At 44.5% G+C, this 56,943-nt stretch carries 58 protein-coding genes and 1 pseudogene (2 of these 59 running past the window's edge); 45 read left to right on the top strand and 14 right to left on the bottom strand.

The window, feature by feature from the left end; translation table 11 throughout:
* Positions 1 to 698, top strand: partial view of an arginase gene (rocF, locus tag BLS23_RS12780; protein WP_089652935.1) — the 3' portion only. It extends 205 nt beyond the left edge of the window; 698 of the gene's 903 nt are visible here — the last part of the coding sequence; its start codon lies off the left edge, out of view; it ends in the stop codon at positions 696 to 698.
* A 10-nt stretch (positions 699 to 708) separates the two neighbouring features.
* Here rocF and BLS23_RS12775 read toward each other — a convergent pair whose 3' ends face one another.
* Positions 709 to 903, bottom strand: a complete 195-nt coding sequence (locus BLS23_RS12775; RefSeq protein ID WP_089652934.1) for an aspartyl-phosphate phosphatase Spo0E family protein — start codon at positions 901 to 903, stop codon at positions 709 to 711.
* A gap of 161 nt (positions 904 to 1,064) precedes the next feature.
* Between BLS23_RS12775 and sigW the strand changes: the two genes are divergently transcribed.
* The 7 genes from sigW (at position 1,065) to BLS23_RS12740 (ending at position 8,657) form a co-directional block, all read left to right on the top strand.
* Positions 1,065 to 1,628 (top strand): RNA polymerase sigma factor SigW, encoded by a 564-nt coding sequence (sigW, locus tag BLS23_RS12770; RefSeq protein WP_089652933.1) that lies wholly within the window; start codon positions 1,065 to 1,067, stop codon positions 1,626 to 1,628.
* 15 nt (positions 1,629 to 1,643) lie between these two features.
* A complete protein-coding gene (locus BLS23_RS12765) occupies positions 1,644 to 2,300 on the top strand; it encodes a zf-HC2 domain-containing protein (RefSeq protein ID WP_089652932.1) in 657 nt (218 codons plus the stop codon).
* 200 nt (positions 2,301 to 2,500) lie between these two features.
* On the top strand, positions 2,501 to 3,313 hold the full coding sequence (gene cdaA / locus BLS23_RS12760; protein ID WP_089652931.1) for a diadenylate cyclase CdaA: 813 nt from the start codon (positions 2,501 to 2,503) through the stop codon (positions 3,311 to 3,313).
* Positions 3,306 to 4,295, top strand: coding sequence for a CdaR family protein (locus BLS23_RS12755; protein ID WP_089652930.1), 990 nt, complete (start codon positions 3,306 to 3,308; stop codon positions 4,293 to 4,295). Before cdaA ends, BLS23_RS12755 begins: the two co-directional genes overlap by 8 nt.
* A gap of 64 nt (positions 4,296 to 4,359) precedes the next feature.
* The gene (glmM, locus tag BLS23_RS12750; RefSeq protein WP_089652949.1) at positions 4,360 to 5,709 is read left to right on the top strand and encodes a phosphoglucosamine mutase; all 1,350 of its coding nucleotides are present in this window, start codon (positions 4,360 to 4,362) and stop codon (positions 5,707 to 5,709) included.
* 491 nt (positions 5,710 to 6,200) lie between these two features.
* On the top strand, positions 6,201 to 8,003 hold the full coding sequence (gene glmS / locus BLS23_RS12745) for a glutamine--fructose-6-phosphate transaminase (isomerizing) (protein WP_089652929.1): 1,803 nt from the start codon (positions 6,201 to 6,203) through the stop codon (positions 8,001 to 8,003).
* 117 nt (positions 8,004 to 8,120) lie between these two features.
* Complete coding sequence (locus BLS23_RS12740) at positions 8,121 to 8,657, top strand: hypothetical protein (RefSeq protein WP_089652928.1); 537 nt, start codon at positions 8,121 to 8,123, stop codon at positions 8,655 to 8,657.
* A 79-nt stretch (positions 8,658 to 8,736) separates the two neighbouring features.
* Here BLS23_RS12740 and BLS23_RS12735 read toward each other — a convergent pair whose 3' ends face one another.
* Together BLS23_RS12735 and BLS23_RS12730 are read right to left on the bottom strand one after the other, a co-directional pair.
* Positions 8,737 to 9,885, bottom strand: coding sequence for an FtsW/RodA/SpoVE family cell cycle protein (locus tag BLS23_RS12735; protein ID WP_089652927.1), 1,149 nt, complete (start codon positions 9,883 to 9,885; stop codon positions 8,737 to 8,739).
* Between the two features lie 818 nt (positions 9,886 to 10,703).
* The gene (locus BLS23_RS12730; RefSeq protein ID WP_089652926.1) at positions 10,704 to 10,988 is read right to left on the bottom strand and encodes a phospholipase; all 285 of its coding nucleotides are present in this window, start codon (positions 10,986 to 10,988) and stop codon (positions 10,704 to 10,706) included.
* A gap of 140 nt (positions 10,989 to 11,128) precedes the next feature.
* Here BLS23_RS12730 and BLS23_RS12725 point away from each other — a divergent pair, with 140 nt between their 5' ends.
* Positions 11,129 to 11,455, top strand: a complete 327-nt coding sequence (locus BLS23_RS12725; RefSeq protein WP_089652925.1) for a four-helix bundle copper-binding protein — start codon at positions 11,129 to 11,131, stop codon at positions 11,453 to 11,455.
* Positions 11,456 to 11,607: 152 nt separating this feature from the next.
* Here the strand turns inward: BLS23_RS12725 and BLS23_RS12720 are convergent, their stop codons facing one another.
* Together BLS23_RS12720 and BLS23_RS12715 are read right to left on the bottom strand one after the other, a co-directional pair.
* The gene (locus tag BLS23_RS12720) at positions 11,608 to 12,480 is read right to left on the bottom strand and encodes a permease (RefSeq protein WP_089652924.1); all 873 of its coding nucleotides are present in this window, start codon (positions 12,478 to 12,480) and stop codon (positions 11,608 to 11,610) included.
* Between the two features lie 276 nt (positions 12,481 to 12,756).
* Entirely contained in the window at positions 12,757 to 13,074 is a 318-nt protein-coding gene (locus BLS23_RS12715) for an ArsR/SmtB family transcription factor (protein ID WP_089652923.1), read from the bottom strand.
* Positions 13,075 to 13,578: 504 nt separating this feature from the next.
* Between BLS23_RS12715 and BLS23_RS12705 the strand changes: the two genes are divergently transcribed.
* The 9 genes and pseudogenes from BLS23_RS12705 to BLS23_RS12665 all read left to right on the top strand — a co-directional run bounded on the left by BLS23_RS12705 (position 13,579) and on the right by BLS23_RS12665 (position 21,025).
* Complete coding sequence (locus BLS23_RS12705; protein WP_089652948.1) at positions 13,579 to 13,926, top strand: ArsR/SmtB family transcription factor; 348 nt, start codon at positions 13,579 to 13,581, stop codon at positions 13,924 to 13,926.
* A 12-nt stretch (positions 13,927 to 13,938) separates the two neighbouring features.
* Positions 13,939 to 15,234, top strand: a complete 1,296-nt coding sequence (locus tag BLS23_RS12700; RefSeq protein WP_089652921.1) for an arsenic transporter — start codon at positions 13,939 to 13,941, stop codon at positions 15,232 to 15,234.
* Positions 15,235 to 15,263: 29 nt separating this feature from the next.
* Positions 15,264 to 15,686: an arsenate reductase (thioredoxin) gene (gene arsC, locus BLS23_RS12695; RefSeq protein ID WP_089652920.1), complete on the top strand. Its 423-nt coding sequence runs from the start codon at positions 15,264 to 15,266 to the stop codon at positions 15,684 to 15,686.
* Between the two features lie 103 nt (positions 15,687 to 15,789).
* Positions 15,790 to 16,743: a thioredoxin-disulfide reductase gene (gene trxB / locus BLS23_RS12690; RefSeq protein ID WP_089652919.1), complete on the top strand. Its 954-nt coding sequence runs from the start codon at positions 15,790 to 15,792 to the stop codon at positions 16,741 to 16,743.
* A gap of 326 nt (positions 16,744 to 17,069) precedes the next feature.
* Positions 17,070 to 18,119 (top strand): ArsR/SmtB family transcription factor, encoded by a 1,050-nt coding sequence (locus tag BLS23_RS12685; protein WP_089652918.1) that lies wholly within the window; start codon positions 17,070 to 17,072, stop codon positions 18,117 to 18,119.
* Positions 18,116 to 19,348 carry an MFS transporter gene (locus BLS23_RS12680; RefSeq protein ID WP_089652917.1) on the top strand — a complete coding sequence of 411 codons (1,233 nt, stop codon included), beginning with the start codon at positions 18,116 to 18,118 and terminating at the stop codon, positions 19,346 to 19,348. Before BLS23_RS12685 ends, BLS23_RS12680 begins: the two co-directional genes overlap by 4 nt.
* Positions 19,349 to 19,350: 2 nt before the next feature.
* On the top strand, positions 19,351 to 19,794 hold the full coding sequence (locus BLS23_RS12675) for an NUDIX hydrolase (protein WP_089652916.1): 444 nt from the start codon (positions 19,351 to 19,353) through the stop codon (positions 19,792 to 19,794).
* Positions 19,791 to 20,502: pseudogene (locus tag BLS23_RS12670) on the top strand (nucleotidyltransferase domain-containing protein). The gene BLS23_RS12675 and the pseudogene BLS23_RS12670 overlap by 4 nt, the downstream one beginning before the upstream one ends.
* Before the next feature lie 4 nt (positions 20,503 to 20,506).
* Complete coding sequence (locus tag BLS23_RS12665) at positions 20,507 to 21,025, top strand: P-loop NTPase family protein (protein ID WP_089652915.1); 519 nt, start codon at positions 20,507 to 20,509, stop codon at positions 21,023 to 21,025.
* An 88-nt stretch (positions 21,026 to 21,113) separates the two neighbouring features.
* On the opposite strand, the gene BLS23_RS12660 is transcribed toward BLS23_RS12665, so the two are convergent.
* Positions 21,114 to 22,703 (bottom strand): high affinity choline transporter 1, encoded by a 1,590-nt coding sequence (locus tag BLS23_RS12660; RefSeq protein ID WP_089652947.1) that lies wholly within the window; start codon positions 22,701 to 22,703, stop codon positions 21,114 to 21,116.
* Between the two features lie 152 nt (positions 22,704 to 22,855).
* A complete protein-coding gene (gene cudC / locus BLS23_RS12655; RefSeq protein WP_089652914.1) occupies positions 22,856 to 23,410 on the bottom strand; it encodes a choline uptake/conversion transcriptional regulator CudC in 555 nt (184 codons plus the stop codon).
* A 1,422-nt stretch (positions 23,411 to 24,832) separates the two neighbouring features.
* On the opposite strand from cudC, the gene cydD reads away from it, so the two are divergent.
* Both cydD and cydC read left to right on the top strand, forming a co-directional pair.
* Positions 24,833 to 26,560 carry a thiol reductant ABC exporter subunit CydD gene (cydD, locus tag BLS23_RS12645; RefSeq protein ID WP_089652912.1) on the top strand — a complete coding sequence of 576 codons (1,728 nt, stop codon included), beginning with the start codon at positions 24,833 to 24,835 and terminating at the stop codon, positions 26,558 to 26,560.
* Entirely contained in the window at positions 26,557 to 28,266 is a 1,710-nt protein-coding gene (gene cydC, locus BLS23_RS12640; protein WP_089652911.1) for a thiol reductant ABC exporter subunit CydC, read from the top strand. Before cydD ends, cydC begins: the two co-directional genes overlap by 4 nt.
* 105 nt (positions 28,267 to 28,371) lie before the next feature.
* On the opposite strand, the gene BLS23_RS12635 is transcribed toward cydC, so the two are convergent.
* Positions 28,372 to 28,734 (bottom strand): hypothetical protein, encoded by a 363-nt coding sequence (locus tag BLS23_RS12635; RefSeq protein ID WP_208599177.1) that lies wholly within the window; start codon positions 28,732 to 28,734, stop codon positions 28,372 to 28,374.
* A 649-nt stretch (positions 28,735 to 29,383) separates the two neighbouring features.
* On the opposite strand from BLS23_RS12635, the gene BLS23_RS12630 reads away from it, so the two are divergent.
* The 5 genes from BLS23_RS12630 to BLS23_RS12605 all read left to right on the top strand — a co-directional run bounded on the left by BLS23_RS12630 (position 29,384) and on the right by BLS23_RS12605 (position 34,706).
* Positions 29,384 to 30,334 (top strand): MBL fold metallo-hydrolase, encoded by a 951-nt coding sequence (locus BLS23_RS12630; RefSeq protein ID WP_244157194.1) that lies wholly within the window; start codon positions 29,384 to 29,386, stop codon positions 30,332 to 30,334.
* Positions 30,335 to 30,425: 91 nt separating this feature from the next.
* Positions 30,426 to 32,135, top strand: a complete 1,710-nt coding sequence (locus tag BLS23_RS12625) for an AI-2E family transporter (RefSeq protein WP_089652909.1) — start codon at positions 30,426 to 30,428, stop codon at positions 32,133 to 32,135.
* Between the two features lie 82 nt (positions 32,136 to 32,217).
* Positions 32,218 to 32,601, top strand: a complete 384-nt coding sequence (locus BLS23_RS12620) for a carbonic anhydrase (RefSeq protein ID WP_089652908.1) — start codon at positions 32,218 to 32,220, stop codon at positions 32,599 to 32,601.
* Between the two features lie 64 nt (positions 32,602 to 32,665).
* A complete protein-coding gene (locus BLS23_RS12615) occupies positions 32,666 to 32,884 on the top strand; it encodes a hypothetical protein (protein WP_089652907.1) in 219 nt (72 codons plus the stop codon).
* A 697-nt stretch (positions 32,885 to 33,581) separates the two neighbouring features.
* Positions 33,582 to 34,706 carry an NAD(P)/FAD-dependent oxidoreductase gene (locus tag BLS23_RS12605; RefSeq protein ID WP_089652905.1) on the top strand — a complete coding sequence of 375 codons (1,125 nt, stop codon included), beginning with the start codon at positions 33,582 to 33,584 and terminating at the stop codon, positions 34,704 to 34,706.
* A 52-nt stretch (positions 34,707 to 34,758) separates the two neighbouring features.
* Here BLS23_RS12605 and BLS23_RS12600 read toward each other — a convergent pair whose 3' ends face one another.
* Positions 34,759 to 35,175, bottom strand: a complete 417-nt coding sequence (locus BLS23_RS12600; RefSeq protein ID WP_089652904.1) for a VOC family protein — start codon at positions 35,173 to 35,175, stop codon at positions 34,759 to 34,761.
* 160 nt (positions 35,176 to 35,335) lie between these two features.
* Between BLS23_RS12600 and BLS23_RS12595 the strand changes: the two genes are divergently transcribed.
* Positions 35,336 to 35,566 carry a hypothetical protein gene (locus tag BLS23_RS12595; RefSeq protein WP_089652903.1) on the top strand — a complete coding sequence of 77 codons (231 nt, stop codon included), beginning with the start codon at positions 35,336 to 35,338 and terminating at the stop codon, positions 35,564 to 35,566.
* A 38-nt stretch (positions 35,567 to 35,604) separates the two neighbouring features.
* On the opposite strand, the gene BLS23_RS12590 is transcribed toward BLS23_RS12595, so the two are convergent.
* Positions 35,605 to 36,264, bottom strand: coding sequence for a type 1 glutamine amidotransferase domain-containing protein (locus BLS23_RS12590; protein WP_089652902.1), 660 nt, complete (start codon positions 36,262 to 36,264; stop codon positions 35,605 to 35,607).
* Between the two features lie 205 nt (positions 36,265 to 36,469).
* Between BLS23_RS12590 and BLS23_RS12585 the strand changes: the two genes are divergently transcribed.
* The 3 genes from BLS23_RS12585 to BLS23_RS12575 all read left to right on the top strand — a co-directional run bounded on the left by BLS23_RS12585 (position 36,470) and on the right by BLS23_RS12575 (position 40,649).
* Positions 36,470 to 36,808 carry an ArsR/SmtB family transcription factor gene (locus BLS23_RS12585; protein ID WP_089652901.1) on the top strand — a complete coding sequence of 113 codons (339 nt, stop codon included), beginning with the start codon at positions 36,470 to 36,472 and terminating at the stop codon, positions 36,806 to 36,808.
* A gap of 14 nt (positions 36,809 to 36,822) precedes the next feature.
* Complete coding sequence (locus BLS23_RS12580; RefSeq protein ID WP_089652900.1) at positions 36,823 to 38,889, top strand: heavy metal translocating P-type ATPase; 2,067 nt, start codon at positions 36,823 to 36,825, stop codon at positions 38,887 to 38,889.
* 266 nt (positions 38,890 to 39,155) lie between these two features.
* Positions 39,156 to 40,649 (top strand): UDP-N-acetylmuramoyl-L-alanyl-D-glutamate--2,6-diaminopimelate ligase, encoded by a 1,494-nt coding sequence (locus BLS23_RS12575; protein WP_089652945.1) that lies wholly within the window; start codon positions 39,156 to 39,158, stop codon positions 40,647 to 40,649.
* Positions 40,650 to 40,690: 41 nt separating this feature from the next.
* On the opposite strand, the gene BLS23_RS12570 is transcribed toward BLS23_RS12575, so the two are convergent.
* The gene (locus tag BLS23_RS12570; protein WP_089652899.1) at positions 40,691 to 41,230 is read right to left on the bottom strand and encodes an HD domain-containing protein; all 540 of its coding nucleotides are present in this window, start codon (positions 41,228 to 41,230) and stop codon (positions 40,691 to 40,693) included.
* Positions 41,231 to 41,371: 141 nt separating this feature from the next.
* On the opposite strand from BLS23_RS12570, the gene BLS23_RS12565 reads away from it, so the two are divergent.
* The 8 genes from BLS23_RS12565 to BLS23_RS12530 all read left to right on the top strand — a co-directional run bounded on the left by BLS23_RS12565 (position 41,372) and on the right by BLS23_RS12530 (position 48,037).
* Positions 41,372 to 42,304: a bifunctional riboflavin kinase/FAD synthetase gene (locus tag BLS23_RS12565; protein ID WP_089652898.1), complete on the top strand. Its 933-nt coding sequence runs from the start codon at positions 41,372 to 41,374 to the stop codon at positions 42,302 to 42,304.
* A gap of 33 nt (positions 42,305 to 42,337) precedes the next feature.
* Positions 42,338 to 42,586, top strand: a complete 249-nt coding sequence (locus BLS23_RS12560) for a YuzB family protein (RefSeq protein WP_089652897.1) — start codon at positions 42,338 to 42,340, stop codon at positions 42,584 to 42,586.
* 14 nt (positions 42,587 to 42,600) lie between these two features.
* Positions 42,601 to 43,089 carry a DUF1189 family protein gene (locus BLS23_RS12555; protein ID WP_089652896.1) on the top strand — a complete coding sequence of 163 codons (489 nt, stop codon included), beginning with the start codon at positions 42,601 to 42,603 and terminating at the stop codon, positions 43,087 to 43,089.
* A 75-nt stretch (positions 43,090 to 43,164) separates the two neighbouring features.
* Complete coding sequence (locus BLS23_RS12550) at positions 43,165 to 44,004, top strand: SAM hydrolase/SAM-dependent halogenase family protein (RefSeq protein WP_208599176.1); 840 nt, start codon at positions 43,165 to 43,167, stop codon at positions 44,002 to 44,004.
* A gap of 115 nt (positions 44,005 to 44,119) precedes the next feature.
* Complete coding sequence (locus BLS23_RS12545) at positions 44,120 to 44,944, top strand: aldo/keto reductase (protein WP_089652894.1); 825 nt, start codon at positions 44,120 to 44,122, stop codon at positions 44,942 to 44,944.
* 89 nt (positions 44,945 to 45,033) lie between these two features.
* Entirely contained in the window at positions 45,034 to 45,975 is a 942-nt protein-coding gene (locus BLS23_RS12540) for a nuclease-related domain-containing protein (protein WP_167356084.1), read from the top strand.
* A gap of 362 nt (positions 45,976 to 46,337) precedes the next feature.
* Positions 46,338 to 47,294, top strand: a complete 957-nt coding sequence (gene uvsE / locus BLS23_RS12535; RefSeq protein WP_089652892.1) for a UV DNA damage repair endonuclease UvsE — start codon at positions 46,338 to 46,340, stop codon at positions 47,292 to 47,294.
* 56 nt (positions 47,295 to 47,350) lie between these two features.
* Positions 47,351 to 48,037 carry a Crp/Fnr family transcriptional regulator gene (locus BLS23_RS12530; protein ID WP_089652891.1) on the top strand — a complete coding sequence of 229 codons (687 nt, stop codon included), beginning with the start codon at positions 47,351 to 47,353 and terminating at the stop codon, positions 48,035 to 48,037.
* Between the two features lie 13 nt (positions 48,038 to 48,050).
* Here BLS23_RS12530 and BLS23_RS12525 read toward each other — a convergent pair whose 3' ends face one another.
* Positions 48,051 to 48,632 carry a CDP-alcohol phosphatidyltransferase family protein gene (locus BLS23_RS12525; RefSeq protein WP_089652890.1) on the bottom strand — a complete coding sequence of 194 codons (582 nt, stop codon included), beginning with the start codon at positions 48,630 to 48,632 and terminating at the stop codon, positions 48,051 to 48,053.
* 208 nt (positions 48,633 to 48,840) lie between these two features.
* Between BLS23_RS12525 and BLS23_RS12520 the strand changes: the two genes are divergently transcribed.
* The 3 genes from BLS23_RS12520 (at position 48,841) to BLS23_RS12510 (ending at position 50,358) form a co-directional block, all read left to right on the top strand.
* Positions 48,841 to 49,278: an OsmC family protein gene (locus BLS23_RS12520; RefSeq protein ID WP_089652889.1), complete on the top strand. Its 438-nt coding sequence runs from the start codon at positions 48,841 to 48,843 to the stop codon at positions 49,276 to 49,278.
* 138 nt (positions 49,279 to 49,416) lie between these two features.
* Positions 49,417 to 49,998: a cell wall hydrolase gene (locus tag BLS23_RS12515; RefSeq protein ID WP_089652888.1), complete on the top strand. Its 582-nt coding sequence runs from the start codon at positions 49,417 to 49,419 to the stop codon at positions 49,996 to 49,998.
* 102 nt (positions 49,999 to 50,100) lie between these two features.
* Positions 50,101 to 50,358, top strand: coding sequence for a hypothetical protein (locus BLS23_RS12510; RefSeq protein ID WP_089652887.1), 258 nt, complete (start codon positions 50,101 to 50,103; stop codon positions 50,356 to 50,358).
* 30 nt (positions 50,359 to 50,388) lie between these two features.
* Here the strand turns inward: BLS23_RS12510 and BLS23_RS12505 are convergent, their stop codons facing one another.
* On the bottom strand, positions 50,389 to 51,804 hold the full coding sequence (locus BLS23_RS12505) for an alanine/glycine:cation symporter family protein (RefSeq protein ID WP_089652886.1): 1,416 nt from the start codon (positions 51,802 to 51,804) through the stop codon (positions 50,389 to 50,391).
* 141 nt (positions 51,805 to 51,945) lie between these two features.
* Between BLS23_RS12505 and BLS23_RS12500 the strand changes: the two genes are divergently transcribed.
* A complete protein-coding gene (locus BLS23_RS12500; protein WP_181898525.1) occupies positions 51,946 to 52,542 on the top strand; it encodes a flavin reductase family protein in 597 nt (198 codons plus the stop codon).
* An 81-nt stretch (positions 52,543 to 52,623) separates the two neighbouring features.
* Here BLS23_RS12500 and BLS23_RS12495 read toward each other — a convergent pair whose 3' ends face one another.
* A complete protein-coding gene (locus BLS23_RS12495; protein ID WP_089652943.1) occupies positions 52,624 to 53,424 on the bottom strand; it encodes a DUF2935 domain-containing protein in 801 nt (266 codons plus the stop codon).
* A gap of 209 nt (positions 53,425 to 53,633) precedes the next feature.
* Between BLS23_RS12495 and BLS23_RS12490 the strand changes: the two genes are divergently transcribed.
* The 4 genes in view from BLS23_RS12490 to BLS23_RS12475 are tightly spaced (at most 18 nt apart) and all read left to right on the top strand, a layout consistent with a single transcriptional unit that may run on beyond the window.
* Positions 53,634 to 54,011: a GntR family transcriptional regulator gene (locus BLS23_RS12490; RefSeq protein WP_089652885.1), complete on the top strand. Its 378-nt coding sequence runs from the start codon at positions 53,634 to 53,636 to the stop codon at positions 54,009 to 54,011.
* Positions 54,004 to 54,903 (top strand): ABC transporter ATP-binding protein, encoded by a 900-nt coding sequence (locus BLS23_RS12485; RefSeq protein ID WP_089652884.1) that lies wholly within the window; start codon positions 54,004 to 54,006, stop codon positions 54,901 to 54,903. Before BLS23_RS12490 ends, BLS23_RS12485 begins: the two co-directional genes overlap by 8 nt.
* Positions 54,878 to 56,872, top strand: a complete 1,995-nt coding sequence (locus BLS23_RS12480) for a DUF6449 domain-containing protein (RefSeq protein WP_089652883.1) — start codon at positions 54,878 to 54,880, stop codon at positions 56,870 to 56,872. Before BLS23_RS12485 ends, BLS23_RS12480 begins: the two co-directional genes overlap by 26 nt.
* An 18-nt stretch (positions 56,873 to 56,890) precedes the next feature.
* Positions 56,891 to 56,943 carry the beginning of an RNA polymerase sigma factor gene (locus BLS23_RS12475; protein WP_089652882.1) on the top strand. Its footprint extends 469 nt past the window's final position, so the window shows 53 of its 522 coding nt (coding positions 1-53); the start codon lies at positions 56,891 to 56,893; the stop codon falls past the right edge of the window.

The raw sequence follows: 56,943 nt of genomic DNA, 5'->3' as shown, positions 1-56,943 counted from the left end.
TGAATGAAATTGCTGAGGGAAGTCGTCGTCTTGCAAAGGCGGTTGATGAAGTAGTAGAAAATAAACGTTTCCCACTTGTCCTTGGGGGAGATCATAGTATTGCTATGGGGACTCTTGCAGGAGTTGCCAAACATTATGAAAACCTTGGTGTCATCTGGTATGATGCTCACGGCGATTTGAATACTGCCGACAGCTCGCCTTCCGGTAACATTCATGGGATGCCACTTGCTGTAAGCTTAGGAATCGGCCATGAGAAACTGACGAGTATACATGATTATGAACCAAAGATTAAACCAGAAAATATTGTGATTATCGGAGCTCGTTCTCTAGATGAAGGAGAAAGAGTGCTTATTGAAGAGAAGGGCATCAAAGTCTATACGATGCACGAAGTTGACCGTATGGGCATGACGCAAGTGATGGAAGAGACAGTGGATTATTTGAAAGATCGTACCGATGGGGTGCATTTAAGCTTAGACCTTGATGGTCTGGATCCTAATGAAGCTCCTGGCGTAGGAACACCTGTAATGGGTGGCTTAAGCTACCGTGAGAGCCATCTAGCAATGGAGATGCTTCATCAGTCAGGGATGATTACATCTGCGGAATTCGTAGAAGTAAACCCGATTCTCGATGAAAAAAATAAAACCGCTAGCGTAGCGGTAGGTTTGATGGGTTCTCTATTTGGTGAGAGCTTGAAATAAATGCACAATTCTAGCAGTAACCCGCTTTTTGTAAGGTGGGTTGCTGTTTTTTATATGTTATTTCATCATATTCATTTAACAAGCGATCTAATTTCACACTCACTCGTACGACTTCCGGCGAGCTCAACTTATGGAGGCTGGCTAAACGAATCATTTCCACACGACAAGCTTCGATTTCTTTCTTCAAAGCGGTCACTCGCTTCATATTAAATTTCCTCCTAAGAAATTTTTTACATTTACAGCTTTATAACCGATACTAAAAAAAGTTAAACTTATATTAGCTAAAAAAATATTAAATTTATGAAACTTTGTGGCGAGGTCATCCGTAAAGGTTAACGACCGCACGTATAGCGGAGGTATTAGAAGATGGAAACCATGATTAAGCAAAAAATAAAAGAAGTGAAAAAGGGCAATCAATCCGCTTTCGAAGACATTGTTTCTTTTTACCAGAATAAAGTTTTTCATATTTGTCTGCGAATGGTTGGGAACTCGTATGAAGCTGAAGACCTGGCCCAGGAAGCCTTTATCAGAGCCTACACGAATCTCCATACGTTTGATGAGAACAGGAAATTCTCCACTTGGTTGTATAGGATAGCAACGAATCTGTCGATTGACCGAATCCGCAAAAAAAAGCCGGACTATCATCTGGATGCAGAAGTGAAGGGGACGGAAGGCTTAGACATGTATTCGCAATTAGCTGCCGACCAAGCTCTACCTGAAGAAGAAGTGGAAAGCCTTGAATTACAATCTTACATCCACAAGGAGATATTAGCACTTCCACCTAAATATCGCAGCGTTATCGTGCTTCGTTATTTAGATGAGCTTGCTCTTCAAGAGATCGCGGAGGTGTTGGATATTCCAGTAGGGACTGTTAAGACGAGGGTCCATCGAGGTAGAGAGGCTTTACGTAAGAGGCTTCGACATGTGTGAAGGAGTTGAGAGGGAATGAATTGCAAAAGAGAAGCCATTGAACTCATGCATAAGTATTTAGATGGCGAATTAAATAAAGAAGAAGAGAGACGACTGAGAGATCATTTACAAAGCTGCCAATCCTGCCAAAATCACTTTCATGAACTAAAGAGAACGACGACACTGATTAAAAACACAACGCCTGTATCTGCGCCGCCACGTTTTACTGCGAATGTGATGGCGAATTTGCCAAAAGAGAAGAAAAGGAAGAACTATCTCCGTAAGCTCCAAAGGCATCCGTTGCTTACAGCTGCTGCCGTCTTCTTCTTATTGATGTTCGGTGGAATATTTACCGAATGGAACCAGGACCAGCAAGTGACGGTATCCAAGCAGGAGAATCTGGAAATACGTGATCATACGGTCATTGTACCGGAAGGCGTTACGGTTGAAGGAGATCTTGTCGTGAGAAATGGGGATTTGAGGATTGACGGGAAAGTCGATGGGGACATTACCCTTATCAATGGCGATATCCTTAATGATTCTTCTGGACAAGTAGAAACGAATGATGAACTTGACCGTAATAATCTCCGGGCATATTCAGGAGAACTGACCGAAGTGAACCAGGTTTACGAATGGATCTGGTATCATACGAAGAAGACATTCAAGGCGATTTTCTCATTTGAATCGGATTAAAAAAGCAAGGAGGCTTACGCTTCCTTGCTTTATTTTTGAACAGAATGGAGCATAAGGCTCCCTGAAACGACCAAAATGGTATAGAAATGTATGGGTCTCTCCCAAGGACGGTATGTTCTCCATATATACAGGAAAGGTTATGTGATATAATGGTAAATGTGAATTTTTAAGGTTTATTATATCTAAAAGGAAGTGTAGGCATGCTTGATGGGGGATTGGATGTTTTAGATTATTTTTTGATTACTGTGGATATCGCCCTTGTCTGGTTTGTTGTATATAAATTAATCATGCTGATTCAGGGAACGAAAGCCGTTCAGCTATTAAAAGGTATTTTCGTTATTCTGGGTATATGGTTATTGAGTAATTTATTTGGACTGACCACATTAAGGTGGCTGATGTCACAAGCAATAACGTGGGGTTTCCTCGCGATCATCATTTTGTTCCAGCCTGAACTTAGAAGAGCTTTAGAACAACTGGGACGAGGAAGTTTCTTCAGCAGGAATACTTCAGAAGAAGAAGACACCGAGAAAACCTTACAGGCGATTATTAAGTCTTGTAACTATATGGCCAAACGCCGAATCGGTGCATTGATTACAATAGAACGAGATACAGGTATGGGGGATTACGTAGAAACAGGCATACGTGTTGGCGGACATTTGTCGAGCGAGTTGCTTACGAATATTTTCATACCGAACACTCCTCTCCATGATGGAGCGGTCATACTTAAAAATGATGAAATTGTCGCTGCTGCCTGTTATCTCCCACTTTCAGAGAGTCCTTTTATTTCGAAAGAGCTCGGGACGAGGCACAGAGCGGCTATGGGAATCAGTGAGGTGACGGATGCTTTAACGATCGTCGTTTCTGAAGAGACAGGAGCTATTTCCTGTACGAAGAACGGGGAATTGCATCGAGACCTTGATCAAGTGAAACTGGAAGAGATTTTGCGTACTGAATTGGATTACTCCGCCCCTGCGGTGAAAAGCTGGAACTGGAGGGGGAAGAAGAATGGATAATTGGTTCAAAAGTGTATGGTTTATAAGAATTATATCCCTTATGCTTGCTGGTCTTCTTTGGGTGACGGTCAATGTGGATAACAATATGGACTCAGATTCTTTATTCTTCAATCAGTCATCCTCTGATATGGAAGTGATGGAAAACATTCCACTTGAAATCAGGTTTGATAGTGAAGAATATGTGGTCAGCGGAATCCCTCAAGAAGTATCCGTCTCTGTTGAGGGGCCGACCTCTGCTGTCGCTCCTGTTTCCAGACAGAAGAACTTTACGGTTTTTGTAGATTTGAATGGACTTGGTCCGGGCACACATGAGGTGTCCTTACAGCACTCAGGGATATCCAACCAGCTTGCAGTCACGCTCGATCCAAAAATCATTGAAGTGACGATTGAGGAAAAAGTGACCGAAGATTATGAAGTGAACATTGATTATATCAACCAAGGAAACCTGGATAGTGAGCTTGAGCTTGGTGATCCAGAAGTGGAACCTTCTGAAGTTGCCATTACGGGGGCTTCATCGGTCATTGAGCGTGTAGCCTCTGTGAAAGCGATTATTGATGTCGGTGAGGCTACAGAGTCAATTGAAGCGCAGGAAGCTCCTGTCAAGATTTATGATAATCAGGGGAATGAGCTGAATGTCCTCGTGGATCCAACGACTGTAAATGTATCTGTTCCGATTTCCACCCGCACGAAAAGCGTTCCATTAAATGTTGCCGCTCGTGGAGGGAATACGGAAGGGGTACTGATTGAATCGGTCCGTACGGAAACAGAGGAAGTCACCATTTCCGGACCGAAAGAAGTACTTGATGGCATTGAGGCGCTTCCTGAAATCCCTGTTGATGTATCAGAAGTGACAGAAGATCAAACCGTAGAAGTCGATATTCCGCTTCCTGAAGGAGTGACTTCCGTTCAACCTGAAACCATTGAAGTGGACATTGAAGTTGTTGAAGGCGAAGCGGGAGATGACGGAAACGGCACAGATTAATCAAAACGAATCAATCGTGAAAACATAGATCAATGGAAAGTATAGAAAGAGAGGTCGAATGATTATGGGTAAATATTTTGGCACGGACGGCGTACGAGGCGTCGCGAATAAGGAATTAACACCAGAACTTGCATTCAAACTTGGCCGTTACGGCGGTTATGTCGTAACAAAAGGTGTCGAGCGTCCGAAGGTTTTGATTGGACGTGACACAAGGATCTCTGGTGAGATGCTTGAAGGCGCATTGGCTGCCGGGTTGTTGTCAATTGGAGCAGAGGTCATGCGTCTCGGTGTTATCTCTACACCAGGCGTAGCCTTTTTAACGAAAGCACTGCAAGCGGAAGCGGGAATTATGATATCCGCATCCCACAACCCTGTCGAAGATAATGGCATCAAATTCTTCGGTCCAGATGGTTTTAAATTGACCGATGATCAAGAGCAGGAAATTGAAGCATTAATTGATGCAGAGCAAGATGACCTTCCAAGGCCTTCAGGATCGGATCTTGGTCAGATCAATGATTACTTCGAGGGCGGGCAAAAGTACTTGCAACACTTGAAGCAAACCGTTGATTATGATTTTGAAGGACTTCACATCGCACTCGATTGCGCTCATGGAGCGACTTCATCACTGGCCTCCCACTTGTTTGCAGATCTTGAAGCCGACATTTCTTCGATCGGGTCATCGCCGGATGGTCTGAACATTAATGACGGCGTCGGTTCTACACACCCGGAGCCGTTACAAGACCTTGTGAAAGAGAAGAAAGCGGATGTAGGACTTGCTTTTGATGGAGACGGCGATCGTCTGATTGCAGTTGATGAAAAAGGGAACATCGTAGACGGAGACAAAATCATGTACATTTGTGCCAAGCACATGAATGAAAACGGTACGTTGAATAACTCGACAGTGGTCTCTACGGTTATGAGTAACCTTGGTTTCTATAAAGCAGTAGAAGCAAATGGAATGAAGAGTGATAAGACGGCCGTAGGGGATCGTTATGTCATGGAAGAAATGCGTCGCGGTGGTTATAACCTTGGTGGGGAACAATCCGGACATATCATCTTCCTTGATCACAATACGACAGGAGATGGCATGTTGTCGGCTCTTCAATTGGTCAATGTCATGAAAGAAACGGGCAAACCACTCTCAGAGCTTGCGAGTGGAATGCAAAAGTTCCCTCAAGTATTGAAAAATGTTCGTGTCATTGATAAAAATAAAGTTCAAACCCATCCTAGAATTCAGGAAGCCATCCAGGCTGTAGAAGAGGAAATGGGTGGAAGCGGACGAGTTCTTGTACGCCCATCCGGTACAGAGCCTTTAGTAAGGATCATGGTGGAAGCACCTACGGAAGAACAATGCGAAGAGTATTGTGATAAAGTTGTCCAAGTTGTTGAAGAAGAGCTTGGTTTGAAGGAGTAGTTTCAGGGCTTGCGCAGGTCGCACATGGGGGTGATCTGCGCATATCCTATTACAGGCCCCTTACATTTCTGTAACGGTTACAATTTTTATTGACCCATCTGAGAGGGCTGTGTACAATTGAACATGTCCTTAAAAATTGTCGAATTTCATGTTTGAAAAGACTTTCATTCGGAAATGAGACAAAAGGATTTTATTTTGAAATAGTTAAGGAGGATCGAGGTCATTCCTTATTTATAAAGCGCCAGGACTGTGTGCTACGTCTTAACATGAACACAGTTGACGAGGTGGAGGTTCATCGAGTATTCGGCGGATGCCTCCCGGTTGCCACACTTCAACCGCATGTCCGAATGTAAAACGGGAAGGTGACTTTCCGAACAAAACATTCAGGACGAAGTGATCAAAGAAAGAATAACGGGAGAGGGGCAGCGAAAAGCCCCTTGAAATCTACGGAGCATTCGTTGCCCTTCTCTGATAACAGGAGGACAACAATTATGTGTGGAATTGTAGGATATATCGGACAGAATGATACAAAAGAGATTTTATTGAATGGTTTGGAAAAGCTTGAATACCGCGGTTATGATTCAGCTGGAATTGCAACATTGAACGAAAATGGTGTGGAAGTGACGAAAGTAAAAGGGCGTATCGCTTCTTTAAGAGAAGCTGTAGATGAAAGTGTCAAAGCGACGCACGGCATCGGACATACACGCTGGGCTACACACGGCGCTCCCAGCGAAGAAAACGCACACCCGCACCAAAGCACTTCCGGACGCTTTACAATCGTTCACAATGGCGTCATTGAGAACTATGTGGACGTTCGTGACGAGTACTTGAGCGACGTGGAGTTCAAGAGTGAAACAGATACGGAAATCATCGTTCAATTGATGGAAGTCCTGAATAATGAAATGAACGATGTAGCTGCAGCTTTCCGTAAAGCTGTCGAGCTTTTAACTGGTTCTTATGCGATTGCAATGATCGACCGTGAAGATCACGATACGATTTATGTCGCTAAGAATAAGAGTCCACTGTTAGTTGGAATCGGTGATGACTTCAACGTTGTAGCCAGTGATTCCATGGCGGCTCTTCACGTAACGGATCAATTCCTTGAGCTTATGGATAAAGAAACCGTCATCGTTCGTCGCGATGGTGTTGAAATCCAAAAGCCTGATGGCAAAAAGGTTGAGCGTGAACCATTCACAGCAGAATTGGATACAACTGATATCGAAAAGGGAACGTATCCTCACTTTATGCTGAAAGAGATTGATGAACAGCCGTTCGTCATCCGTAAAATCATTCAAGAATATCAAAATGAGAATGACGAGATCAAGCTGGATCCTGAAATCCGCCAAGCGATGAAAGACTGCGATCGTATTTACATCATCGCCGCAGGTACGAGTTACCATGCCGGACTTTTAGGTAAACAGTTTATTGAAAAACTCGCAAACATTCCAGTAGAAGTTCATGTAGCTAGTGAATTCTCTTACAACATGCCACTTCTTTCTGAGAAACCGTTGTTTGTTTACATTTCTCAAAGTGGTGAAACGGCAGATAGCCGTTCTGTCCTTGTCCAGACCAAAGAACTTGGTCATCCGGCACTGACGGTTACGAACGTGCCAGGGTCCACCCTTTCCCGTGAAGCAGACTATACGATGCACCTGCACGCAGGACCTGAAATCGCTGTAGCTTCTACAAAAGCCTATACAGCACAAATGGCTGTTCTTGCCATTCTAGCTGTTGATACAGCACGTGCGAAGGACATTGAACTTGATTTCGATCCTATGCAGGAGCTTGCAATCGTGGCAACTGCTATGGAAGCTTTAACTGATCAAAAAGAGAAGTTGGAAGACTTGGCGAGCGAGTATCTATCAACAACTCGTAACTGCTTCTTTATTGGCCGCGGCATCGACTATTATGTCGGATTGGAAGGTTCTCTGAAGTTGAAAGAGATCTCTTACATCCAGGCGGAAGGTTTCGCTGGTGGTGAATTGAAGCACGGCACGATCGCTCTAATTGAAGATGGCACACCTGTCATCGCCCTTGCAACACAGGAAAACGTCAACTACTCCATTCGTGGAAATGTCCAGGAAGTAGAAGCACGTGGCGCTAACAGCATGATCATCAGTATGGAAGGTTTGAACAAAGATGGCGATGCTTTCGTCATTCCACAAGTGCATGATCTGATGACACCACTTGTTTCTGTCATTCCATTGCAGCTGATTTCTTACTATGCAGCGCTTCACCGTGACTGTGATGTTGATAAACCACGTAACCTTGCGAAGAGTGTTACGGTAGAATAAAGATTTGGAAAGCTGGCATCCGATTAAGGATGCCAGCTTTTTTATTTTCCTGCATTTGGATTGGGGAAAGAAAACCTGGGGAAAATACATCTATTCGATGCAGTTAGAGGTGTTCGTATGAAGAAATGTTTAATGTCTTTATTGTTCATAACCTGCCTGTTGGGTGCCCATACGCCCGTTCATGCCCAAGTGAATCAGTCCAAACCCCTGGAAGAGTTCTATGCTGAATATGGATATAAGTCTTTGGAAGAAGCAGTCAAAGAATTTGAACAGCAAATGAAAATGAAAATATCTCTTCCTAAGAAACTTCCGTCCTTATCATTTACACACGTTTTGGCCAGGGTTAATCGGTTAGGTGGGAACGAAAATGTGGAATTAAATGTGGAGTACTTGAATGAGCACGTACCTGAAAATCATTTTAAGATGGATATACGGCCTGCAGAAAACAAGCTATTTATTCATGAGAAGCGAATTATAGAACAGGTGAGGTTGAAGACTGGGGGAAAAGGAATTTTCGTGAAAGTCCCGGGTTTTCACGTTTTCATTTTTGAAACGGAGCATTGTCAGTACAGGTTGAGTATGGATCAACGCGTATCTGATCACTTTTATCCTGATGAATTAGTGGAAATCGCTAATACCATCGACAGTGAGTAATCGGGTAGGATTGGTATAGCTTCAAGGTTAAACAAAAAGGAGGCGTTCCATGACGCCCCCTTTTTTGTATGCTGTTTCTCTATTCTCCAAACATATAGGTCTTATGGTGATAGGATATTGAAAAAGCAATTCCAAGCGCCATCAAGTTTCCGAGCAAGGCACTTCCTCCATAACTGATGAACGGAAGCGGAATTCCCGTGATTGGAAGCAGCTGCACAGACATTCCGATATTCTGGAATACGTGGAATGCGATCATACTGATGATTCCGACCATTACATAAGAGCTGTAGTTGCTGTTCGCTTTAAAAGCGATGGTCGTGAAGCGATAGATCAATAGGAAGAATAGGATGATGACGATACAAGAACCGAGAAAACCGTATTCTTCTGCGATGATACTGAAAATGAAGTCGGTTTGTGCCTCTGGTAAGTATACTTCCCGTTCGCCGAACCCTTTTCCATACAGCTGTCCGGAACCAATGGCTCTCATCGCTTTGACGAGATGGTATCCGGAAGAGTCTTCATACTTGGTCGGCTGGAACCAGGAGTAGATACGACCGAGCTGATACTCCTTCACACCTAAATAGCGGTCAAGGAGTTCAGGCGCTTTTAGTGCAAGCCAGATCAATCCTGTTCCAAGAGCTGAGATGATGGTGAAAATCGGTAAAATGATTTTCCATGAGATGCCTGAGATCAGGACGAATCCTGCTAAGATGGCGATGAACACAAGGCTTGTCCCTAAATCGGGCTGCTGCATGATCAAGAGAACCGGCAGGCCGGTAGCCGCTCCTAATTTGAGCAACAGGAACAAATCCATTTTCATTGATGAACGGTGCTTTTGATTATGATCAACGGCAATCCTTCCGAGAGCAAGAATGGTGAATATCTTTACAAGCTCTGCAGGTTGTAAAGATAATCCCGGCATGGCGAACCAGCTCTTCTGCCCTTTGATGACAGGAGCAATGGATGGTGGTGCGACGATCAGGGCAATCAAAAGAATGATGCCGAATCCATATAAGTACCAGCTGATTTTTTTGAAATCTTCAGGATCCACAAGGAGCATAAAGCCGATGACGATGCCACCGAGGCCATACCAGACCAACTGTTTAAGTACGAAGTTATCATTATATTGTGTGCTTTGCTGAGCACTGAAAAGAGCGACTGCACTGACGGCTATGAAACAACACATAATAAAAAAGAGCTGCCAATCGAATCTTTCTTCGAATTTCATTTTTGGTTATACATCCTCTCATGTTGGCGAAGCAAAAAAGCGTGCTGTTGACTATTATAAGCACATGTAACACGTTTGAAAAGTAAACTCTTCCTTATTCTTCAATTATAAAGCATTCTTTTCTTTCATGGACATGAAAATGTAACACTTATGTATCATATATGATCCCTTTTCTTGAAGACTCAGTTTCGAGATGTTTCCGGGTTCGTTTTGCCGTATTGGGAGTCAGGGGGGGCTGGGAAGCTACTCGTCTAGCTCCATCGCCCAGACACTCGCGTCATAAGCAGAACAGCAAAGGAATGAAAAGCACATTCCGTTGCTGTTCTGCTTATGCCAGTCGTGTCTACCAGGGCGATTCCGCATTTGAACACTTTCCTGTGGGGGAGTGCCGAGCTTCCTCGGACTGTGTCCTGCGGGATCTCGCCTATCTCCTTCTCCCACGGGAGTCTCGCAGCTTCCCAACCACCCCATTCGATGCAGGAGATAAACGCACCTATACCAAGATAGGGCGTCTTCCACCCCTCTCGCAAGTAGGTGTAAAGCGCTCTATATCAAGCTTTTACATACAAAATAGCGGCGGTGGAACCTATATCCCTACACTTTCGCTGAGTAAATGCGGATGATTTCAGAAGTGGTTTCGAGACACTTATATGGCAAGGGGAGTCTCCCCATCCCACGCCTCCCCGATCCACCTCACACAAAAGTCTCGAAACTGAGTCTTCAAGAATTCTGCAAGATTGTTTAATAACATAGATTCAATATCCTTTAAATTCAAATAAAAAAATCACCAAAAGAACGGTGATTGGTTGGTGCATATTTTAGAAACAGGTGAAGAGTCGCTGGATTCTCATGTATTTATATAATTTTCTTGCATTACGACCTTCTGAGGTATAAGGATTTTGTAATCTTTCAAGCTGATTGATGAAAGCAAGGTCACAGGCACAGTAATCTCTGTGATAGCGATAGCATTCATCATGTGCTTTGCAGGCGGCATCTACGGCGTTGACGGGTTCGCCAGGGCCGCTGCATCCTGGTCCACAGTACTTGTATCCGGGAAAGACACAGAACCCGGGTCTGCGTACCGGTCCTCTTCTTCTATACATGTGGTTCTCCTCCATCAAAAAGATTGGCTAAGAATAGTTTATGACAAGGAATGGATTTTGTTTGGTCACATACCCTTCCTATGTTTATAAAACCCTTTCATGAGATACATACTAACTAACACCTTAAAGGAGGAGATTTTATGTCACACGAAAAATATCAAGACCTTATCCAAAAGCTACATGTGTGCATGGAAGCATGTAACCATTGTTATGATGCTTGTTTGAAAGAGGAAGACGTAAAAATGATGGCGGAATGTATTCGTACCGATCGTGAATGTGCCGATATTTGCGGATACTTAGAACAAGCAATTTCAAGAAACTCTCCGTTTGTATCTGAATTTGCAGGGGTTTGTGCGAAGATCTGCCAGGCTTGTGGAGATGAATGTAAGAAACATGATCATCAGCACTGCCAGGATTGTGCCAAAGCTTGCTATGAATGTGCGGAAGCTTGTAAACAAGTAGCATAATTGATGAGAGCGGCTTCGCGAGTAAGAGGCCGCTGTTTTTTTACTTCGCACAGCACTTTTCTTCCTTTTGTTCTTTGATTACGACAATACAGCAAGGTTTTTCTTTTTTCTGTCCAAAAAGTTTCTTTAACAAATTCACGGGTTCACCCCCTTTAAATCAAGTAGAAAAGAAATCCTGATAGGGTAGACATGGCAATGACTGAACCTACAAAAGTGAAGACTAATTTCTTTTTGAAAATGCTGTGAAGCAGAGTCACCTCTGGGAGACTGGCACCTGCTGAGCTGATCATCAGAGCCATTACGGGTCCAAGGGCCATTCCTTTAGCAATCATCATTTGTGAGATTGGAATCATGGTAGATAACCGAATGTATAAAGGAAGACCCAGGACCGCAGCAATGGGTACGAGCCACCAGTGTTCGCCTCCCATATAATCGGTAATCCACTCTTCAGGCACGGCGCCATGTATGAAGGCACCAATGGCTGCTCCAATGATCAAGAATGGATAGACACTTTTCATATGCGCCCATGTTTCCAAAATCGCCCGATTCACATTCACTTTATTTGTAGATGTTGGAGGGCTGTAATTTTCCATGATTACAGGTTTGAGTTGCTTCTCATATCCTAACCCATGCAAGGAGAACCCAACGATAATAGATAGAGTGGACGTGATAAGGGTGTAAAACAGCGCTACTTTCCATCCCAGGATGGCTGTCATGAGAGTAAGGATCGTGATGTCTAAGACAGGAGATGCAAATAAGAAAATCATGACGATAGGGAAGCGGATGTGATTTCTTAAAAGGTGAACGACAATTGGAATTGTTGAACATGAACAGAAAGGGGTTACAAACGCGAAAAGTACAGCGATTCCTGCACTTATAAGCGGGTGGCTTTTATCCATGAGCGATTCCATGCGCTCATAAGGTATAAACCCTTGGAAAAGATAAATAAGAAAAGAGATACCTAAAAAGAGAATGGTTAATTCTATGGCGATGGTAATAAAACTAAGTAATGTCTCCTGTATCATCATCACTGCACCTTTCATCAAAAAAAGTTGATTTATTGTAGGCGGTTAGCAACAGGTACAGCAGATTTCTGGTTTTCTTTGACGAGTTGGAAAGTTCCAATCCCTTATTCTAATACGGGAGGCGGACTGCTTTTTGAAGTATTTTACATTTAGTAAAATTTCTTTATTTTTAAGCTTCCATTCTTCTGTCGTGAACATAATATCGTCTCCTTAAATCAATTTTTTTTGATTAATTAACCAGCAAAAGGGCAAGCGCAAAGGCTTATGCCCTTTGTATTAATCGTGTCTGAATAGACAGCACAACTCTTCGGACAACAAGTGATTCACTTCTTCTTCATTTAAGGAATAGTAGCTCCAGGTTCCTCTTGTTTCTTTCTTGATCAGGGATGCATCCAGTAAAATCTTCAGGTGGTAGGAAAGTTTCGATTGAGGCAGGGCCATGGTGTCAGAAAGATCACAGACACACACTTCTTTTTGTTGAGTGATTTGATGCATGATCTGTAACCTGCGTTCATCAGCTAAGGCTTTAAATTTTTTCTGGTAGGTCTGAAAAGTTTTGGACAAGGACAAATCCTGAACGGGTATCTCTTTCATTTAATGATCCTCCTTAAATCAATATTATTTGATTAATTACAATCGTAAGGGTTAATTTTCTGGAAAGCAAGTATTTCATCAATTTTTTTTGATTTAACATTTAAAACATCTTCTCTTTATGTAGAATTTACATGGAAGGATTACTGTATAAGTATATTCTTATATACGAAACATAAAGGAGTGACGGATATGATTGATTCTCATCCATGTCAGGGTTACGGGGAAGATTTTCTCCGATTAAGAGCATCCAAATCGATGAGTAAGGAGCAAGTGGCTTTTTTATTGGGAGAGGACGTCCGCTTCATTGAACGGTTGGAAAGCGAAAAGATATATCCTTCTTCCTATCTAATGAATAAGATTTCGGAAGTGTTTCAAATGGACATAAAGGTCGTCTCAGGAAGGATTTGGTGTAAGTCTCCATCTGAATGTTCGAAGTGGGTTTGAATTTTTCTCTTGTATATATAAGCATATACTTATATCATGATGGAGGGTGAGGTGATTCTGATGGAAAAAACAATCATTGAGTTGGAACAAGCCGCACAGACGTTGAAGCTCTTAGGAGATAAAACGCGGCTGACCATTCTTGGTTTGGTAAAAGATAGTGAATGTTGTGTATGTGAGTTTGTGGAAGTGTTACAAATGAGCCAGCCTTCAATCAGTCAGCATCTAAGAAAACTGCGTGATGCTGGACTTGTAAAAGAACAACGAAGAGGGCAGTGGATTTTTTATTCCTTGAACAGAGAACATGCGACATATCCCATCATTCAACAGGTTCTGGAACAGATTCCGGACCAAAAAGAGAAATTGAAAGCATTGGAAGAAGCGGGACTGCGGATCCAATGCGATAGCTAGGGGGATTGTTTTTTGAGTTTAGCACTGATTGCTACGATTATTTTTGTACTTACACTCGTCTTTGTCATTTGGCAGCCTAAAAATCTTGGAATTGGCTGGTCCGCTTGTGCGGGCGCTATCCTCGCTTTGATTTTTGGTGTCGTCGATTTTCAAGACGTACTTGCCGTTACAGATATTGTCTGGAACGCGACTTTAGCCTTTATCGCCATCATCATTATTTCATTGATTCTAGATGAGATTGGTTTTTTCGAATGGGCAGCCCTTCACATGGCCCGTGTAGCTAAAGGTGACGGGAAGCGGATGTTCGTTTATGTGACCTTGCTCGGAGCTGTAGTTGCTGCGCTATTCGCCAATGACGGAGCGGCATTGATTTTAACACCGATTGTTCTTGCGATGGTCAGGAATTTGAATTTCAAGGAAGCGATGATTCTTCCGTTCATTATGGCCAGTGGTTTCATTGCCGATACGACTTCCTTGCCGTTGATTGTCAGTAACCTCGTGAACATTGTCTCTGCAGACTTCTTCGATATTGGTTTTGTAGAGTATGCGTCACGGATGATCGTTCCGAACTTGTTTTCACTTGCTGCAAGTATTCTTGTCTTATTCTTATTTTTCCGTAAGAGTATTCCGGACAATTACGATTTATCTCAGTTGAAAAAGCCGAAGGATGCGATACAGGATCATAAGATGTTTCGCATGTCGTGGGGCGTTCTTGCTGTTCTGTTGATCGGATATTTTGCAAGTGAGCCTTTGGGGATTCCTGTTTCCATCATTGCCGGAATTGTCGCGATCTTTTTCCTATTGATGGCGAGAAGAAGCGCGGCTGTGCAAACAGGAAAAGTGGTCAAAGGAGCTCCATGGGCGATTGTTTTCTTCTCTGTCGGAATGTATGTCGTCGTTTACGGACTTCGAAATGTCGGCTTGACCGATATCCTTGCGAATGTCATTCAGTACACGGCAGATCAAGGCTTGTTCACGGCAACCGTTTCAATGGGATTCATTGCAGCCATTCTTTCTTCCATCATGAATAACATGCCGACCGTAATGATTGATGCCCTTGCCATCGCTGATACAAATACGGCAGGGACAATGAGGGAGGCCCTCATTTATGCCAATGTTATCGGATCAGACCTCGGGCCGAAGATTACACCCATTGGGTCTTTAGCGACATTGCTATGGCTCCACGTTTTATCCATGAAAGGCTTCAAAATTTCATGGGGATACTACTTTAAAGTGGGAATCATATTAACTGTGCCGACCTTATTCATTACACTCGTCGGACTTTATCTATGGTTATTAATTCTATAATTTTTACAGAAAAAAAGGAGAAATGCTATATGTCTAACAAACCAGTCATCTATTTTCTATGCACAGGAAACTCTTGCCGCAGCCAAATGGCGGAAGGGTTCGGAAAGAAATACTTGAGCGACAAGTTTGAGGTGAAGTCTGCTGGGATTGAAGCGCACGGCTTAAACCCGAACGCTGTTAAAGCGATGAATGAAGTCGATGTAGATATTACAGATCAAACATCTGACATTATCGATCCGGATATTCTGAACAATGCTGAATATGCGATCACTCTTTGTGGAGATGCGAACGATAAGTGCCCAATGACTCCTCCACATGTTACTCGTTTCCACTGGGGATTCGATGATCCGGCGAAAGCGGAGGGTACGGAAGAGGAGAAATGGGCATTCTTCCAGCGTGTACGTGACGAAATCGAAGCACGTATCCAGACGTTCGCTGAAACAGGTGAGTAAAAAACATCGGAAGCTGAACTGAATATAGTGGAAATAGGCATGACTCGCATGAAATAAGGTTATACCTCTAAGGAGGAGACCTTTTGCTGAAGGAGGAGTTTGAATGGCTTATAAATCCATTATTTTAGGCACAGGACCTGCCGGATTGACGGCAGCTGTTTATTTAGCAAGAGCAGATATGGAACCGCTCGTCATCGAGGGGCCGGAACCAGGCGGGCAATTGACCCTAACCACGGAAGTTGAGAATTTCCCAGGATTCCCTGATGGCATCATGGGGCCGGAACTCATGGATAACATGAAAAAGCAGGCGGAACGCTTTGGTGCGACTTTCAAGCGTGGATGGGTGACAGATGTAGAGGTGGGAGAACGTCCATTCAAGCTTCAAGTTGATGGCTTAGGTGAAGTGGAGACGGAAACATTAATCATTTCTACAGGCGCTTCTGCAAAAATGCTCGGCATTCCAGGTGAAAAAGAAAACTTAGGAAAAGGTGTCAGCACATGTGCGACTTGTGATGGCTTCTTTTTCCGAGGGAAGAAAGTTGTCATCATCGGTGGAGGGGACTCTGCGATGGAAGAGGCGACGTTCCTTACGAAATTTGCGAGCGAAGTCCAAGTGATCCACCGTCGTCATGAGCTCCGTGCTTCGAAAATCATGCAGACACGAGCGCAGGAGAATGATAAAGTGACGTGGGCACTGAACAAAACACCGGTCGAAATGGTGTCCGATGGCATGAAGATCAGTGGCATCAAGGTTCGTGACAACGAGTCTGGAGAAGAGGAAGTCATTGAAACGGATGGGATATTTGTTGCGATCGGTCACAACCCGAACACGGATTTTGTGAAAGGGAAACTGGATATGGACGATAAAGGTTATATCCTCGTTGATCCCGGTACGACCAACACGAATATTCCAGGCATTTTCGCGTGTGGCGATGTGCAGGACCAGAAATACCGCCAAGCGATTACAGCGGCAGGCACGGGCTGCATGGCCGCGATGGATACCGAGCGTTTCCTTGAAGGAGAAGCGACGATCGACTGGAGCGAAAACTTATCCTAATTACTTGAGTGAGCATCGATCTGTTCTTACAGATCGATGCTTTTTTGTACCAGAAATACGTTAGGTCACTTTGGACGGGCGTTAGGGAACTTTCCCCTGGCGTTAAGTCACTTTTAATAGAATTAGGTCACTTTCAAAGAGAGAACGGGCACTTTGCACTTCAGTTAGGTTACATTGATTGGACTTACCAAATAATGGTGTACCAGGTCATACATATATTGGGAATTATCTTCTATTTGACTCTAAATACATTTTTTTGAAAATTAATTCAATTTATATTGAATTAATAATTCTACAAATGTAGAATAGTTGTAAGAGGTGATGAAATGGAATTATTTTCTATGAGTTTGAGAAAAAGGGAGACGTATCAAGTGGAAGTGAAGCATTCTCTTCTGTGGGAAGCGGCACTGGGAATCGCTGCTATTACGAACGAACGGCTGCTGGAGACGCTGGACTATACAGAAAAAAAATGGCAGACAATCAAAAAATCGTTGTCTACGGAAATCCTGGATCATTTAGAAATGGTCCAGGAAAAGAATACATGGAAAACGATCTTGCTGTTGCTTCATGAGAAGGATATGGGTTCTGTTGAGGAGTTCAATGATTTTGTAGATCATTTAGATGAAGAAGAGTTGCGTTATATCGCTATTCCTTATCTAGGGAAAAAACATCAAGAAGATCGTAGGCTTGCTTCTCAAGGAGATCAGGAGGCTGTGGCGCGGCTTCAAGATGTATCTAAAGATAATGCGTTCTTTCCACGTTACATTGCCTACATTAGCCAGGTGGATGCGCATCACTTAAAAAGTCATATCCAAGAGGTAATGACAGGCTGGTATGAAGCGGTTATTCAGCCGGATGAGGCGATGTTCAAAGGAATTCTGGAACGAGATGCTTTTTCCAAGAAGAAGCGGATTGAAAAACTGGAGGCGGAGGATTTTGTGGAGTGGGCGACACATGGAATCCGTTACATGCCGGAGCCTAGTGTCTATAAAGTCATCATGATCCCCCAATTTATTTATCGTCCGTGGAATGTGGAAGCCGATATTGAAGGGGCGAAAATCTTCTACTACCCTGTAGCCAATGAAAGTATCCAGCCGAATGACCCGTATGTTCCGGATCAAATGCTCGTTCAGAAATTCAAGGCGCTTGGAGATGAGAATCGTTTGCGTATGCTAAAGATTTTGATGGGGGGAGGGCGCACCCTGAAAGAGATGACCGAGGAGATCGGTATGGGTAAAACCACTGTCTACCATCATTTGAAGCTGTTGAAATCCGCAAGGCTAATCGTCGCTTATGGTCCACGGTATCATGTCAGCCCACGGGCTTGGGAAATGCTGCCAAAAGAATTGGAGTTATTCTTGGGAGAGGAAAAATGAACGATGCGGAAGTATGGCAGACCGAGGAGAAACCGTCGTTCAAGTCCAACCGACAGGCCTTCCGTTTCATTGGAGGAAATCTAGTATCCTTTTTCGGGGATCAAATCTATTTGATAGCTCTTCCTTTGATGGTACTTGCTCTTACCGGTTCACCGCTCAGTATGGGAATTGTCGCTGCTGTTGAGCGGGTGCCTGTTTTGTTACAACCGCTCGCAGGGGTGCTTGCTGACCGGTTGGATCGGAAGCGGATTCTATTGTTTTGTGATTTTTTCCGTTTTCTTTTGCTGGGGAGCATAGGGGTGTTGTTTTTTTATGAAATGATTACCATCTATTATCTCTACGCGGCGGCCTTCGTTATTGGTGTGCTTGGACAGCTTTATCAAACCTCTCAGTTTGCATCGATTCCGAAACTCGTAAGAAAGCAGGATCTCGATTTAGTGAATGCATGGAACACAGGGATGTTTCATACGGCTGTCTTTCTTGCCCCGGGGCTTGGCGGTTGGATTGTGGCCATTTATAATCCTGGAGTTGGCATGATCCTAAATAGTTTTTCATTCTTCATCGGCTTTCTAGTCGTTTGGAGTTTGCGGTTGGAAAGTGAGCAGAAGCAAGGGGAAAAGCGTTCGTTTACCCAGGACATGAGCGAAGGATTCCGCTTTGTGATCCATCAGAAACCTCTACTCTATACAAATATCGCCATGTTCTTTTCTGTATTTGGCACGACTCTTTTTTTGACGATGTTGATCGTTCATTTAAAAGCTGAGATTGGTTTTTCGGGGGTCTCGATCGGTTGGCTTCTTTCCGCTGGCGGGTTAGGTGCTATTGGGGGAGCGATGCTTTCTCCTGTTCTGAGGAGCAGAGTTGCTTATCGTACACTATTGTTTGGGTGTGGCGCCTTCGGAGGCCTTTCCATCTTCCTGTTCAGTTTCTATCAATCTTTTATTGCTCTCGCACTTTTGAACGCTGTTGGGACGATTTGTGCTTCCATAAGCAGTCCGTGTATTGTAACGTTAAGACAAAAGCTGACGCCGGAGCATTTACTTGGAAGGGTGCAGGCGACGAGCCGGTTCATGACGTGGGCGTTGATGCCGGTGGGTGCGTTGGTCGCTGGAATCATCGGTGAATACATAAGTACATCCATGACTATTGCTATTGGAGGGAGTGTCTCCACCATCGCTTCTTTCATTTACTTACACCCTTCATTGAAAAAGATAGATGGAGAGGGATAAAAATGGACTACGTACAAAAAATGAGAAGAATGATTGGTACACAGCCACTTGTCGTTGCAGGTTCCACGGTTCTTGTTGAGAATGAGCAGGGAGAGCTGCTATTCCAGTATCGAGTGGATACGAAAGAATGGGGGCTCCCTGGTGGGGCGATGGAGCTTGGGGAGAGACTCGAGCAGACGGCGGTCAGGGAGCTGAAAGAAGAAACGGGACTTGTGGCTGGAGACGTGCGGCAAGTTGCCACGTTTTCGGGGGAAGACTTTTTTTACAGATACCCGAATGGGGATGAGGTCTATAATGTCATTGCTTGTTTTATAGCTTCCGAGATTCGTGGAGAACTCAGAGTAGACCATGAAGAAACGTCGGATTTGAGGTATTTCAGCCGCGATTCCCTCCCTGAGAAAATGGACAAGAGGGCACGAATCATTCTGGAAAAGGTGAGCGAATGAAGGCTTTTGAGGCGGCAAAAGGTGTGATCGCAGAGCGGTTTCCGGACTGTGATGCGTCTCTTCTTGCAGGGAGTGTCGTAAGGGGAGAGGCGACAAGCACATCCGATTTGGATATTGTGATTTTCGATTCGGAAGTAACGTCTTCTTTTCGTGAGTCTTTTTATGCGGGCCAATGGCCGGTCGAGGTTTTTGTACATAATTGGTCCTCCTATCGTGTGTTTTTCGATAGTGATTGTGAGCGGGGACAACCTTCGATGCCACGAATGGTGGCAGAGGGGCATGTCCTTAAGTGGGATAATCGTTTGGAAGCTGTCAAACATGAAGCAGCGGACTTACTAAAGAAGGGTCCACCCCCCTGGTCAGAGGAAACCCTCTTGCTTAAGCGGTATTTCCTTACGGATGCATTGGACGATTTCGTTGGTTGTACAGAACGGGGGGGAAGCTCTTTTCATTGCAGCGAAACTAGCAGAGCAGACGAGTGAGTTTTATTTGCGAGCGAATGGACAGTGGAGCGGCTCATCGAAATGGATCGCTCGGTCACTGCGAAACTATGATGCTGCCTTTGCAGAACGGTTGATTCAGTGCTTTGACCATTTTTACAAAAGTGGGGAGAAGAAAGGCGTCGTTGAATTAGTGGATGAGGTTTTGAATCCATACGGAGGCCGGTTTTTCGAAGGATTTTCAATCGGAAAATCGAAAAGGAGGTAGACCTGTGAAGAGAATCATGGTGCTTGGTGTTTCGGCAGGTGTAGGCAAATCGACATTTGCAAAGAAACTAGGGGAGAAGCTCGATATCGACGTGTATCATCTGGATCGTTTTTATTGGGAGCCGGGCTGGCAGGAAGCGACACTGGAGGATTTCTCAGAGAGGCAGAGAAACGTTGTAGGAAAAGAGCAGTGGATTATTGAAGGGAATTATAGAAATACGTATGAGATACGCGCAGAGAAGGCTGATACGATCATCTACTTGGAATTGCCTTTAACGACCTGTCTATTTCGGGTCTTGAAGCGCTGGTGGACCCACCGGGGGAGCACACGCCCGGACCTCGGGGAAGGGTGCAGTGAAAGAATGGAAGCAGACTTTTTAAAATTTATCGTGACGACCTATCGAAAACGTAAAAAGAACATGCAGGAAAGACTCCTATCGTTTCAAGAAATCGGCCGTGAAAAGCAGGTCATTCAATTAAGGTCCAAAAAAGATATACAGAAGTTTCTTGATCACATTTCATAGGTGCGCGGTTCCCGAATAGACTGGGGGAATCGAATCATTACATAAAAAAAGCGCTCCAATTCAACAATTGGAGCGCTTTTTGTTTCTATTAGGAAGCCTTTTCCTCTTGCTCTCTTTCTTCTGGCATGAGAAGTGGCTGAGGCTGACATTTTTTCTTCGTCAATTCGGATACAACGAAGATCATAATGAACGCAGCGATACAAGCAAGTGTACGGAACGGGAACAGGACGATTCCGTCAGGGTTGATCATTGGATACGGCAGGAACGCCGGTAGTCCCATTGCTGGTTCTCCGCCTCCTAAACGAAGGAATAACGCCACAGAGAATCCGGCGATCGATCCGTAGAGGTTCGCATTTTTATAAAAGAGAGCCATCGTAAGCTGTGGGAAAAGAATCGTGTACACAAGGTCGGATGCTAAATACCACAGCGTATACACACTTTTGACATTCAATGCGATGATCATAGCTCCGACACCGACGATGATGATCGTGCGCTTGATAACTTTTTTCAATTGCTCAGAGCTTGCGTTCGGTTTAAGCAATGGACGATACACATTCCAGGATGCCATGGAAGAGGCAGAAAGAATGGAAGAGTCCATGGAGGACATGACCGCCGCTGCAAGCGCTCCGAGACCAATCGCGGATACGAGTTCAGGGGTCAAATACCTCAGGATGTGCGGAAGAATAACCGCTGGGTTTTCAGGAGTCGGAAGTCCCATGCTTGCCCAGTCCATATTCACGCCTACAATTCCAATCAGAACGGCAGGGATGGCTGCAATGATGCAGATGACTCCTGCTGTGATGGATAACCACATCGCGGTTTTTTCATTTTTGGCGGAAAGGACACGTTGGAAATATACTTGCCAGGCAATACCACCAAAGATGAGAAGAAGGGCATAGTCAATCCAGTTCCAGAACCAGTTGCCCCAGGCAGGATCCTGCCACCCGTTCAGTGGTGGAAATAAATTGGCGTAAGAGCCGAATTCTACTGAATAATTACTCCACGCGTTTTCAAGACCACCAACATGACCTAAAGTGAAGGGCACCACTAAAATGAGTCCGATTAATAGGATGGCCATTTGGAAAACGTCCGTATAGGCGACTGCCCACATGCCTCCGGCTACGGTATAGGCGATGGCGATAATTCCTGAAAGGATGATGGATGTAGTAAAGTCAATGTTCAGGATGGTTCCGAATGTTGTACCGAGTGCCGTAAGAATTGCAGCACTCCAGAACATTTCCCCTAGCAAAGCGGGAATGTAAAGGACGCCGGCCATTTTTTTACCAAAACGTTGTTCCAGGGGATCGATGATCGTGAGGAATTCATAGCGGCGCATTTTACGGGCATAGAAAATACCACCAATAATTAGACTTAATGCGTATCCCCACGGGGCTTGAGCCCATACGAGACCATCGCTGTATGTGAATTCTGCCGTACCATTCACATAACCACCACCAACCCATGTAGCAGCCATAGTGAACATCGCGATTCCAAGTGGTAAACTGCGGTTTGCGACCATCATGTCTGCTAAAGTTCCGGATTTATTTGTAGCGAAGACGGCACCGATGTAATAGACGAGGGCATAGAAAACAATCATGGCGATAAATCCGCCCCATTGAATGTTTTCATTTGTGAAGGCCATGTAGAGGACGAAAACACCTAGAAGTGTCCCGAGCATGATAGCGGCTTTGTTCTTAGCGAAAAAAGATGTTTGTTGATTCGATTGCAATGACATCACTCCTTTTAATATTATCTGAATATTCTGTAAATTATAAAGTCCACACGTCTCCCTTGAATAACAGATGAAACGTTATTCAGAGAGGCGGTATCTTATTTTTCTTGGTCGACAGGAAGAAATTCGAAAATTTCCCCACTCTCAATAGAGTCAACGAGCTTCTGTAACCAATGGTAATATGGAATGGACGCTTCCAACTGCTGATAGACTTGCTGCGCTTCGTGCTTAATCTTTTCGTCAACTTCGGAATCCTCTATAAGCTTATTCAATTCCTTCTGGGCTTGCTTAACTGTGTCCAAGTTGATTTTAGCTTCTCTTATCCACATCTTCGTGAAAAAATTGGAGAAGAATTTAAAGAAGTCCTTTTCAGCTACAAAAGTCTGTCGGCGCGTTCCCTTTCGAAACGTTTGCTTCACAATGTTGTAATTTTGAAGCTTCTTCACTCCTGTACTCATGCTCGGCTTGCTCATTCCTAGTTTTTCACGCATTTCATCCAGCGTCATATCTTCTTCAAAGTACATCGTCCCATATAAAGTCCCTGCACTTCGGGTCACTCCATACAAATCCATCGTTTCCGCAATGGAATCGATCACAAGTCCTTTCGCGTGCTCAATGGTCTGTCGGGAGCCTTCTTCATGATGATTTGTCATTAAAAACCTCCTCACAGGCGTAAAAGCAATTAACTTTATTAAATTTTTTCTTTACAGACTTTATCTTAACGAATAAAAATCGCTTGTCAAAATCCATTTTAGAAAAAAATCGCCTTAAGCCCTATCATCTCATAGGTTATAGCCGATTTAAAAAAATTTTCACTTTGACAAGCTTCCAAAGGCTTGTTAACGTTAAAAGTATTCAAAAAGTTAAATTTTTTATTAACAAAATTAACGATGTCGGAGAAGAAATTATTCAGGGGGATGGATTCCGTCACTTCTTAATCGGAAAGAATATCATTGGGGTAGTAAATGATTCGAAACTGCTGCCGTGACCGATTTGCGTGAAGCATTGAATTCAGTCGCTTCTGTTAGGAGTAGGATAACTGATGAAAATTATGATGACGTGGAAGAGATGAAAGTCGAAGGAAACCTTTGGGGAGAGGTCTCAAACGTTTCCTCCCAATGGACTACCTAAGTATCACTTATATCGTTCTAGAAGACATGTTCTCTGTCTTGACGTTTGGAATATTTAAAGTAAAGAGGAGGCCGTTTTGTTTGCTCACTCTACTATATATGATCTGGCTGGTTCTCACCGGTCAGGCAACCGCGAAAAAACAAAATTTGTAGCAGGAAAGATCCGTTTCGGAAGTTATTGCATACGACTTTTATATACAAGAACCCTGAGAGTTTTTGGGGAAAGAAGAAGACATTACACACGAGTTACAGGACACTGAATAAGCGCTAGAAGACATTAAATCAAAGATACGGAACGTTGATTGGACGATCGAGGACATTGGACCAAAGATACAGGACATTAACCCGACGTTAAAGCAGCGGGAACATTTAATGATTGGAATAATACTCAAGCTGAATAACAAGCCCTTTTATTTGTACAGGACTTTTTTCCTTATACAAAACCACTGGCTAACCCAGGGGACGTTTCATGAGATATGACTGTAGATGAGACGGCAACATCAACAGTAAACAAACTGTACAAGCGCTGCTTCAACATTATAATGCTCTCATGTAAGCCTTCAGGAATTGAATCCTGTGGGTTTTTTTCATTTCATTAATTCCCTAAGACTTGCGTAAAATGTGCTTCTCCCATTTCTTCGGTAGAGTCGAAGGGCACAAATTTATAAACTCTTGATTCTGAAAAAAGCAGAGAATCACGAATGGTTTTTCATACCTATTACAATGTCTTCAACTTTACATAGAGGGAAATGATATAGAAAAGATCCCTTTGTCCCTTTAATCAGTGTCCCTAGGATAACGTATGATAGCTGTTTATTAAGGAGACGATGATATAGAATTGTCATAGAATCATCAGTTTTATTTTTAGCAATGATCCGCTTCATGAATTATAATAATGGTAATGTGAACTTTTTCACAAAATGGCTTATAAGGAGTTTTATATAAATGAAGCACCTCAGCAGACTAGCTTTCTCAGATCGAAGAGTTTTCATGCTGTTGGTCCTCACTTCCGTGTTGATTGGTGCCACGATTATTGGTCAATCTTATTTTTTCGTTGCGATCGTCGACCGGATCTTCCTTGGTGAGGGACGTTTTCAGGATATCCTCCCACTTCTCGCGGGATTGCTTTTGGTGCTCGCTGGACGGACGCTGTTTACATGGCTGAACGGCCGGACAGGCATTAAGCTTGCATCCAAAGCAAAACTTTATTTCCGTCAGTCCATAATTGATAAATACGCGCGAAATCCCGTTCAAGCCTCTTTACAAGGACAATCGGGAAGGAAAGTCAGTGTGCTGATGGATTCCGTCGACGAGATTGACGGTTATTTCAGCAGTTATATTCCACAAATGATCCAGACGATGATCATCCCGCTGATGATTCTTGTCGTTGTGTTTACCCAGCACCTCTACTCAGGGCTGATCATGATTATTACAGCTCCGTTCATCCCGTTATTCATGGCTATCATCGGTGTTATGACAAAAAAGAAGTCAGAAGAGCAGATGGAGAAGTTGAACACATTCTCCGGAAAGTTTCTTGATACGCTTCAAGGCTTAACAACATTAAAACTTTTTGGACGTTCCAAGCAGCAAAAGGAAGAGATTGAATCGAGCAGTCTAGGTTTCCGTGATGCGACGATGGAAGTCTTGAAAGTCGCCTTTGTCTCATCCTTGATGCTTGAGTTCATTTCCATGCTCAGCATCGGGCTGATTGCATTGGAAATTGCGATTCGGCTCGTTGTATATGAGAGTGTTTCCTTTTTTACAGCCTTTTTCATTCTCATTCTTGCCCCTGAATTTTATTTGACGCTGAAAGACTTCGGGAGTGCTTTTCATACAGGGAGAGGCGCAACAGGTGCTTCCAACCTGTTGGCGGAAGAGCTTGAAAAAGAAGAACAACACATTCAGTGGGGAAGTGGAAAGCTTGAAGGTAAACAGCCCCCTGAGATCAAGCTCGATCAAATGAGTTTTCATTATGAGGAAGGGTTTGCGATGGAAGAGTTGACGGCAACCATCCATTCCTATAACCAGGTAGCCATCGTTGGTAAAAGTGGTGCGGGAAAATCGACGCTCCTGCACCTTTTAGCCGGCCTGACTAAACCGTCCTCTGGAACGATCAAAGTTAATGATCGCTCCCTTTTTGACTATGAAGAAAAAGAATGGTTTTCTCAGGTCAGCTACATCTCTCAGCACCCGTATTTATTTTCCGGAACGATTGCTGAAAACATTGCGATTGGCGGGCGAGGGAATCATTCCAAGGAAGAAATTCAGGAGGCCGCGGAGAAAGCGGGAATCGCCGAGCTGATTGCATCTTTGGAAAAAGGGTACGACACCCCGGTCGGTGAAGCAGGACGCGGACTTTCTGGAGGAGAGAAACAACGCCTCGCGCTTGCGCGTACATTTTTGAAGAAACCTTCTGTCATCCTGTTTGATGAACCGACGACAGGTCTGGATCTGAAAACGGAGCGGGTGTTGCAAGCCTCCATGGAAAAGCTTGCGAAAACAGCGACAATCATCACCGTTGCCCATCGTTTGCATACAATCAAAAAGGCTGATCAAATTCTGCTGCTCGATCGCGGTTATCTTATAGGAAAAGGTACACACGAAGAACTGTTGGAAACGGTGAAGGAGTATAGGGATATGGTGACCGTCCAGCAAGGAGGGAACTCCGCATGAAGGAACTGAAGGAAGTCATCCGGTTAGTTGTATTGGAAAAAAGGGATATCGTGCTTTCGATCGTCTTCGGTTTTCTTGCTGGTATGTCAGCGGTCGGGCTGTTTGGCGCCAGTGGCTATTTAATATCCAGGGCGGCGCTCATCCCGCCGTTGTATGCCTTGACGGTGCTTATCGCTTTTTTAAAGCTGTTCGGGTTTGCGAGGGCGCTCGGCCGTTATGCGGAAAGGTATTTTTCCCACAGGGCGACCTTTACGATTTTAAGTAACTTACGGCTTGCTTTTTACAAAAAATTAGAACCGCATGCACCGAGGATTTTTCAGAAATACAGGAGTGGGGATTTGCTATCACGAATCGTCGGTGACGTGGAGAGTCTGCAAAACTTCTTTTTGCGTGTGTATTATCCACCGGTGGTCCTTGTCATCATCTTCTTAGGGACAGTCGTTTTCGCATCCATCTTCTCTATTTCCATAGCCATCGTTCTTCTCTTGGGTCTTGTCGTTACGGGGCTATTGATTCCAGCCTGGTACACCGTTAAACAACGGAAACTAGCCAGCCGTGTAAGAGAGGCGCGCGGAGAGTTATCGACCGAAGCTGCGGAATGGCTGTACGGCTTCCGTGACCTTAAAATCTATCAGCAGCTTGAAGACAAAAAAGAAATGCTTCATCAGTCTTCCGATGATTATATTCGAGAGAGTGAGCGTGACAGTCGTCAGATGCTTTCCAGTCATTCCTGGAACACGTTTGCGACACTCCTCGTCTCATGGATCGTCACAGGCCTTGGTGCTTTTCTTGTGGCTGAAGGAGATCTGAACGGGCTGTTTCTAGCGATGCTGGTGATGATTTCGTTGACAGTCTTTGAAAATGCAGCACCGATGGCTGTTCTGCCAAGTCACCTTGATGATAGCAAACGGGCATCGAAGCGGCTTTTTTCCATTGTAGAGGAAGAAAATCGTGGAACAGAAACGTACAACCTTGATGGAAAGCTGGCTCCTAGTATGCAAGTATGTGATGTCAGTTACCGTTTTCCGGACGAGGAGAGAGAGGCACTTACAGGTGTCACCTTGTCCATACCAGCAGGCAGTAAAACCGCCATTGTCGGAGCAAGTGGATCCGGAAAATCAACACTCCTACAGCTGTTCATGAAATTCCAAATCCCATCTATGGGTGAGCTGATGGTCAATGGTAAGAACATAACGGAAATATCAGAAGAGAGCATTTGGGAAAACAGCAACGTCGTCCTTCAGGAGAATCATTATTTTTACGGGAACATACGTGAAAACCTCCAGCTTGCCGGGGAAGACCTCTCAGATGAAGAGATGAAGCTCGTGCTGGAAGAGGTTGGATTGGAGTTTGACCTGGACCAACCGGTTTTCGAAAAAGGGGAGAACCTTTCGGGTGGAGAGCGTCAGCGCTTGTCCATAGCAAGAGCTTTTCTGAAAGGAAAGCGTCTCTGGTTGCTCGATGAACCGACATCTTCCGTCGATGCTCTCACCGAACGAATGATATTCAATCACCTGTATGAACGCGCGTCTCAAGATACCGTCGTCCTCATTAGCCACCGTTTGAGCGGCCTCGAAAAGATGGACCAAATCATCGTCATGGCTGAAGGGGAAGTCGCAGAAGCAGGTTCTTATGACGAACTCATGCAAAAACAAGGACACTTCTACGAAATGAAACAAATCGAAAAAAACATCTTCAGCACATAAAAAATGCCGTACCGGATATTCCATAATATGGATGACCTGGTACGGTAATTTATTCCATGTAATTGAGATAAGTGTACATCCGGTTTCGTAGATCGTGATAATCCCTTAATAGTAGTAAGGGTAGCCGTACGGATATGGGTAGTAATAGGGGTACGGATTTGCCAAGTATGGGAACAGCGCTAATGTAGCAAGACCAGCTAGTGGCAATACTTCGCGACGGAAGCGGCGAGCGCGACGGCGGCCATATCCGTACTGGCGTTGGTCATCCATTGCGTTCCCGTCCTCGTCGACCATCACATCTTCACTGACTAAGATCGTCATCTTATCATGATTCACATCAGTGATGACTCCATCAAAGCTGCGTCCATCCTTCGTTTGGACCATGACATGGTAGTACTTCATCTTATTGCATTGCTCATAGGAAGGCTGCGTATGACCTTGTTGGTGCATCTTTCGGTCTTCTGTCATTTTAACCAACTCCTCAGAATCCATGATATTCACCCAGCCCAAAAGTGTGACAATCCATCTCTTTTGATTTATTAAAGTATATGGCAGGATTGTGGAAGACTTGATTTCGATACTTTTGGTGAGTGGATAGGGGCTGCGGGGAATAGCTCGCTTTCCGCGGGAGCGCGGTGAGCCTCCTCGAGCTCCGCTCTGCGGGGTCTCACCAAGCACTTTTTTCCCGCAGGAGTCTCGCCATTCCCCTTCGCCCCTAGTCGTAAGAGAGTCTCGAAACTACCTTCCAGCAACTAGAGCTTTTATGGTTACGAATCCTATAACGATGCGATTTAAGCAAGATTTCACAACAGAACTAGGCAGGGACTATAAAAGAGATTTCGAGAACCTCATATGGTAAAGGGGCGGAGGGAAACGGTGAGACTCCTATGGGCTGTGCGGGACAGCTGAGACCCCGGAAGGCGTAGCCTGAGGAGGCTCAGCGCCCGCCCCATGGAAAGCGAACCTTTTCCCGTAGCCCCTAGAATCTCACAAACATATCGAAATCAAGTCTTCAATAATCCAGCAATCTTAATAAACATGCAGATTAAAGAAAGCGTTATCATTATTTGTTAAATTCTAGTACACTAGAGATAATTCATAAGGTGAGGTGAAGGAATTGAAGAAGAGAGAGCCGATGGATTTAGGTAATGATGTGTTTTTGATTGATGGCTATGATATGGGGTTTGAAGGACGGACAGGTACATATGTTTTGTTAGGGGATGACATTACTCTCGTGGAGACAGGCCCGAGCCCTTCTGTGCCGAGAGTGCTGGCTGGTTTGGAAGAGTTGGAGATTCCGAAAGAAAAAGTAGCGTACGTGGTTTTGACGCATATCCATTTGGATCATGCAGGTGGAGCGGGGCTGCTTTTGCAAGAGTGCCCGAACGCACAGGTCATCGTTCATGAAAAAGGAAAGCGGCATCTCGCAGATCCTTCGCGTTTGATTCAAGGAGCGAAGGCGGTTTATGGAGAAGCGTTTGATGAATTGTTTGATCCGATTCTTCCTATACCGGAAGAGAGACTGGAAACAAAGACAGATGGAGACAAGCTTACGCTATCAAAGAACCGTAAAATCACGTTTTATGACACTCCCGGACATGCGAAGCACCATCTTGGCATTCATGATTCACTGAGTAACGGGATTTTCACAGGAGATACGGCAGGGATTCGATATCATCAGACTGAAGATCATGGACTAACTTTTTATTTACCAACGACTTCACCGAATCAGTTCGATCCGGACGCGATGCTCGATTGCATCAATCGTTTTCGCGATATGAATCCTTCTTGTCTCTATTTCGGACATTTTGGGAAGACAAAAGATCCTGATCAAACGTTTGACCAAGTCAGTAGTTGGATTCCTGTTTTTGTGAGTGAAGCGAAGGATGCTTTAGAGCAAGGACAAGGGTTGGAGGGCGTTCAACAGAGGCTTCATAATCGTGTAGCGTCCTATTTAGAGGATAAAGGAATTCCGCAGAGTCATGAGGTCTATGAGATTCTGAAACTGGATATAGACGTTTGTTCCATGGGGCTTGCCGACTACCTGAAGAAGAAAAGCAGAACGTAATTGTTCTGCTTTTTCTCGTGATTGCACATATAATTGAAACATAACGCTGTTTTCAAACGTATGGAATATGGAGAAAGAAGGGGGATACATAATGATTGGAATAGTAATGACAACGGTATTATCATTTCTATTATTTTTGACGTTGTCCATCATCGTCTATGTAAAAAATCGAATGAGAAGAAAGAAAATCATGAAAACGACACTGGGTGTCCTGGTTTTCGGTATCATCGTAATGTTCTTCGTCGTTTACGCATTCATGCCGACGATTACGGTGCCGAATATGCTGATTCTCAATGTGATCGTCGCTGTTCTTTTTGTTCCGTTAGTGTACGGAGGAGCCAAAGTGCCGGTGCAATATCAAACGATGCATCGCTCACTGTCAGGGATTGTTATTTTAGGCGTAGCGGTCGCGGTCATAGGTGTTTTCATTTACAGCATTCTAGCTTTGCAGGACAGCTATGACAGCATTTCGAAATCAGAGGAAGAGGAAGCCCGTCCTTTGAATGAGGAGAACACACCGATATCTGTCGCGCCTGAGTCAGCAAGGAACAAAGTGCAAAAAGCGATGAGTGTGGTTCCGAATACACAATTCTATGATTTAGGAAAACTGCAGGCCCAGCAGATTGATGGCGAAATCGCTTATGTGGCGCCTGTAGAATTCTCGAGCTTCTGGCGTTATTTGCGAGGAAAAGAGACGGAAGGGTACTTTACAATTACGGCAACGAATATCAATGCACAGCCGGAGTTTGTTGAGAGCAAAATGAGGTACACCAACTCAAGCTTCTTTAATCATAATGTGCAGCGTGTCGTTTATGGAAAGCATCCGGATTATGTCCAAAGTGGAGACGCACAGATTGAAGTCGATGATGAAGGGAAACCGTGGTATGTCCAAACGATTTATAAGCCGCTGCTGTTTTCCAACCGCCCGGACATGAATGATATCAAAGTGGCCATTGTCGATCCGGTTTCAGGGGACATCGAGACCTATGATTCTTCTAATGCTCCCGATTTCGTTGAAGGATCGGTAAGTTCAGAACTTGCAGCCATTGAAAACGAGTACTTTGGTAAATATGTGAATGGATGGTTGAATTCGATCTTTGGGAAAAAAGATGTAAAGATTCCGAATGAGTCAGGGACTGAGAGCAGTGTCACGCCGATTTTCAATGAAGCGGGTGAAATGTTCTATTTCACAGATATGGCTTCACCGAAAGAAAATATCGATTCTGCTCTTGGTTATACGTTGATCAATGCACGGACAGGGGCCCTCACTTATTACAACGGCCAGCAAAATCAGGGGATCATGGACAGTAAAGGAGCTGTGCAGATCGTCAACAAACAGTATCCTGAAAAGAACTGGACAGGAACGATGCCGGTTCTCTATAACGTGGACGGCCACCCGACATGGATCGTAAACGTCCTTGATCCAAACGGGTTGTTCAAGCAATATGCGTACATTAAGGCAGCAGATTCAGACTTTGCAGTTTTCGGAGATACAGCCAAGCAGACGTTGAACGCATACCGTCTGCAAATTGCCCAGGATCCCAGTAGTGTGGAGGGAAGTCAGGGTGTCGACTTGACGGAGAAGTCAGGAACGATCAACCGCGTTCTTGTCACTTCTACCGATTCCAGACAGTCTGTTCAATTCTTACTAGAAGGGGAGACGCCCATCTATACGGTCAACACAAGCAAAGCCCCTCTCGCCATTTTCCTGAAAGAGGGAGATCAAGTGAATATGCAGGCACGTATCCGCGATAATGGCACAGCCACAGTAGAATCAATGCAAATTCAAGGCATCAATTGATGAGAAGCAGCAGGGCACCCGCTCCTGCTGTTTTTTTGTTATGATAAAATAAATAGAGAAATTTAAGTTGGAGGGATTTTTTATGGCAGAAAAAACATTTGCGACAGCAATTAATTGTATGGATGGACGTGTGCAACTTCCCGTCATCCATTGGATGCAGGAACGTTACGGAACGGAATACATCGACATGATTACAGAAGCAGGCCCGACTAAGTTCTTATTGGAAGGCCCTGAAGATCAGCTGGCCGCTGTCAAAACGAAAATTGATATATCCGTAGACAAGCACGGATCAGGCGTCGTTGCCATTGTCGGCCACTACAATTGCGCCGGTAACCCTGTCGAGCGCGATGAAAAAGCAGGTCAAATTAAAGAATCAGTAGATCTTGTGAAATCATGGGGCTTCAATGTAGACGTCATCGGATTATATGTGAACGATCAGTGGGAAGTAGAAGTGATCACGGGGTAAGAGGATTTTTCTTCCTTGTGGCGAATAGTTCTTAGTAATAGAACATTCGTGAAGGAGTGGCGGTATGGAGCAAGCGAGCTGGTTTGATTTCGTTGAAAAAGAGCGGGATCCGGTTTATGAAGAACTGCAGAATTTAACGAAGGAGAACCCGAGCATACGCATCGCCTCCTATATCATCACAATGAATCCTTTTGCTTTAATTGAAATTGAAAGTGACGGCATTCATGATTGCGTCAGCGACATCGAATCCTGTTACACCTATTTATGTAACCTAAGTAAATAACCTTAAACTCAAACCCCGGAGTCCTCACTCCGGGGTTTACCTGTGCCTCTTCTTTCACTAAAGCTCCCTTTTGTAGAAGACTTAGTTTCGAGATGTTTGTTGGAGTTTAGGGGCCCCGGGAAACAGTTCGCTTTCCATGGGGCGGGCGCTGAGCCTCCTCAGGCTACGCCTTCCGGGGTCTCACCTGTCCCACACGTCCCATAGGAGTCTCACCGTTTCCCTCCGCCCCTTGACCATAAGAGTATCTCGAAACCACTTCCAGAATACGCGGCCCTTCATCGTAATGGGAGTTGGTGTATTCAACTCTCAAACAAGCAGTAAACTATACTCTAACGCTCGCTATAGAGCGCTTCTCAACTAGAAAGCAGTTATTATGGAAGACGCTTCATTCGTGTACGTGGGTTCGTTTATCTCATTTCTCGAATGGGGTGGGTGGGAAGCTGCGAGACTCCCGTGGGAGAAGGAGATAGGCGAGATCCCGCAGGACAAAGTCCGAGGAAGCTCGGCGCTCCCCCACAGGAAAGCGAGTAGCTTCCCAACCACCCCTGGCACTCAATGCGGCAAACGAACCCAGAAAAGTCTCGAAACTGAGTCTTCCACAATCCTGCCATATTGTTGAATAGGGATTTGAGTGGAGGTTTCTTTTTCTATACAATGGTCATGGAAATGAAAATACGAATGAAAAGGTGTTTTACCTATGAAGAAATATATCGTTGTCGGCGGGGGAGTGCTAGGCGCATCCACTGCTTATCACTTAGCAAAAGAAGGCGTCGACGTGAAAATCATCGACCGCAAAGATGAGGGACAGGCGACAGAAGCAGCTGCTGGAATCGTCTGCCCGTGGCTCGCTCAGCGCCGCAACAAGCGCTGGTACCGTCTCGTCAAAGGCGGCGCCCGTTACTATCCAGAACTGATCCGTCAGCTTGAAGCGGAAGGAGAAACACGGACAGGCTACCGTCGTGTCGGTGCAATCAGTCTCCAAAGGGATGAAGCTAAATTAGAAAAAACGATTGAGCGCGCGTTGAAGCGAAGAGAAGATGGCGCTCCTGAAATCGGTGAAATCACAAGGATTTCATCAGAAGAAGCGAAAAAGATGTTTCCACCGCTCGCGGATGGATACGACGCGATTCATGTCAGTGGTGCGGCACGCGTCAATGGCCGTGAGTTGAGAGATGCCCTTCTTCGTGTAGCAGAGAAATATGGGGTACAGAGGATTTATGGAGATGCGAGCCTTATTCATGAAGGACAGAAGGTGACCGCTGTCGAAGTGGACGGCGTACGTCATGAAGCGGATGAAGTGATTGTGACAGCTGGTGCGTGGGCGAAGCCGATCCTCAAGCCGCTCGGCATTGATTTTCTCGTTCATCCTCAAAAAGCACAAATCGTTCATTTGGATCTGCCGAATACGGAAACGGAAGATTGGCCTGTCATTATGCCACCGAACAATCAGTACATGCTTTCCTTCGGGGGCGGCCGTGTTGTTATTGGTGCCACACATGAAACCGATGCCGGTTTCGATGGACGTTCAACCGTAGGCGGCCTTCATTATGTGTTTGATAAGGCGCTTGAAGTGGCTCCTGGTCTTCATGACAGCACTTTTGCTGAAACGCGTGTAGGCTTCCGACCGTTTACGCCCGGGTCCCTGCCTGTTTTCGGTGGCATCCCTGAATGGTCGAACTTATATGTCGCAAATGGCCTAGGGGCTTCTGGACTAACATCCGGCCCTTATGTTGGCGCAGAACTTGCTCGTCTAGTCCTTGGAAAAGAAACCGAGCTTGCCCCGGAGGATTATGACGTATCAGAAGCGCTTGGTTCTGAGTGAATGTCTCCATCTAAAAATCCTTGCAGCTTAATTAAGCTGCAAGGATTTTTCATTATTTTTCCGGATAGTCACAGTACTCGATGATCGTTCCTTCTGTATCAGCCGGATTCAAGTAAATGAGACGTCGTCCGTGTTTATTTGTCCGTAATGACCATTCCAGGGTCCGGATGCCTTGCTTCTCTAGCTCTTTTAACGCTGCGTCCAAATCGCCGACATCATAGGCAATGTGATGGACCCCTTTTCCTTTTTGCTTAATGAAGCGAGCGATGGGGGAGGTTGTATTATTCGTAGGCATCAATAATTCTGTACGATCGCCTTTGATATCAATAATCGCGATTTCACTTTCTACTCCTTCTGCTTCACTTCGATAACGGTCAATCAAGGTTCCGCCAAGGACTTTGGTATAAAAAGTGATGCTGTCTTCGATATTGCGGACAGCGACTCCAATATGATCCAGTCTTTTTTCCACGTTCATTCTCCTCTGCTGCAATTCTGAGGCTCATTTTAACATATGAACGCCCATCAAGCTTTCTTGTGGTCCTCAATAAAAGCCCTTTTTTACAGAATCTATCAAAACGTACAAGCTGATTTGTCTCTATCACATAAAGTAGAGCAGGAGGTGATTTTCTATGCCTGCCTGGATCAGCAACAGCTTTAAAATCCTGTCATCCTTTGTTCTGCATGTAGTTGTAACCCTAGGTTTAATTGGTGCAGCGATTTTTACAATTGTAACTGGATTGACGTGGGTAAAAGGGTTGATCGTCATCGGTCTGTTGGTTCTCTGGCTCGTTTCATTTGTGTGTGCTGCCCAAAAGCTGTACGCGTATTTGTTCGGCCGTTGGAAAGACGACGATGAATAATGAAAAAGGGATCCTGTGGCACAGGACCCCTTTACATATTAATTCAGTTGTTTGACGACTTCTTTGGCAACGACTTCTGTGGATTGTGGGTTTTGACCGGTAATCAGGTTGCCGTCCACTTCATAATGCTCCGACCAGTTTGGGCCGCTCACAAATGTTGCGCCCAGTTCATTCAGCTTGCTCTCAAGCAGGAATGGCATGTGTTGATCAAGCGTTGTTTCCACTTCTTCGGCGTCGGTAAATGCATTGACGCGTTTTCCTTTGACCAGTGGTTCACCGTTAGACAGGGTAGCTCCAACAAGGCCTGCGGGACCATGACAGACGGCTGCGACGATTTTATCCGCTTCATAAAAGTTACGAAGCAGCTTTTGCAGCTTTTCATTATCCGGAAAGTCGAACATCGTTCCGTGACCGCCCGGTAGGAAAATGGCATCGTAGTCTTCCGCTTCGACGTCTGCGATTGGTGTTGTATTTTCTAAATGTGGTTTTGTATCTAAGATCTCTTGTGGTTCATCTTCGCTGACACTACCTGGATCGACAGGTGAACGGCCGCCTTCCGGGCTTGCTACTGTCACTTCGTAGCCGTGTTTTTGGAACTCGTTATAAGCTTCGCCGAATTCGGATAACCAAATCCCTGTCGGCTGCTCATCCGTAATCTTTTCGTGGTTCGTAACGACCATTAGTACTTTTTTAGACATGATTGTACTCCTCCTTTGGTAGTGAATGTTATTTTAATATGTGAAAATTAACTGTGACAAACATTCTGCTTTGTCGCACATAGATTGAATTTCCCGTTTTGAAATGTATAAAACATAGGCGAGCATACATTGACAAAATGGAAGGCTAAAGCATACGATAAGTGTATATATGAATATATGCGCATATAAGGAAGGTGTCGATTTCATGAGTGAAGACAAAAATAAACGAGAAGATCAGGAGAAAAACCACGTCAATGAACTGGATGAAGAGACATTGTTCGTTGTTTCCCAGACATTCAAGGCGTTGTCCGATCCGACACGAATCAGAATCCTACATTTACTATGTGAACAAGAAATGTCCGTCAATCAAATTGCCGATACATTAGAACTTCGCCAATCGACCGTTTCCCACCAACTGCGGTTTCTAAAAAATCTACGCTTGGTGAAGTATCGAAGAGCGGGTACAACATTATTTTATTCCCACGATGATGAACACGTCATCGATCTATTGCAACAAACCATCAATCACGCTCTTCACCATTAAAGGGGAGAAAGAGAATGAAGGAATACAAACTGCAAGGTTTATCATGCGCGAATTGCGCAGCAGAAATGGAAGAGGAAATCCGCAAGCTCAACCACGGGGAAGACTCCGAGCTTCAGTTTTCATCGAGCAAATTAAGAGTTCAAGACGGCGTCGATATGGAGAAAGTACGCCGGATTTTGAAATCCGACGGCGCTTCTCTTGTCGATGATGAAGACGCCCACGATCATAGTCATGGTCCGAACATGAAGCAGCTCGTCATTATTTCCTCGCTCATCTTCGGTGCGACCTTTTTATTGGAAGGAATGGTTGCCCCTTTCGTCATGATCGGGATGTATTTGGCCGCGATTGCGATCAGTGGGTATCAGACATTCTGGAAAGGTTTGAAAAATTTAACCCGGCTGAAGTTTAACATCGATACGCTGATGACGATTGCTCTCATCGGAGCGGTGGCCATCGGGGAATGGAAAGAAGCGACCCTTGTAGCCATTTTGTTCGGGCTGAATGAATATTTGGAAGGCCTCGGAATGGAAAAGGCGCGTAGCTCGATGGAGCAGTTATTGAAGGTCGCGCCTAAACAAGCGACCCGTCTTCTCGCAGATGGAACGGAAGAAGTCGTAGGAATTGAAGATTTAAAAGAGGGAGATCTTGTCCTTGTAAAAGCGGGTGAAAAAATCCCATCAGACGGTATGGTCTCGGCTGGCTACAGCTCTGTGAATGAAGCAGCGATCACCGGGGAGTCTCTGCCTGTAGACAAGAAGCCTGGTGAAAAGCTATTTGGTGGCAGCATTAATAACGAAGGGTTGTTGAAGGTGGAAATCTCCAAGGCCTACAATGACTCTTCCCTCGCTAAAATTCTTCAGTTAGTGGAAGAAGCACAGGAGAGGAAGACACCGACAGAGCTTTTCATCAACAGATTCGCTAAATACTATACACCGTTGATCATGGTCATTGCCGGTCTTGTCATGGTATTTCCACCATTACTTTTCTCTGCAACCTGGGGAGGTTCTTTTTATCAGGGACTGGCGGTTCTTATTGTCGGCTGCCCATGTGCATTGATTTTGTCCTCTCCCATTGCGATTCTCTCCGGAATTACGAAAAATGCGCGGAATGGCATTCTCGTCAAAGGTGGAGCTTTTCTTGAACAGCTTGGAAAAATTGAAAGCATTGCTTTTGATAAGACGGGTACGCTGACAAAAGGAGAACCTAAGGTCCACGCAGTGAATGTTTATGAAGAGGGGCGTTTCTTTTCAGTTGCTCAAGCTGTTGAAAGAAATTCCTCCCATCCGATTGCGAGAGCGATCTTAGAAGATTCACGTGTTCAACAGGCGAATTCTTTGGAACCTTCCTCTGTTGATACGATTCCTGGGAAAGGCGTTCGAGCGGTCATTGAAGAAAAGACGTACTATGTGGGAAGCGAACAGACATTGACGCATTTAACTGTCTCAGAGGATGTAAAAGCAGACATCGACAAGCTGAAAGAAGATGGATTCACCCTTGTTATCATTTCTGACGAAAAAGAAGTACTCGGGATGTTCGGAGTAGCGGATGAAGTGCGGGAAGAAAGCCGTACCCTTGTGAAACGTCTCCATTCCTTAGGCATCAAACATACGATCATGTTGACCGGTGACCACGAGAAGACGGCTGGAAAAGTGGCTGCAGAGATCGGTGTCACCGATGTCCATGCACAGCTCTTGCCAGATCAGAAAGTAGAAAAAGTCGACGAATTAAAAAGAAACTCCAAACTCGCCATGATTGGAGACGGGATTAATGATGCGCCTGCTCTCGCGATGGCTGATTTAGGGATTGCGATGGGGAAAGGAACGGACAGTGCGATTGAAACTGCCGATATCGTTCTCATGCAGGACCACCTCGGCAAACTGCCGAATGCATTCCGAATTGCGAAACGGGTGAATGCCGTCGTCAAATGGAATATTGGTATCGCCCTCGGCTTGAAAGTGATCGCCCTTCTTCTCACGATTCCAGGATGGCTCACCCTTTGGTTCGCCATTCTAGCTGATATGGGAGCAACGATTCTTGTCACGCTCATCAGTCTGACCATCCTTCTTATGAAAGATGAGTGACTCATATGGATTTATCTTCCACACCAGGTCATCCAAATAATGGATGACCTGGTGTGGTTTTATTTGGAAGATATGTAGGCTGAGTGGACCGTTTTTGTTGTGTGTGGGTCTTTTGCGTTTGCGGCTAGGTGAGGAAAGGGAAACGTATGTCATGGTCGTACGGTAAATAGTGGCTTTGTTTCCGTCAAAACCACCCGTCCTTCCATACATACTTTTGCTACGAAAAGACGACGATAAACCATATATAATGAGTGAGGATAATGGCTATGAAGATACAATTCGAAAATATAAAAAAACTTCATATCAAACATATTTACGGCCCCCTTCAACAAGAGGTGAGAACTCTTGCTTTTCATTCAAAAAGAGTCGAACCAGCAGCCGCTTTTTTTTGTTTGAAAGGGGAGAATTTTGATGGTCATGAATATATTGAAGAAGCCATCGGCCTGGGAGCTGCCACAATCATCGGCAGTGATGAAAAGGTGTTGGAGGAGCTTTCACAAATCTATGACCGTACAACTTTCTTACTTGTAGACAATGTCCGTTCCGTCATGTCTGTTTTTTCAAAGGATTTCTTCGGCTTTGCAGATGAAGAACTGAAAACCATTGGGGTAACAGGAACGAACGGCAAGACGACAGTCACAGCCTATATCCGGTCACTATTGACCTTGCTTGGCCTTCCGACTGGTTCGATTGGCACGACGGGGATATGGTCATCAAAACGGAAATTACAATATAAGAAAAGTACGCCAACAACGCCTGAATCCCTGGATCTACACCGGATTTTCCGTGACCTCAGAAACTTGGACGATGAAGGGGCAGTGATGGAGGTATCTTCCATTGCTCTCGATCAGTGCAGGGTGGAGGGCATTCAATATGATGTGGCTGTCCATACGAATTTTTCTGAAGAGCATTTGGAATACCACAGGACGATTGATCATTACAGGGAATGTAAAATGCGTTTGTTCAACCAGGCGAACCACCGTGTTGTCAATATCGATGATGAAGGAATGGCTCCTGAGCTGTTAGCGATGGGGAAGGATGGTCTTCTGACATACAGTATCGAAGGTCACCCACAGGCTGATTTGTCAGCAGAAAACATTGAGGTTATGAAAAAGGGGTCTCTGTTCGACCTTACCTATAAGGGAGACACGAAAAAAGTCTACGTTCCCGTCTATGGCACTTACAATGTCGCGAACGTACTGGCCGCGATCGCTACAGCATTTCATCTGAACTATTCTTGGGAGGAAGTGTTGGACGTGCTTCCAAATATGGAAGGGCCGGAAGGGCGATTCCAGGTCATTGATACGCCGCTGAAGCAAACAGTGATTTTAGATTACGCGCATACACCCGTAGCCTTGAACAGGTTGCTGGAGGAGGTCAAGAAGCTTGACCACAGACGTTTAATTGTCATGATTGCAGGCATTGGCATCCGGGATTTCAACAAAATGCCCAAGATGGCAAAAACGATTGAAGGAAAAGCGGATGAAGTGATCGTCACGGTCGATCACCCTGGCTATCATGACCCGCAATCCGTGGTCGATCAAGTGATGACTGGCTTTACTAATCCAAATGCTTCGAACATTCATCCAACACTCACGAGAGAAGAAGGTGTTCGTAAATCCATGCAGTTAGGTGAGGAAGGAGATATTATTCTTTTGACGAGTGGCTGCATCAACAATTCGCAAATCGTCAAAGGTGAAGAGATTCCTCACTCGGATGAAAAAATTATCGAGAGCTTTTACCCATCGGTCGCTCAATAAAACATCCAGTCTCGTTCCCCCTGAGACTGGATGTTTTTCTGTTAATCAAACGTTTGTTCAACGAAATGTTTGTACTCGCAAAAGTAATCCGGGACCTCTTCAGGATTCAGTCCGTTTGTCATCACGGCAGCGATGGATTGATTGTACCATTTCTGTGCATCGGGACCCGCGTTAAAGTTTTTCCAAACCTCGTTCCCATAGGTTTCGATGTCTTGTTGCAGAGAGCGTAAGTTATCCAGCTTGTCAGCTATAATCAACGCTTTCAATTCAAGCGAAGCTTCCCTGACGGTGTCGATCGTATGTTGTTTTCTTTCTTGCCATGACTTGTTTTTATCTTCCGTATGAGCAGCGACGAGATCTCTGATGTCCCTACCGAATTCACTTTCAATATCCTTGAGGGTGTAGCTGGTGTCTTCGACCACATCATGGAGGTAGCCGGCACAAATCAGCTCTTCACGGAATCCGGCCTGTTTTAAGAGATCCGCCACCCGGATAGGATGGACCACATAGTCTTCCGAAGCGTTTTTGCGCTTTTGCCCCTGATGGGCTTTGGCTGCGAATGCTTTCGCTTTTTCAATCATCGACTACACGCCCCTTTTTTTGTTCATCATAACAAATAAAGGGGCAGAATGATTGCAAAAAGTGATAAAGGTTGATTAAATAAGAATGGATATTATATAATTAATAGGTTTAATCAACAGGTTGAAGGGGATGCTTTGCAAATGGAAATGATTGAAGTACAAGGACAACCGCCTAACAACTCAGAGCCCGTCGTATTAATCATCGGGAAAATGGATGGTGTTCATCTAGGACATCAGTCTCTCCTCCAGGAGGCAGAAAGACTGGCGACAGAGGAAGATAAAATCGCTGTGTACGGTTTTTCTGATCACCCGAAATGGGTGCTGAGAGGCGATGAATCATTCAAATATTCACTATCGACGATTGAAGATCGCCAAACCCGTTTGGAGCAATTCGGTGTCGATCGTTATTATCACGTCCATTTTACAAAAGAATATGCAAAGACATCTCCTGAAGAATTCGTGCTTCAGCACTTGAACCGGTTGAACGTCCGCCATGTGATCGTCGGTGAGGATTTCCGTTTCGGTAAAGGGAGAGGATCGGACGCTGAAGGACTGGCAGAGCTATGTCAGCAAATCGGTGCCGGTGTTTCGATCGTCCCGGGTGTCCAGCTTCACGACAGAAAAGTGAGCAGTACGGATATCCGAACGCATGTAACACAAGGACGGATGGAAGCGGCTCAGGCGATGCTTGGACGACCTTTTGAAATCACAGGGGTCGTGGAAAAAGGCGAGCAGCTTGGCAGACAATTAGGCTTTCCGACATTGAACGTCGGAGGAATTGATGAATATGTCAAAGTGAAGCCAGGGGTCTACCTCGGGCTCGTGAAAAAAGTTCAGGAAGCACCGGAATACTATTATACGTTGATTAGTGCCGGCTATCGTCCAACGGTCAATGGAGATTCGTATAAGGTCGAAGCTTACCTCTTGGATTTTTCCGGAGACTTGTACGACCAAAAAGTAACCGTCCAATTCCTGCGTCACATGCGCGATGAAGAGAATTTCGACGGGATGGATGCATTGATTGAACAAATGCATCAGGATGAAAAGAATGCACGCGCGATTTTAGGCTTATAAACGATACTGACATCTTAGAAAGGAGGAAGCACCATGGGAATCGTCGTTGTTGAAGTTTGTGATGGAAACTTGATCAATGAAATGGATATCGAAAGCATCATTGAATCCGAATACCCGGAAGTGGCGGTACTCATTAGTGAATGCCTATCCTTCTGCGGCATGTGTGCTCTCCGTCCGTACGCCCTTGTCAATAATCAGCGGGTATTTGGAAAAACACCCGAAGAAGCATTGCAGAAAATCCGTGCAAAAATCGAAGAAGAATTAGCGATTTACGCTGAATAAGGCAGGGGAAGACCATGGGGTTTTTTGATTCACTGATCAACAGCTTGCGTTTGCCGAAAAAGGAAGCGATGTTCCACTTAAACCGGAAAGGCATCACCCATACGATCGGTTATTTGTTCGTATTGCTGCTGCTCCTCTTTTTACCGGACATGATCACATCGATATTGTATTTAGAGACGAACCTGACAGAGGTATCACGAGGGATGTATATTGCACAGTTTCTCGTTTTCTACCCTTTGCTGATCGTTTTTCTCATCCTTGTCGGAGTATCCATTCTTGCCGGCGGAAGTCTCCTCATGCGAAAAGTTCTTTCGCGGAAGCTTACGTACCAGCAGCTGTGGAAATTGACCGCCTATGCTTGTACACTGCCTTTGATTCTGAGCGTATTATTAAAATATTTGACCGTACCGAACGCCATCAGCGCCCTTATTTTTATGGCGATCTTTGTTTACTACATGTACCGGATGATTACGGTTTATCCAAAAGTACCAGCGAAACCTTGAGTTCTTGCAGGTACTTTTTCTATTTGCCTTTTTTATATGTTAGAATATTCATTATTTAATGAAAAGGTGGGGGATATGATGACGAGAGCGTTAGTTTTGCAATCAGATTTTGGAATCAGTGATGGAGCCGTAAGTGCCATGCATGGGGTGGCGCATTCTGTAGATCATCAATTGTCGATCTTCGATTTGACGCACGACATCCCACCTTTCAATATTTGGGAAGGATCCTACCGGCTGTGGCAGACGATGGCCTACTGGTCTGAGGGGACAGTATTCGTATCTGTAGTCGACCCTGGAGTAGGATCAACACGAAAAAGCATTGGTGTAAAAACAGGTTCCGGTCATTTTGTCATTACCCCGGATAATGGAACCTTGACCCATATCGCCCGCACGGAGGGCATCGTTGAAGTCAGGGAAATTGATGAAAAAGTGAACCGTCTGCCACGGTCAGGGGAGTCCTATACTTTTCACGGACGTGATATATATGCCTATACCGGGGCGCGTTTGGCTGCAGGGGTTATCACTTTTGAAGAAGTTGGACCTGCGCTTGATCCTGACTCGATTGAACGGATTTCTGTGAAAGAGCCTGCCGTCGATGAATCAACGGTCTCGGGTATCATTGACATCCTGGATATCCGTTTCGGCAACCTCTGGACGAACATACCCAGAGACTTTTTCAAGAAGATGGACATTGAATATGGTGATACTCTGAACGTTTCCATTTTGCATAATGGAGATGAGGTTTATCATAATTCTATGACTTTCGGCCGTTCGTTTGCAGATACTCATAAAGGCGAGCCACTCGTTTATGTGAACAGCCTCGATAATTTAGCGGTGGCCATCAACCAAGGGTCGTTTGCCAGGGCTTACAATATACGCACAGGATCGAATTGGATCATTCTTTTTGAAAAATGACTTCCCGCCTCTACGGGGAGTTTTTCTCTTGTCTATGAGCAGAATAAAAGCTTGTGAGGACTTGCTGTGCTACACTTATCCATGTAAAACCTTTACAAGAAAAGGAGAATGATCAATGAAGACAGTTACGCTACATAGCACCATTGAAATGCCTCAACTAGGCTTTGGTGTTTGGCAAGTCGAAGAAAAAGACGCGGTTCCAGCCGTTACAAAAGCGATTGAAACAGGCTACCGTTCGATTGATACAGCTGCGATTTATGGGAACGAAAAACAAGTCGGTGAAGCGATCCGCCAGAGTGGTGTAGCTCGTGACGAATTGTTCATTACGACAAAAGTCTGGAACACAGACCAAGGATACGAAAACACATTGAAGGCTTTTGAAACGAGCCTTGATAAACTTGGGTTAGACTATGTGGACCTTTATTTGATCCACTGGCCGACACCAGAATATGATGAATACGTGGAAACATACAAAGCGCTTGAACAGCTGCAAAAAGACGGCAAAGTCAAAGCGATCGGCGTATGTAACTTCGATATCGATCACCTGCAGCGTCTGCTTGACGAGTGTGAAGTGAAGCCTGCGGTCAACCAGGTCGAGTGCCACCCATACTTGGCACAAAACGAGCTGAAAGACTTCTGCCGCGACAATGGCATTCTACTTGAAGCATGGAGCCCGCTGATGCAAGGGGGAGAAGTATTGAAAAACGATACGATCCAGTCCATCGCTGAAAAGCACAGCAAAACGCCAGCGCAAGTCATCATCCGCTGGCACCTGCAGAACGACACGGTCGTTATTCCGAAGTCTATCACGCCATCCCGCATCGAAGAAAACTTCGACGTGTTTGATTTTGACCTGACAGCTGACGACATGGCTGCCATCAACAAGTTGGACCGCGGGGAGCGTAAAGGCCCGAAACCATCTGAAATGAACGTACGATAAAATAGAGGAAGACTGCCCTTAGTTGGCAGTCTTTTTTTGTGGACAAAAGGGGGAGGATGAATTTTAATAGAGGAGAAAGGAGCGAATATATGATCATAAAACCCCGCGTTATCCCACCTGACATTAATCATCTGGAAATATTGCTGAAACGCCTCAAAGCTCACCATCCTGTTATCCCCCAAGTGGAAGAAATGCTCTCTACCAAACAAGCCGGCTGGAACGGCGAAAAATCCCTTGATTTTCACCTTGACTACTTGAAAGAACCTCATTCCATTCTTCACAACCTCCGCCTTCATGATGGCCATCACTTTTTCCAAATTGACACTTTGATCTTGTTTCCTGCGTTCATTCTAATTATTGAAGCAAAGAATATGAAAGGTCAGATATCCATTCACCGCTCGAAGAAAGAAATGCGCCGCGACCTGGAAGGATTTCAGGACCCTGTGGAGCAGGCGGAACGGCAGAAAGGTTTGCTTGAAGAGTGGTTACTGCGACATATGGGTCTTACCGTGCCCGTGGATTTCCTAGTTGTTTTTACAAATCGAAAGTGTACCCTCGAATTTGATTCATTTGACTCTCGTATCCATGAAAAAGTGATACGTGCCACATCGTTGGTTGGTGCGATTGAAAGGAAGAATGAGTTTTATCAGGAAGAAGTTCTGACTCGTATTGAAATGATGCGTGTTGGGCATGCGTTTGCGGATGCTCATCAAGAGCTTGTCCCTGATTATATGAAGCGGTTCAACCTGAATTATTTTGATCTGCAGAAAGGTGTGAGGTGTCCAGAATGTGGAAAGTATTTCATGAGAAGAGCGAAAAAAAGATGGATATGCACGGTCTGTGACCACCATTCTTATGATGCTCATGAACAAGCATTAAGAGAATATGCTGTGTTGGTATCGAAGATAATTAGTAATAAAGAAGCTCAGGATTTTTTAAGGATCACTTCCAGGTATGTTGTCTATCGGATTCTGTCTGCATATGCAAAAAGTACAACTGGAGGTGGGAAATATATCAAGTATCTCCTCTAGCGAAATAGCACATGTAACCTCTTGCCAGGTGGTTGAAGTGAGGAACGCACGCAAGAAGTGAGATACGCACGCAAGAAGTGAGATACGCACGCGAGAAGCGAGGAACGCACGCGAGAAGTGAGGAACGCACGCAAGAAGTGAGATACGCACGCGAGAAGCGAGGAACGCACGCGAGAAGTGAGGAACGCACGCAAGAAGTGAGATACGCACGCAAGAAGTGAGGAACGCACGCGAGAAGACGAGGAATGCTCGTAGGATAGCGTAAGAGAGCCACGCAGAACTCCACAAACCGACTCCTATGTTATTCCCACCAAATCTGGGGAACATAAAGGTATCAATTTTTTCGGTAAAGGAGCTTTTGTATGATCATCCGGTTCGGTTACGTATCGCATGCGCTCAATTTATGGGAAGCGACCCCGGCTAAAACGATGACATTTGCACGTTATAAAAAATTAGGCCATGAAGCAGCCATAAAGCAGCTTCACAAAATTGCGGAAATGAACTTGCAGCGCACTCGTCGGATCATCCACTACAACATTGCGAGGGAAATCCATTTGTACCGCTTTTCTTCATCGATCATTCCGCTTGCAACACATGATGAGGTGGAGTGGGATTATATCACGCCTTTTCGTCATCTTTTCGAGGAAATTGGCGAGCTGGTACGGGCGCATCATATGCGTACGAGTTTTCACCCGAACCAATTCACGCTTTTTACAAGTGACCGTCCTCATGTGACAGACAATGCCGTACAAGATATGGAGTATCACTATGCGATGCTTGAAGCGATGGGGCTTCACAATGAATCTCATATCAACTTGCATGTGGGAGGAGCGTATGGGGATAAAAAAGCAGCCGTGGCTCGTTTTCATGAAAATATAAATAAATTGCCGACTCCAATTAAACAGCAGATGACGCTTGAGAACGATGATAAAACCTATACGACAACGGAAACGCTCGATGTCTGCGAAAAAGAGGAGGTCCCCATGATGTTTGATTACCATCATTACATGGCCAATCACACGGAAGATGAACCGCTGTCTGAAATTCTGCCGCGCTTTTATAAAACGTGGGACAGGCTGGGTCTCCCACCGAAGATTCATATCTCTTCGCCAAAGTCGGAAAAGGCGTACAGGAGTCACGCCGGTTTTGTGGATGCGGATTTCATTCGTCCTCTCCTTAAAGAATTGAAGGCACTCGACACCCCTGTAGACTTTATGATTGAAGCGAAAGAAAAGGACCGTGCCCTTTTGAAGCTTGTCGAAGACTTCTCGAATATTCGTGGTGTGAAACGAGTAGGAGAGGCGACTTTGGACGTTTAGCTTTGCGTGCGCGCCCTCGAATCAAGTATATTGTTGGTAGTGAAAGGGGTGGAATGATGGATAAACAGACCCTCTTATCCGAAGTCAATTTGTTTGAAGAGTTAACAAAAGAAGAACTGATGGATGTAGATGCGATCAGTGAAATGAAAAAAGTAGGGAAGGGCGAAGTCATCCTTTCCCCTGAACATCCGGCTGAGCATTTATATATATTGAAAAAAGGACAAATCCGATTATATCGTACAAACCAGGAAGGGAAGCAGTTCACCCTGGACATTTTGAAAGACGGGAATCTATTTGGTGAAGCCTCTACGCTGACCCTGACGGATTATGAGATGTACGCGGAGGCGATGACAGATACATATGTTTGTTTGATGAGTCGGGAGGAGTTCGAACGATTTATGGAAAAGTACCCGAAGATCACCCTTCGTCTCGTTCAGTTGCTTTCGTCCAAGTTGAACGATTTTTACAGGAGAAGTGAGAAGATTGCGCTAGGTGAGGTACGGGAAAGAATTCTTTATCTGCTGCTAATGCTCAGTGAGAAAAGCGGCCGTCGTCATTATGGTTGGCAGACCGTTGAGATGAAATTGACCCACCAGGACATCGCGACCATGATCGGGGCGACGAGGGAAACAACAAGTGCAGAAATCAGTCGTTTAAAAAAGGAAGGCTATTTAAAAAAGGACCAAGTCTTATCCATTGATGCAGAAAAAGCAAAAACCCATCTCGGCTTAGTCATTACATAAGCCGAGGTGGGTTTTATTTTAATATCCGTTTGGCCTCCATGAAGCGCTGGATTCCTGTAAACAATTCCACAGCAAAGAATAACAGCGTTGACCAGAAAAGGAATGAAGGAAATAAGAGCATCACACTGAAGAGAACGAAGCCTTCTGTACGCTCCGCAAGTCCAGCCTGATAGTAAAAGGATTTAATTCCTGCTTTTTCAGACACGGCCCCTACGACTAAAAAGATCGTCATCGAAACGATGATGGAAACGCTGAGAAGGAGCAGCGGCCATAAAACCTCTGGATGGACATAAGCAATGGCGACGATCATTCCGATTTCAACAACTCGGTCGAATGTAATGTCCATTACGGTTCCGAAGGGCGATGTTTTTGTATTCCTCGCCATCGTCCCATCCACGGCGTCTAAAAATCCGGATAGCCACAAAAATACAACCGCTAAAATAGGAAATCCCAAAACGTAGAGTACACTTGTACCAACCCCGACAAACAAAGCGAGCACTGTAATTTCGTTTGCTGTACGTCCTTTTTCCAACAAATAAGAAGCGGTACGGTCTATGGATGGTTGAACGAATTTTCTTGCGTGTGTGTCGAGCATAAAAAACACCTGCTTCAGCTAATAATAACGACGTCCTGTTACCACTTTACCCTATTTGATCTTCCTTTAGACGATAGCATACGTTCCCTGGAAATAGAATTACTCTGCCTTTTATGTAAGACAGATTACAATGTTGAGCACATAAGGTTTGTAAAAAAAGAACAGGGTGTATAGTATCCCTGTAACCCACAACAAGGAGGAATCAGACATGTCAGAACATAAAGTAGCAATTACGAGTAAGTCCCAAGGGATGAAATCGGAAATCGAAGCTGGTAAGCATTCATTGACGATTGATGAGCCGAAACAAATGGGCGGGACAGATGAAGGTGCTGATCCACTTGCGACCATGTTAGGTTCGCTCGCAGGCTGTGAAACGGTGATTGCGAATATGGTGGCGAAGGAAATGAAGTTCGATCTTCAGAGCATTTCCTTTGATATTAATGGAACCTTGGATATGCGTGGTTTGATGGGAACGGCAGATGTAAAACCGTATTTTGATACGGTGAACATCAAAGCGGAAGTAGAAACTTCAGAGTCCCAGGATCGCATTGAAGAACTTCGGGAAACCGTAGACCAGCGCTGTCCTGTGTTCACAACACTGAAAGCAGCGGGCGTTACTTTGAATGTAGACTGGCAGAAAGCCTAACAAATACGATGAGGCTCCTTAGGGGGCCTCTTTTTTTGTTAAGAGATTTCCATGGAAACGATGGAAAGAATTAATAATGAATCTCTCATTCCTCCTATGTTACTTTATTAGAGAACCAGATAAGGAGGTAGATTTTAAATGTTCAAAAAATTCTTGCTGACAGGAATAGCTGCAGTTAGTTTGCTTGCTTTCTCCTTCCCTGTCGAAAGTTTTGCACATGCCAATACTCACACCGTCCAAAAGGGCGATTCTATTTATAAAATTGCTATGGAACATGGCGTTTCTGCCCAGCAATTGCAGGCGATGAACAATAAGTCCAATGCAGAAATCCACCCTGGGGAGCAGTTGCAGCTTCCTGTTGCTCTTAATGAATCTGAAAAAGATTTACTCGCCCGTCTAGTAGAAGCAGAGGCTAAGGGTGAAAGCTACGCGGGTAAAGTTGCGGTGGCTACGGTTGTTTTGAATCGTGTAGATAGTGACCTTTTCCCAGATTCCTTGAAAGGCGTAATCTATGACGGCATTCAGTTCTCTCCTGTTCTGAATGGTACGATTAATCAGGCGGCAAGCGCTGAGTCCAAACGTGCGGTCAATGAAGCCATTGCTTATCAAGGGTATGACCGCGAGTCTCTATTTTTCTATAACCCTGATAAAGCTCAAAGTGACTATTTGAGCAGTAAAGAAGTGACCACAGTCATTGGCGACCACGTTTTCTTGAGATAATAAATTTTGAAAAGCACCTCATGCAGGTGCTTTTTTTGTAACTTTTTTTACGGAGTATCGTACTCATAAAGGAGCATGTCTACATAAGCAAAGGAGAGAGCTATGAGCAATCAAATGATTTATGGTATGGAAATGAACATTCATCAGAGGGATGAACATACAATCCAAGTTTATGTATTGAATGTGAAAGAAGGAAAAAAGCCCCATCATGTAACAACCATTGAGCATTCCTCAAAACACACAGAACGCACGAAGGCCAATGGTGCTCCATACGCACGCGTTCATGACAATCTATTCCATGTACTTAAGGAACAATTGGTCAAAGAGGGGAAATGGGAAAAAGGAAAAGGAGATTCCTAGACAGGAATCTCCTCTTCTAATGCTATCGGTTTAACTCGCATCTTCTTCTTCATCAAACAGCTGGACTTTCCTTTTCTTCGTCCGTTTTTTGTACACACGGTTTACATAGTCATCCGTTAACGCAGCGATTTCCTTGTGCAAAAACAGTAAAGGAATGATGTTTGTGAGCAGGACGAAGGCTAAAATCAAGTCGAGGAACTGCCAGACGAATTGAAGTCCTCCAATCGCTCCTACGAATACGGCAACGATGTAGACAATACGCATGATTTTGGCCGCCCGTAAACCAAAGAGGTACTCCGCTTGTTTTTCACCATAAAAGACGAGGACACCGATGGTCGTAATGACAAAAAAGAGTAAAAATACCGTGATGAAACTGCCTCCGAACGCATCCCCGAATTCGGAACCGATGGCAACGTTAATCATATTCGATGCATCACTTCCACCTACTTCCTGCCAAGCACCCGTCACGAGGACGGTCAAACCGGATACAGTACAAATGACAATTGTATCTACGAAAACACTGAAGATTCCCCATAACGCTTGGCGGGACGGGTGGTCAGTTTTTGCTGCTGCATGGGCAATCGATGCTGTTCCAAGCCCCGCTTCGTTTGAGTAGAGACCACGTGCAATCCCCCAGCGTAACGCTTGAGCGACGGCTGCCCCGGCAAACCCTCCAGTTGCCGAAATTGGTGTGAAAGCATGGGTGAAGATCAACCCGAATACGTTAGGGATTTGATCGATATTGGCAAAAATAACGTAAAAACAGACAGCTAGATAAATGAGCACCATGCCTGGTACCATCTTATCTGTGACCTTGGCAATTCGCTTGATTCCACCGAAAACAACGATGGCGATTGCCGCACACATGACCATCCCTGTAATTTCAACCGGCCATCCGAAGGCCCCCTCTGTTTGGGTAGCGATGGAGTTTGATTGCACCATCGTACTTGGGATTAATTCAATCATTAGGAAAAAGGCGAAGGCTGTTGAGACCCATTTCCATCCAAGGGCCTTTTTTATGTAATATTGAGGCCCGCCGACCCAAATGTTTTTGTCGTTCTTTTCCCTGTATTTCATGCCTAATAATATTTCACTGTACTTTGTAGCCATTCCGATTAAAGCGACAAGCCACATCCAAAACAAAGCACCTGGTCCACCTAAAGAGATCGCGATAGGCACACCGACGATATTTGTTGCCCCTGCTGTAGAAGCTAAAGCTGAAGTGAAAGCCTGGAATGGGGTGATGGTTCCTTTCTTTTTTGTTTTCTTGAAAATTTGTCCGATGGTTTGGTGGAGGACATGTCCAAAAAAGCGGAATTGGAAAAACTTTATTCGGATGGTGAGGAAGATTCCACCCAGAATTAAAATAATCGCTAATGGATACGTCCATAAAAAGTCGGAAATCGTTGTGATCCCCTCTTTAATACTATTCCATAAATCTCCCAATGAAAGATCCCCTTTCGACAAACTGTAAGATACCCATATATTCCCTTTTCGTATAATGTTAAACCCATCAATTTTGAAATGAAGAAGGTGAGACTTAAGGGAAAAAGACGTACACTAGAAGAAAGATAGAGGAGGGGTCATGTGATTATTAGCGAAGAGAATTTTCAAAACCATTCCATGAGCAAGTTAATTAAAGGAGCGGTGGTGCCGCGTCCGATTGCCTGGGTTTCGACAGTAAGTCAGGATGGCATCCGCAATTTGGCTCCGTTCAGTTTTTTTACGGTAGCCTCCATGAGTCCGATTACGCTTTGTTTTTCTGTAGGAAGTGTGGACAAAGATAAAGATACACTGAAAAACATAAGAGAGACAAAACAGTTCATTATCAATGTCGTTTCGGAACCTCTGGCTAACCAGATGCATGAAAGCAGTAAAGAATATGACTCTAATGTCGATGAATTTGAGATGGCGGGGACAGAATTTGAAGAAGGCGATTTCGTTTCCGTGCCAAGGGTGAAACAGTCACCCGTTCACATGGAATGTGAGCTCGATCGGGTCATCGAAATCGGTGAAGGGAATCTGGTTTTAGGAAAGTTGGTAGGATACCACATTCAAGATGACGTTTACGAAGAAACAGACAAAGTGAATCCGCACAAACTGAAACCTGTCGGACGGATGGCCGGAGACTACAGCTACATCCGGGACTTCTTCCCACTCCCCAACGACCACCTACCCAAATGAAAAAAGCCGCAGGACCTTTAGCAAAGGCCCTGCGGCTTTTTTACATTTACTGGTGTACCAGGTCATACATTATTTGGTAATTCACTCCACCCGTGGTTTGGTGGGGTCGCAGGCGGGATATTCGCCATTTGTGGTTTCTGCCAATTTGTAAAGGTAGTAGCATTCTTCCCTTGCCATATGGTCAGCCATGAGGGTGGAGAATGTGCCGAGTACGACTTCATTCATTTCCATTTCCTCTAATTCTTTCAAGAACGTCCGGAAAATCTTCATTTCTAAATCGACTTCATCGTTGAACCGTTTCAGGGCAGGGAAGGAGTGCTGATTCGTTCTGAGGTATCCTTTCATTTCGACGGCTTTTATGTAAAACTGATCGAAATGTTTCCGGAACGTATCACTTTTTTCTTTGAGTCTCTTTTCCACCGCATCCATTTCATCATGAATGGCTCCAGCATGCCCTGAAGCATCCATCAACCACAGCATATGGTGGTGCAGCTCATGAAATAACGGAGGTACATCCCCTTTTCCTAAAAAACCAAGCACAAGCAAATATTCTTCTACTTCATTGACCATATGGTTGAGGAAGGTCGGGCTCAAATGGATCTTTACTTTTCCAAACAGGGAACGCTCGATCAAGTGGAGTTTAAATTTGTGAAACTTTCGGGCTTTTTCACCAACTTTCTTTGAAAAGTCGACCATGTCCTGAATGTTACCCTCACGTACTTTCCTTAAAAGATCATCCCATTGTGTGACATATTTCCGTGCTTGATTTAAATTTTCCTCTTCGGAGGCGTACAAAGAATCCCGTATAAAACGTGCGTGGTCTCCTAGAATCTGTAACCAGAACAGATGCTCAAAATTCGCTTGTTCAGCATAGTTCTTCACGTTCATCACCCTTTTTTGTAGGTCATCCTTTCCATTCTATTCACTCATCGTTTTCTTCATGAAAGAGTCATGTTTCCCAAGGCAGAATTTGAGATTCTTTGGAAAAAATAAAAAAAGGGCTTCTCAAATGGAAGATCCTCCTATATACTACTGTACTAGAAGTAATAATACAGTTAATACAGATAGAACACACCGTTGGAGGTGGCTGGATGTTTGAGTTGGACGTCAGGAGCCGAAAGCCGATTTACGAGCAGCTCGTGGAAAAGCTGAAGCAACTGATTATTAATGACGTTCTGAAGGAAGATGAAAAACTACCTTCTGTGAGGGAACTTGCCCAACAGTTGACAATCAATCCGAATACGATTCAGAAAGCATATCGGGAGTTAGAGTCGCAAGGGTATATCTACTCGTTGAAGGGGAAGGGCAGCTTCGTGCATCCTTCTGGAAAAGTCGACAATGAAGAGGAGTTGAAAAAAGTGAGAGAAGAGTTGAAGAAGCTGTTTGCGGAAGCGATTTATTTAGGGATGACTTCAGAAGAGATCGCAGCTCTTCTCCGTGAAGTTGAAGGGGGGCAGCAGGATGATTGAAGTCAATACGGTCAGCAAATCGTTTGATCGAACCAAGATTTTGAATGACGTTTCTTTTCGTGTGAATAAAGGATCCATCTATGGTCTTCTTGGTTCTAATGGTGCAGGGAAAACAACATTAATGAGAATTCTAACGGGTATTCTCAAACAGAATAATGGCCAGGTTCATATTTTGGAGGATGACGTGTTTGAGAACGAATCCGTTAAACAGAGGATGGTCTTCATCCCCGACAGTCTTTACTTTCTTCCCCAATACACCACCCGTCAAATGGCCGATTATAACCGGTCTATGTACGACAGTTGGAACGAAGAACGATATGAAAAATTAAAGAAAGTCTTCCAGCTGGATGAAAAAAAGAAAATCAGTCAGTTTTCCAAAGGGATGCAGCGTCAGGTCGCCTTTTGGTTGGCGATGTCGGCTATGCCTGATGTTTTGATTCTTGATGAGCCATTCGATGGACTCGATGCTGTTATGAGGCAGAAAGTCCGGAACTTGATCATTCAGGATGTGGCTGAACGGGAGATGACGGTATTAATTTCTTCCCATAACTTGAGGGAAGTCGAAGACATCTGTGATCATGTCGGAATCCTACATAAAGGGGAAATCCTTCTTGAACGTGATTTGGATGATTTAAAAGCCGATGTTCATAAAATCCAGGTCGCTTTCAATGACGATTCCTTTCAGCCGGAGGAAGCGAATCTGGATATTCTTCACAAAGAAAAGCGTGGCAGTGTCTGGCTGCTGATTGTCCGCGGAAGTGAAGCTGACATATCAGCTGAAATCAAAGATCACCGGCCTCTCGTATATGACAGGCTTCCACTTACGCTTGAGGAGATCTTTATTTATGAAATGGGAGGTGTCGGGTATGCGTTCGAAAACATCCTCGTTTAATAAAGAGATCATCAAGCAGGATTTCCGAAATGTCGGATGGGTCAGTATCGTTTACTTTTTAGGATTGTTCTTCATTGTACCGATGCAATTATTCATGGAATTCGGTAGAGATGAACCTCGTATCACAGATGATCGTGGGTTATTTGGCGGTATATTTGCTTATGAGCTTCAGTCCCTATTATTAATTGTGATGCCTGTGCTGATGGCGGTGTTTTTATTCCGTTACCTGCATGTCAAAGGAGCTTCAGATTTTGCTCACAGTTTTCCTATGAAGAGAGGGAAACTGTTTCACCACCATATTCTCTCAGGCATGATTCTATTAATCTTGCCGATTTTATTGAACTATTTGGTTCTCGTTATTACGGCTGGAGTAACGGATGTCACAGAGTACTATACTTTGGCAAATGCTAGTTACTGGCTGTGGCTGTTTACGACGATGACCCTTCTTATTTTTGCGGCAGGCGTTTTTGTCGGAACTTTAACCGGAATATCCGCTGTGCAAGGAGTTTTGACTTTCATTCTACTATTTTTACCTGTGGGGTTATATGGGTTGATTGCTTTTCACCTAACCTCTTATATCAAGGGATATTCAGGTGACATGGTGTTGGACCGTTCCGTTCAGTATTTCTCACCACTGGTAGACCTTTTGGAATATCGGAGCTATGGTCCGGAGGAGGTAAGTGTCCCTGTAGAGGTTCTATCCCTATTCATTTATGGGGGCATAGCCATTCTCTTTTACGTGGCTTCCGTGTGGCTGTATAAAAAACGTCCTCTGGAAGCGGCAGGCCGTGCGTTAGCGGTAAACGCCCTGAACCCGGTTTTCAAACTGGGGGTAACCTTCTGCTTCGCTTTATTTGGAGGTATGTATTTCAGTGTTGCCCAAAATACTTATAGTTGGATGATCACGGGTTATGTCATTGGAGGAACGTTCGGTTTTGCTGCAGCTTCTATGCTTCTAGAAAAAACTTGGAGAGTTTTCAACTTGAAAAACTTAAAGGGGTGGCTGGGTTATGGTGTGGCTGCTGGTGTTATAATTGCGGCTATTCCACTCCTTTGGCAGAGTTACGAATCCTATGTCCCTGAACAGAATGAAGTAGAAAAGGTCTATATCAGTAGTGGGTATTGGGAATATCAACAACTTGCTGATCACGATATGAAAGTTCCTTACATTACTTCTGAAGCGGCAATCCAATCTGCGATAAACCTTCATGAGAAGCTAATCAATGTGAGTAACCCTTTAAAGAAAGGGGAAGATTATTTCTTCTTTGTCTATCAAATGGAGGACGGAAGTGAGATCTATCGCCAGTATCGTATAGATGAAAAAAAAGTGAGGGATGAGAAGAAATCTGTTTATGAAACACAAGAATACAAAAGTATTCAATATCCTGTGCTTGCATTGGATGTTTCTGAAATTAATCAATTGTTGATGCACCCTTATTCAGGTCAGGTCGGAAAGGATTTATACGATCCGGAGAAAATCTCTGCATTTATGGAAGTGTTAAAACAGGACCTTGAACAACTTTCATATGACGAAATGGTTACACCAAAAGGATTGGATACAGGGGTTACCTTTACCGTGAATGGTACACGTGAGAATCCATATTATGTTCGCCTTTACCCATCCTATGAAAATACGATGGAGTGGTTGAAAGAAGAGGGCATGTACGAACAAGTGATGACCCAGGCCGAAGACGTACAGCGTGCTGAAGTCTACAGCTGGCCTCAAAGTCTAGACGATCGATATAGCAGACCTCGATTTGTCTTTGAACGATTAAGAGGAGATGACATTGAACCTCTTGAAGTTACAAACAATGCGCAAATCGAAACGCTCTTCGAAGGAAAAGCAAATAAAGAAGAGGGAGCTTATCTTGTAGCTTTTTATTTCGATAAAAACGACCCTGAACCTTACGAGGTCCTAAGTTTCGATGAAGGTGACGCGCCAAACTTTATAAAGGAACACTTCGAATAAAGGGAGAGATACAGGAAGATGGACTTTTGTGAGATGTATGAACAATATTATCATCGTGTCTATTACACAGC

The organism is Halobacillus aidingensis, assembly GCF_900104185.1.
In the GTDB taxonomy this organism is placed as follows: domain Bacteria; phylum Bacillota; class Bacilli; order Bacillales; family Halobacillaceae; genus Halobacillus; species Halobacillus aidingensis.
The sequence above is the reverse complement of the archived record's forward strand: the minus strand, read 5'-3'. Positions and strand labels throughout refer to the sequence as shown.

Excerpts from the sequence above, each read along its gene's own strand:
- BLS23_RS12775 (WP_089652934.1), bottom strand. The coding sequence starts at position 903 with ATGAAGCGAGTGACCGCTTTGAAGAAAGAAATCGAAGCTTGTCGTGTG.
- sigW (WP_089652933.1), top strand. The coding sequence starts at position 1,065 with ATGGAAACCATGATTAAGCAAAAAATAAAAGAAGTGAAAAAGGGCAAT.
- BLS23_RS12765 (WP_089652932.1), top strand. The coding sequence starts at position 1,644 with ATGAATTGCAAAAGAGAAGCCATTGAACTCATGCATAAGTATTTAGAT.
- cdaA (WP_089652931.1), top strand. The coding sequence starts at position 2,501 with ATGCTTGATGGGGGATTGGATGTTTTAGATTATTTTTTGATTACTGTG.
- BLS23_RS12755 (WP_089652930.1), top strand. The coding sequence starts at position 3,306 with ATGGATAATTGGTTCAAAAGTGTATGGTTTATAAGAATTATATCCCTT.
- glmM (WP_089652949.1), top strand. The coding sequence starts at position 4,360 with ATGGGTAAATATTTTGGCACGGACGGCGTACGAGGCGTCGCGAATAAG.
- glmS (WP_089652929.1), top strand. The coding sequence starts at position 6,201 with ATGTGTGGAATTGTAGGATATATCGGACAGAATGATACAAAAGAGATT.
- BLS23_RS12740 (WP_089652928.1), top strand. The coding sequence starts at position 8,121 with ATGAAGAAATGTTTAATGTCTTTATTGTTCATAACCTGCCTGTTGGGT.
- BLS23_RS12735 (WP_089652927.1), bottom strand. The coding sequence starts at position 9,885 with ATGAAATTCGAAGAAAGATTCGATTGGCAGCTCTTTTTTATTATGTGT.
- BLS23_RS12730 (WP_089652926.1), bottom strand. The coding sequence starts at position 10,988 with ATGTATAGAAGAAGAGGACCGGTACGCAGACCCGGGTTCTGTGTCTTT.
- BLS23_RS12725 (WP_089652925.1), top strand. The coding sequence starts at position 11,129 with ATGTCACACGAAAAATATCAAGACCTTATCCAAAAGCTACATGTGTGC.
- BLS23_RS12720 (WP_089652924.1), bottom strand. The coding sequence starts at position 12,480 with ATGATACAGGAGACATTACTTAGTTTTATTACCATCGCCATAGAATTA.
- BLS23_RS12715 (WP_089652923.1), bottom strand. The coding sequence starts at position 13,074 with ATGAAAGAGATACCCGTTCAGGATTTGTCCTTGTCCAAAACTTTTCAG.
- BLS23_RS12705 (WP_089652948.1), top strand. The coding sequence starts at position 13,579 with ATGGAAAAAACAATCATTGAGTTGGAACAAGCCGCACAGACGTTGAAG.
- arsC (WP_089652920.1), top strand. The coding sequence starts at position 15,264 with ATGTCTAACAAACCAGTCATCTATTTTCTATGCACAGGAAACTCTTGC.
- trxB (WP_089652919.1), top strand. The coding sequence starts at position 15,790 with ATGGCTTATAAATCCATTATTTTAGGCACAGGACCTGCCGGATTGACG.
- BLS23_RS12685 (WP_089652918.1), top strand. The coding sequence starts at position 17,070 with ATGGAATTATTTTCTATGAGTTTGAGAAAAAGGGAGACGTATCAAGTG.
- BLS23_RS12680 (WP_089652917.1), top strand. The coding sequence starts at position 18,116 with ATGAACGATGCGGAAGTATGGCAGACCGAGGAGAAACCGTCGTTCAAG.
- BLS23_RS12675 (WP_089652916.1), top strand. The coding sequence starts at position 19,351 with ATGGACTACGTACAAAAAATGAGAAGAATGATTGGTACACAGCCACTT.
- BLS23_RS12660 (WP_089652947.1), bottom strand. The coding sequence starts at position 22,703 with ATGCTCGGGACACTTCTAGGTGTTTTCGTCCTCTACATGGCCTTCACA.
- cudC (WP_089652914.1), bottom strand. The coding sequence starts at position 23,410 with ATGACAAATCATCATGAAGAAGGCTCCCGACAGACCATTGAGCACGCG.
- cydD (WP_089652912.1), top strand. The coding sequence starts at position 24,833 with ATGAAGCACCTCAGCAGACTAGCTTTCTCAGATCGAAGAGTTTTCATG.
- cydC (WP_089652911.1), top strand. The coding sequence starts at position 26,557 with ATGAAGGAACTGAAGGAAGTCATCCGGTTAGTTGTATTGGAAAAAAGG.
- BLS23_RS12635 (WP_208599177.1), bottom strand. The coding sequence starts at position 28,734 with ATGACAGAAGACCGAAAGATGCACCAACAAGGTCATACGCAGCCTTCC.
- BLS23_RS12625 (WP_089652909.1), top strand. The coding sequence starts at position 30,426 with ATGATTGGAATAGTAATGACAACGGTATTATCATTTCTATTATTTTTG.
- BLS23_RS12620 (WP_089652908.1), top strand. The coding sequence starts at position 32,218 with ATGGCAGAAAAAACATTTGCGACAGCAATTAATTGTATGGATGGACGT.
- BLS23_RS12615 (WP_089652907.1), top strand. The coding sequence starts at position 32,666 with ATGGAGCAAGCGAGCTGGTTTGATTTCGTTGAAAAAGAGCGGGATCCG.
- BLS23_RS12605 (WP_089652905.1), top strand. The coding sequence starts at position 33,582 with ATGAAGAAATATATCGTTGTCGGCGGGGGAGTGCTAGGCGCATCCACT.
- BLS23_RS12595 (WP_089652903.1), top strand. The coding sequence starts at position 35,336 with ATGCCTGCCTGGATCAGCAACAGCTTTAAAATCCTGTCATCCTTTGTT.
- BLS23_RS12590 (WP_089652902.1), bottom strand. The coding sequence starts at position 36,264 with ATGTCTAAAAAAGTACTAATGGTCGTTACGAACCACGAAAAGATTACG.
- BLS23_RS12585 (WP_089652901.1), top strand. The coding sequence starts at position 36,470 with ATGAGTGAAGACAAAAATAAACGAGAAGATCAGGAGAAAAACCACGTC.
- BLS23_RS12580 (WP_089652900.1), top strand. The coding sequence starts at position 36,823 with ATGAAGGAATACAAACTGCAAGGTTTATCATGCGCGAATTGCGCAGCA.
- BLS23_RS12575 (WP_089652945.1), top strand. The coding sequence starts at position 39,156 with ATGAAGATACAATTCGAAAATATAAAAAAACTTCATATCAAACATATT.
- BLS23_RS12570 (WP_089652899.1), bottom strand. The coding sequence starts at position 41,230 with ATGATTGAAAAAGCGAAAGCATTCGCAGCCAAAGCCCATCAGGGGCAA.
- BLS23_RS12565 (WP_089652898.1), top strand. The coding sequence starts at position 41,372 with ATGGAAATGATTGAAGTACAAGGACAACCGCCTAACAACTCAGAGCCC.
- BLS23_RS12560 (WP_089652897.1), top strand. The coding sequence starts at position 42,338 with ATGGGAATCGTCGTTGTTGAAGTTTGTGATGGAAACTTGATCAATGAA.
- BLS23_RS12555 (WP_089652896.1), top strand. The coding sequence starts at position 42,601 with ATGGGGTTTTTTGATTCACTGATCAACAGCTTGCGTTTGCCGAAAAAG.
- BLS23_RS12550 (WP_208599176.1), top strand. The coding sequence starts at position 43,165 with ATGATGACGAGAGCGTTAGTTTTGCAATCAGATTTTGGAATCAGTGAT.
- BLS23_RS12545 (WP_089652894.1), top strand. The coding sequence starts at position 44,120 with ATGAAGACAGTTACGCTACATAGCACCATTGAAATGCCTCAACTAGGC.
- BLS23_RS12540 (WP_167356084.1), top strand. The coding sequence starts at position 45,034 with ATGATCATAAAACCCCGCGTTATCCCACCTGACATTAATCATCTGGAA.
- uvsE (WP_089652892.1), top strand. The coding sequence starts at position 46,338 with ATGATCATCCGGTTCGGTTACGTATCGCATGCGCTCAATTTATGGGAA.
- BLS23_RS12530 (WP_089652891.1), top strand. The coding sequence starts at position 47,351 with ATGGATAAACAGACCCTCTTATCCGAAGTCAATTTGTTTGAAGAGTTA.
- BLS23_RS12525 (WP_089652890.1), bottom strand. The coding sequence starts at position 48,632 with ATGCTCGACACACACGCAAGAAAATTCGTTCAACCATCCATAGACCGT.
- BLS23_RS12520 (WP_089652889.1), top strand. The coding sequence starts at position 48,841 with ATGTCAGAACATAAAGTAGCAATTACGAGTAAGTCCCAAGGGATGAAA.
- BLS23_RS12515 (WP_089652888.1), top strand. The coding sequence starts at position 49,417 with ATGTTCAAAAAATTCTTGCTGACAGGAATAGCTGCAGTTAGTTTGCTT.
- BLS23_RS12510 (WP_089652887.1), top strand. The coding sequence starts at position 50,101 with ATGAGCAATCAAATGATTTATGGTATGGAAATGAACATTCATCAGAGG.
- BLS23_RS12490 (WP_089652885.1), top strand. The coding sequence starts at position 53,634 with ATGTTTGAGTTGGACGTCAGGAGCCGAAAGCCGATTTACGAGCAGCTC.
- BLS23_RS12485 (WP_089652884.1), top strand. The coding sequence starts at position 54,004 with ATGATTGAAGTCAATACGGTCAGCAAATCGTTTGATCGAACCAAGATT.
- BLS23_RS12480 (WP_089652883.1), top strand. The coding sequence starts at position 54,878 with ATGCGTTCGAAAACATCCTCGTTTAATAAAGAGATCATCAAGCAGGAT.